This is a genomic window from Nitrospirota bacterium, assembly GCA_040752355.1.
Lineage (GTDB): Bacteria > Nitrospirota > Thermodesulfovibrionia > Thermodesulfovibrionales > Dissulfurispiraceae > JBFMCP01.
The window spans coordinates 1-56,162 of record JBFMHE010000024.1 but is presented as its reverse complement, the minus strand read 5'-3'; the positions used below and the strand labels follow the sequence as shown (position 1 = coordinate 56,162).

At 59.5% G+C, this 56,162-nt stretch carries 57 protein-coding genes and 1 tRNA gene (1 of these 58 running past the window's edge); 21 read left to right on the top strand and 37 right to left on the bottom strand.

Going from position 1 to position 56,162, the window contains the following annotated elements:
- A protein-coding gene (locus AB1805_15090; protein MEW5746753.1) for a zinc-binding dehydrogenase crosses the window boundary here: on the top strand, positions 1-548 show its 3' portion. 502 nt of this gene lie to the left of the window's left edge; only the last 548 of its 1,050 coding nucleotides appear in the window; the start codon falls outside the window, past its left edge; its stop codon occupies positions 546-548.
- A 208-nt stretch (positions 549-756) separates the two neighbouring features.
- On the opposite strand, the gene AB1805_15085 is transcribed toward AB1805_15090, so the two are convergent.
- Complete coding sequence (locus AB1805_15085; GenBank protein MEW5746752.1) at positions 757-1,728, bottom strand: chemotaxis protein; 972 nt, start codon at positions 1,726-1,728, stop codon at positions 757-759.
- 107 nt (positions 1,729-1,835) lie between these two features.
- Here AB1805_15085 and AB1805_15080 point away from each other — a divergent pair, with 107 nt between their 5' ends.
- Positions 1,836-2,366: a cupin domain-containing protein gene (locus tag AB1805_15080; protein ID MEW5746751.1), complete on the top strand. Its 531-nt coding sequence runs from the start codon at positions 1,836-1,838 to the stop codon at positions 2,364-2,366.
- Here the strand turns inward: AB1805_15080 and AB1805_15075 are convergent, their stop codons facing one another.
- The 3 genes from AB1805_15075 to AB1805_15065 form a co-directional block, all read right to left on the bottom strand.
- Positions 2,367-3,671, bottom strand: a complete 1,305-nt coding sequence (locus AB1805_15075; protein MEW5746750.1) for a TRAP transporter large permease — start codon at positions 3,669-3,671, stop codon at positions 2,367-2,369. It abuts the gene before it with no gap.
- On the bottom strand, positions 3,668-4,159 hold the full coding sequence (locus AB1805_15070) for a TRAP transporter small permease (protein ID MEW5746749.1): 492 nt from the start codon (positions 4,157-4,159) through the stop codon (positions 3,668-3,670). The genes AB1805_15075 and AB1805_15070 overlap by 4 nt, the downstream gene beginning before the upstream one ends.
- A 93-nt stretch (positions 4,160-4,252) precedes the next feature.
- Entirely contained in the window at positions 4,253-5,287 is a 1,035-nt protein-coding gene (locus AB1805_15065) for a TRAP transporter substrate-binding protein (GenBank protein MEW5746748.1), read from the bottom strand.
- Positions 5,288-5,494: 207 nt separating this feature from the next.
- Here AB1805_15065 and AB1805_15060 point away from each other — a divergent pair, with 207 nt between their 5' ends.
- The 3 genes from AB1805_15060 to AB1805_15050 all read left to right on the top strand — a co-directional run bounded on the left by AB1805_15060 (position 5,495) and on the right by AB1805_15050 (position 9,271).
- On the top strand, positions 5,495-7,321 hold the full coding sequence (locus AB1805_15060; GenBank protein ID MEW5746747.1) for a thiamine pyrophosphate-dependent enzyme: 1,827 nt from the start codon (positions 5,495-5,497) through the stop codon (positions 7,319-7,321).
- Positions 7,314-7,904, top strand: coding sequence for an indolepyruvate oxidoreductase subunit beta (locus tag AB1805_15055; protein ID MEW5746746.1), 591 nt, complete (start codon positions 7,314-7,316; stop codon positions 7,902-7,904). Before AB1805_15060 ends, AB1805_15055 begins: the two co-directional genes overlap by 8 nt.
- 74 nt (positions 7,905-7,978) lie before the next feature.
- On the top strand, positions 7,979-9,271 hold the full coding sequence (locus AB1805_15050; GenBank protein ID MEW5746745.1) for a phenylacetate--CoA ligase: 1,293 nt from the start codon (positions 7,979-7,981) through the stop codon (positions 9,269-9,271).
- A gap of 21 nt (positions 9,272-9,292) precedes the next feature.
- Here the strand turns inward: AB1805_15050 and AB1805_15045 are convergent, their stop codons facing one another.
- From AB1805_15045 to AB1805_15035, 3 genes are all read right to left on the bottom strand, one after another.
- Positions 9,293-10,027, bottom strand: coding sequence for a molybdopterin-binding protein (locus AB1805_15045; GenBank protein ID MEW5746744.1), 735 nt, complete (start codon positions 10,025-10,027; stop codon positions 9,293-9,295).
- A gap of 234 nt (positions 10,028-10,261) precedes the next feature.
- Positions 10,262-10,654 (bottom strand): DUF3568 family protein, encoded by a 393-nt coding sequence (locus AB1805_15040; protein MEW5746743.1) that lies wholly within the window; start codon positions 10,652-10,654, stop codon positions 10,262-10,264.
- Positions 10,655-10,740: 86 nt separating this feature from the next.
- The gene (locus tag AB1805_15035) at positions 10,741-11,163 is read right to left on the bottom strand and encodes a hypothetical protein (GenBank protein MEW5746742.1); all 423 of its coding nucleotides are present in this window, start codon (positions 11,161-11,163) and stop codon (positions 10,741-10,743) included.
- A 1,100-nt stretch (positions 11,164-12,263) separates the two neighbouring features.
- Here AB1805_15035 and AB1805_15030 point away from each other — a divergent pair.
- Complete coding sequence (locus AB1805_15030; protein ID MEW5746741.1) at positions 12,264-12,635, top strand: DUF1622 domain-containing protein; 372 nt, start codon at positions 12,264-12,266, stop codon at positions 12,633-12,635.
- Positions 12,636-12,917: 282 nt separating this feature from the next.
- Here AB1805_15030 and secA read toward each other — a convergent pair whose 3' ends face one another.
- Complete coding sequence (secA, locus tag AB1805_15025) at positions 12,918-15,590, bottom strand: preprotein translocase subunit SecA (protein MEW5746740.1); 2,673 nt, start codon at positions 15,588-15,590, stop codon at positions 12,918-12,920.
- Positions 15,591-15,812: 222 nt separating this feature from the next.
- Here secA and AB1805_15020 point away from each other — a divergent pair, with 222 nt between their 5' ends.
- The 3 genes from AB1805_15020 (at position 15,813) to AB1805_15010 (ending at position 18,621) form a co-directional block, all read left to right on the top strand.
- The gene (locus AB1805_15020) at positions 15,813-16,886 is read left to right on the top strand and encodes a type IV pilus twitching motility protein PilT (protein MEW5746739.1); all 1,074 of its coding nucleotides are present in this window, start codon (positions 15,813-15,815) and stop codon (positions 16,884-16,886) included.
- 85 nt (positions 16,887-16,971) lie between these two features.
- The gene (locus AB1805_15015; GenBank protein ID MEW5746738.1) at positions 16,972-18,150 is read left to right on the top strand and encodes a PilT/PilU family type 4a pilus ATPase; all 1,179 of its coding nucleotides are present in this window, start codon (positions 16,972-16,974) and stop codon (positions 18,148-18,150) included.
- Positions 18,151-18,159: 9 nt separating this feature from the next.
- Positions 18,160-18,621 (top strand): hypothetical protein, encoded by a 462-nt coding sequence (locus AB1805_15010; GenBank protein ID MEW5746737.1) that lies wholly within the window; start codon positions 18,160-18,162, stop codon positions 18,619-18,621.
- Between the two features lie 16 nt (positions 18,622-18,637).
- Here the strand turns inward: AB1805_15010 and glgB are convergent, their stop codons facing one another.
- Positions 18,638-20,848 (bottom strand): 1,4-alpha-glucan branching protein GlgB, encoded by a 2,211-nt coding sequence (gene glgB / locus AB1805_15005; GenBank protein MEW5746736.1) that lies wholly within the window; start codon positions 20,846-20,848, stop codon positions 18,638-18,640.
- 215 nt (positions 20,849-21,063) lie between these two features.
- Here glgB and aroC point away from each other — a divergent pair, with 215 nt between their 5' ends.
- The 4 genes from aroC (at position 21,064) to AB1805_14985 (ending at position 24,951) form a co-directional block, all read left to right on the top strand.
- On the top strand, positions 21,064-22,290 hold the full coding sequence (gene aroC / locus AB1805_15000) for a chorismate synthase (GenBank protein MEW5746735.1): 1,227 nt from the start codon (positions 21,064-21,066) through the stop codon (positions 22,288-22,290).
- Between the two features lie 30 nt (positions 22,291-22,320).
- On the top strand, positions 22,321-24,333 hold the full coding sequence (locus tag AB1805_14995; GenBank protein ID MEW5746734.1) for a transglycosylase SLT domain-containing protein: 2,013 nt from the start codon (positions 22,321-22,323) through the stop codon (positions 24,331-24,333).
- A gap of 117 nt (positions 24,334-24,450) precedes the next feature.
- On the top strand, positions 24,451-24,666 hold the full coding sequence (gene zapB, locus AB1805_14990) for a cell division protein ZapB (GenBank protein MEW5746733.1): 216 nt from the start codon (positions 24,451-24,453) through the stop codon (positions 24,664-24,666).
- Between the two features lie 9 nt (positions 24,667-24,675).
- The gene (locus AB1805_14985) at positions 24,676-24,951 is read left to right on the top strand and encodes a cell division protein ZapA (GenBank protein ID MEW5746732.1); all 276 of its coding nucleotides are present in this window, start codon (positions 24,676-24,678) and stop codon (positions 24,949-24,951) included.
- Here the strand turns inward: AB1805_14985 and AB1805_14980 are convergent.
- The 3 genes from AB1805_14980 to AB1805_14970 are packed head-to-tail and all read right to left on the bottom strand — an operon-like array spanning position 24,948 to position 27,038.
- Positions 24,948-25,889, bottom strand: a complete 942-nt coding sequence (locus tag AB1805_14980; protein ID MEW5746731.1) for a diguanylate cyclase — start codon at positions 25,887-25,889, stop codon at positions 24,948-24,950. The genes AB1805_14985 and AB1805_14980 overlap by 4 nt on opposite strands.
- 13 nt (positions 25,890-25,902) lie before the next feature.
- Positions 25,903-26,739 carry an HDOD domain-containing protein gene (locus tag AB1805_14975; protein ID MEW5746730.1) on the bottom strand — a complete coding sequence of 279 codons (837 nt, stop codon included), beginning with the start codon at positions 26,737-26,739 and terminating at the stop codon, positions 25,903-25,905.
- 2 nt (positions 26,740-26,741) lie between these two features.
- Entirely contained in the window at positions 26,742-27,038 is a 297-nt protein-coding gene (locus AB1805_14970; GenBank protein ID MEW5746729.1) for a hypothetical protein, read from the bottom strand.
- A gap of 135 nt (positions 27,039-27,173) precedes the next feature.
- Here AB1805_14970 and AB1805_14965 point away from each other — a divergent pair, with 135 nt between their 5' ends.
- The 3 genes from AB1805_14965 (at position 27,174) to AB1805_14955 (ending at position 30,654) form a co-directional block, all read left to right on the top strand.
- On the top strand, positions 27,174-28,088 hold the full coding sequence (locus AB1805_14965; protein ID MEW5746728.1) for a radical SAM protein: 915 nt from the start codon (positions 27,174-27,176) through the stop codon (positions 28,086-28,088).
- Positions 28,085-29,467 carry an MBL fold metallo-hydrolase gene (locus AB1805_14960; protein ID MEW5746727.1) on the top strand — a complete coding sequence of 461 codons (1,383 nt, stop codon included), beginning with the start codon at positions 28,085-28,087 and terminating at the stop codon, positions 29,465-29,467. The genes AB1805_14965 and AB1805_14960 overlap by 4 nt, the downstream gene beginning before the upstream one ends.
- A gap of 134 nt (positions 29,468-29,601) precedes the next feature.
- Complete coding sequence (locus AB1805_14955) at positions 29,602-30,654, top strand: serine hydrolase domain-containing protein (GenBank protein MEW5746726.1); 1,053 nt, start codon at positions 29,602-29,604, stop codon at positions 30,652-30,654.
- Between the two features lie 28 nt (positions 30,655-30,682).
- Here the strand turns inward: AB1805_14955 and AB1805_14950 are convergent, their stop codons facing one another.
- A complete protein-coding gene (locus AB1805_14950) occupies positions 30,683-31,165 on the bottom strand; it encodes a metallophosphoesterase (GenBank protein MEW5746725.1) in 483 nt (160 codons plus the stop codon).
- Positions 31,166-31,303: 138 nt separating this feature from the next.
- Here AB1805_14950 and AB1805_14945 point away from each other — a divergent pair, with 138 nt between their 5' ends.
- Positions 31,304-32,317 (top strand): GNAT family N-acetyltransferase, encoded by a 1,014-nt coding sequence (locus tag AB1805_14945; GenBank protein MEW5746724.1) that lies wholly within the window; start codon positions 31,304-31,306, stop codon positions 32,315-32,317.
- Between the two features lie 60 nt (positions 32,318-32,377).
- Here the strand turns inward: AB1805_14945 and tsaD are convergent, their stop codons facing one another.
- The 16 genes from tsaD to trxA all read right to left on the bottom strand — a co-directional run bounded on the left by tsaD (position 32,378) and on the right by trxA (position 46,644).
- Positions 32,378-33,379 carry a tRNA (adenosine(37)-N6)-threonylcarbamoyltransferase complex transferase subunit TsaD gene (gene tsaD / locus AB1805_14940; GenBank protein ID MEW5746723.1) on the bottom strand — a complete coding sequence of 334 codons (1,002 nt, stop codon included), beginning with the start codon at positions 33,377-33,379 and terminating at the stop codon, positions 32,378-32,380.
- Between the two features lie 121 nt (positions 33,380-33,500).
- The gene (gene ccsB, locus AB1805_14935) at positions 33,501-34,583 is read right to left on the bottom strand and encodes a c-type cytochrome biogenesis protein CcsB (GenBank protein ID MEW5746722.1); all 1,083 of its coding nucleotides are present in this window, start codon (positions 34,581-34,583) and stop codon (positions 33,501-33,503) included.
- Positions 34,584-34,604: 21 nt separating this feature from the next.
- The gene (locus AB1805_14930; protein ID MEW5746721.1) at positions 34,605-36,011 is read right to left on the bottom strand and encodes a cytochrome c biogenesis protein ResB; all 1,407 of its coding nucleotides are present in this window, start codon (positions 36,009-36,011) and stop codon (positions 34,605-34,607) included.
- A 160-nt stretch (positions 36,012-36,171) separates the two neighbouring features.
- On the bottom strand, positions 36,172-37,971 hold the full coding sequence (locus AB1805_14925; GenBank protein MEW5746720.1) for a sensor histidine kinase: 1,800 nt from the start codon (positions 37,969-37,971) through the stop codon (positions 36,172-36,174).
- 91 nt (positions 37,972-38,062) lie between these two features.
- Complete coding sequence (locus AB1805_14920) at positions 38,063-39,598, bottom strand: anthranilate synthase component I family protein (GenBank protein ID MEW5746719.1); 1,536 nt, start codon at positions 39,596-39,598, stop codon at positions 38,063-38,065.
- Positions 39,599-39,687: 89 nt separating this feature from the next.
- Positions 39,688-40,407 carry an orotidine-5'-phosphate decarboxylase gene (gene pyrF / locus AB1805_14915; protein ID MEW5746718.1) on the bottom strand — a complete coding sequence of 240 codons (720 nt, stop codon included), beginning with the start codon at positions 40,405-40,407 and terminating at the stop codon, positions 39,688-39,690.
- A gap of 1 nt (position 40,408) precedes the next feature.
- On the bottom strand, positions 40,409-40,957 hold the full coding sequence (gene dcd, locus AB1805_14910; GenBank protein MEW5746717.1) for a dCTP deaminase: 549 nt from the start codon (positions 40,955-40,957) through the stop codon (positions 40,409-40,411).
- 173 nt (positions 40,958-41,130) lie between these two features.
- Positions 41,131-41,781, bottom strand: coding sequence for a metal-dependent transcriptional regulator (locus AB1805_14905; protein ID MEW5746716.1), 651 nt, complete (start codon positions 41,779-41,781; stop codon positions 41,131-41,133).
- Positions 41,782-41,790: 9 nt separating this feature from the next.
- Positions 41,791-42,429 carry a ribonuclease HII gene (locus tag AB1805_14900; protein ID MEW5746715.1) on the bottom strand — a complete coding sequence of 213 codons (639 nt, stop codon included), beginning with the start codon at positions 42,427-42,429 and terminating at the stop codon, positions 41,791-41,793.
- A 44-nt stretch (positions 42,430-42,473) separates the two neighbouring features.
- Positions 42,474-42,824 (bottom strand): 50S ribosomal protein L19, encoded by a 351-nt coding sequence (rplS, locus tag AB1805_14895; GenBank protein ID MEW5746714.1) that lies wholly within the window; start codon positions 42,822-42,824, stop codon positions 42,474-42,476.
- 15 nt (positions 42,825-42,839) lie between these two features.
- On the bottom strand, positions 42,840-43,592 hold the full coding sequence (trmD, locus tag AB1805_14890) for a tRNA (guanosine(37)-N1)-methyltransferase TrmD (protein MEW5746713.1): 753 nt from the start codon (positions 43,590-43,592) through the stop codon (positions 42,840-42,842).
- Positions 43,593-43,683: 91 nt separating this feature from the next.
- A complete protein-coding gene (locus tag AB1805_14885; GenBank protein ID MEW5746712.1) occupies positions 43,684-43,914 on the bottom strand; it encodes a KH domain-containing protein in 231 nt (76 codons plus the stop codon).
- Positions 43,915-43,973: 59 nt separating this feature from the next.
- Positions 43,974-44,210 carry a 30S ribosomal protein S16 gene (rpsP, locus tag AB1805_14880; protein MEW5746711.1) on the bottom strand — a complete coding sequence of 79 codons (237 nt, stop codon included), beginning with the start codon at positions 44,208-44,210 and terminating at the stop codon, positions 43,974-43,976.
- A 152-nt stretch (positions 44,211-44,362) separates the two neighbouring features.
- Entirely contained in the window at positions 44,363-45,688 is a 1,326-nt protein-coding gene (ffh, locus tag AB1805_14875) for a signal recognition particle protein (GenBank protein ID MEW5746710.1), read from the bottom strand.
- 82 nt (positions 45,689-45,770) lie between these two features.
- Positions 45,771-46,250, bottom strand: a complete 480-nt coding sequence (locus AB1805_14870) for a TlpA disulfide reductase family protein (protein MEW5746709.1) — start codon at positions 46,248-46,250, stop codon at positions 45,771-45,773.
- A gap of 61 nt (positions 46,251-46,311) precedes the next feature.
- On the bottom strand, positions 46,312-46,644 hold the full coding sequence (trxA, locus tag AB1805_14865; protein MEW5746708.1) for a thioredoxin: 333 nt from the start codon (positions 46,642-46,644) through the stop codon (positions 46,312-46,314).
- 166 nt (positions 46,645-46,810) lie between these two features.
- On the opposite strand from trxA, the gene AB1805_14860 reads away from it, so the two are divergent.
- The 3 genes from AB1805_14860 to AB1805_14850 are packed head-to-tail and all read left to right on the top strand — an operon-like array spanning position 46,811 to position 48,649.
- Positions 46,811-48,028, top strand: a complete 1,218-nt coding sequence (locus tag AB1805_14860) for an FAD-dependent oxidoreductase (GenBank protein MEW5746707.1) — start codon at positions 46,811-46,813, stop codon at positions 48,026-48,028.
- A 41-nt stretch (positions 48,029-48,069) separates the two neighbouring features.
- Positions 48,070-48,264 carry a hypothetical protein gene (locus tag AB1805_14855; GenBank protein MEW5746706.1) on the top strand — a complete coding sequence of 65 codons (195 nt, stop codon included), beginning with the start codon at positions 48,070-48,072 and terminating at the stop codon, positions 48,262-48,264.
- A 16-nt stretch (positions 48,265-48,280) separates the two neighbouring features.
- The gene (locus AB1805_14850; GenBank protein ID MEW5746705.1) at positions 48,281-48,649 is read left to right on the top strand and encodes a DnaJ family domain-containing protein; all 369 of its coding nucleotides are present in this window, start codon (positions 48,281-48,283) and stop codon (positions 48,647-48,649) included.
- On the opposite strand, the gene AB1805_14845 is transcribed toward AB1805_14850, so the two are convergent.
- From AB1805_14845 to AB1805_14825, 5 genes are all read right to left on the bottom strand, one after another.
- Positions 48,646-49,560: a hypothetical protein gene (locus AB1805_14845; GenBank protein MEW5746704.1), complete on the bottom strand. Its 915-nt coding sequence runs from the start codon at positions 49,558-49,560 to the stop codon at positions 48,646-48,648. The two genes, AB1805_14850 and AB1805_14845, sit on opposite strands and share 4 nt — an antisense overlap.
- Positions 49,561-49,562: 2 nt before the next feature.
- Positions 49,563-51,161 carry a VWA domain-containing protein gene (locus AB1805_14840; GenBank protein ID MEW5746703.1) on the bottom strand — a complete coding sequence of 533 codons (1,599 nt, stop codon included), beginning with the start codon at positions 51,159-51,161 and terminating at the stop codon, positions 49,563-49,565.
- Positions 51,162-51,333: 172 nt separating this feature from the next.
- Positions 51,334-51,421: transfer RNA gene (locus tag AB1805_14835), tRNA-Ser, on the bottom strand.
- Positions 51,422-51,532: 111 nt separating this feature from the next.
- A complete protein-coding gene (locus AB1805_14830) occupies positions 51,533-51,838 on the bottom strand; it encodes a HigA family addiction module antitoxin (GenBank protein ID MEW5746702.1) in 306 nt (101 codons plus the stop codon).
- 15 nt (positions 51,839-51,853) lie between these two features.
- The gene (locus tag AB1805_14825; protein MEW5746701.1) at positions 51,854-52,132 is read right to left on the bottom strand and encodes a type II toxin-antitoxin system RelE/ParE family toxin; all 279 of its coding nucleotides are present in this window, start codon (positions 52,130-52,132) and stop codon (positions 51,854-51,856) included.
- 138 nt (positions 52,133-52,270) lie between these two features.
- Here AB1805_14825 and AB1805_14820 point away from each other — a divergent pair, with 138 nt between their 5' ends.
- A complete protein-coding gene (locus AB1805_14820; GenBank protein MEW5746700.1) occupies positions 52,271-52,960 on the top strand; it encodes a hypothetical protein in 690 nt (229 codons plus the stop codon).
- Between the two features lie 111 nt (positions 52,961-53,071).
- On the opposite strand, the gene AB1805_14815 is transcribed toward AB1805_14820, so the two are convergent.
- The 3 genes from AB1805_14815 to AB1805_14805 form a co-directional block, all read right to left on the bottom strand.
- Positions 53,072-53,311 (bottom strand): hypothetical protein, encoded by a 240-nt coding sequence (locus tag AB1805_14815; GenBank protein MEW5746699.1) that lies wholly within the window; start codon positions 53,309-53,311, stop codon positions 53,072-53,074.
- Positions 53,312-53,418: 107 nt separating this feature from the next.
- Positions 53,419-54,111, bottom strand: coding sequence for a Crp/Fnr family transcriptional regulator (locus AB1805_14810; GenBank protein MEW5746698.1), 693 nt, complete (start codon positions 54,109-54,111; stop codon positions 53,419-53,421).
- A 65-nt stretch (positions 54,112-54,176) separates the two neighbouring features.
- A complete protein-coding gene (locus tag AB1805_14805) occupies positions 54,177-55,607 on the bottom strand; it encodes a DegQ family serine endoprotease (protein MEW5746697.1) in 1,431 nt (476 codons plus the stop codon).
- Positions 55,608-56,162 lie beyond the last annotated feature (555 nt).

Below are 56,162 nucleotides of genomic sequence, written 5' to 3'. Positions count from 1 at the left end.
GAGATACGATGCTCGTCATCGGCCTCGGCGTCATGGGCCAGATGCATGTACTCCTCGCACGGGCCTTTGGGGCGAAGCGGGTCATCGGCACGGACATGATACCGTCCAGATTACGGAAGGCGCTCGAGCTCGGCGCAGATCATGTCATCGATGTGTCAAAGGAGGATATGATCGCCAGGGTGCGTGAGCTGACAGGCGGCCGCATGGCGGATATCGTTATCGTCGGGCCGAACAGCGCTGCGGTCATGGAGACCGGCATAGCGGCAGCGGCGCCGGGAGGGTCGGTGGTCCTCTTCACCCCGGCCAAGCCGGGCGAGATGCTGACCGTCGATCCCAACCACCTCTACTTCAACGACATCAGCCTGGTGACAAGCTACTCGTGCGGTCCTACCGATACGAAAGAAGCGTTGGAGTTTATCAGGAAGGGATTCGTTACAGCGGACAAGCTCGTGACCCACCGCTTCGGCATCGACGAGACGGCGCAGGCGTATAAACTGACCGCCGAAGCGCGCGACTCGCTGAAGTGCCTCGTCACCTTCGGCGGCTGATACTCTATCGAATCTATGAGCCCCTAACGAAATAACGCAGCTTGGAGTCGGACGAGGTATAGTAGGTGAGCGGCTTGATCAGCCCAGGCGAAATCCAGGGATGGTGAAGCGGGCTGATCCAGCCTCGGAGACGGGCTGGATGCCCGTCGAGAATGAGCGAACATACTGTGCCTTGTCTGACTCGCCTCTGCTCATTCCGTTAGACGCTCTAATTCACCTTAATACACCGCGATACTTCGCGCAGGAGCTTGGTGACATCGAACTTCACCAGGTAGCCTTCAGCGCCGACGCTCTTCGCCTTCTCCTTGTTTTCATCGCCGCTCAACGAGGTATTGATGATGATCGGGATGATCTGGAGCTTGGCGTTGTTCTTCACATTCTTGGTGAAGGTGAGACCGTCCATCTCGGGCATCTCGACATCGGAGATGATGAGCTGGACGAAATTGGTGATAGGCTGGTCGCCGATCCTCGGCAGGAAGTCGTTCAGGATGTCCAATGCCTGCTTGCCGTCCTGCGCCTCGATGACATGGAGGCCCGCATTCTCGAGGGTATCCTTCAGAATTCTTCGTGCGACGCCGGAATCGTCGGCGATGAGCACGGTCCCTTTCAGCTTCCTCTTCTCCACCTGCTCGATCTCTTCGAGGGCTATTTCGTGCTTGGGCACAAAGCCGCCCATCTCGGAGATGATGCTCTCGAGGTCGAGGATGAGGAGCAGCGACTCGGTCTCGTCGTCGAGCTTGGTCACTCCGGTCACCCTGCCGCTGTGCTTCGCCTGGAGGAGCGACGGCGGCGGCTTTATCTGGTCCCACTTGATTCTCCTGATGCGCTCGACGTCATGGACGATCATCCCGACGGTGGTCCCGAGCATCTCGAGCACGATCACTTTCGGACGGATCTCCATCGCAGCAGGGGCCTCTATCCTCATCCATTGGCCGAGATTCACGATGGGGATGACCTCTCCGCGCACTTCGGCCAATGCCTCGGCATAGGCGGGCATGTCAGGGACCTTGGTCACCGTCGGCATGGGGATGATCTCCCGCACCTTCGCCACATTGACGCCGTAGTCGAGCACCTCGGGGGTCCCGTCAGGAAGGGTGCTGTACATCCTGAAGACCACCAGCTCCATCTCGTTCGCTCCGACCTTCAAGACCTCCGGCAAGGCACCGGGATTCTGAGCCATACTCCCTCCGCTCTGTATCTGGTTTTTTCTGATGGGAACGTTAGCCATAGATATACCTGTATATTCGGGTTTTGCATGGAATTCTTGAATTTCATTATAATGAACCCATGATATCAAAAAGAAAGAAAGATCCCCTTCCGGCAGACGCAGCACCCTCCTGCGATTGGACGAGTCCGCCTGTAAAAGGGAAAGAACGGCGGAAGCGCGCCGGCTCCGGGCCCGCGGAAAGAGACCGGATCCACCGCTGCCGCCCCGGCTGCCGGTGGAGCGGCGTAAAGACCGAGCGCTATAAGCAGAAGGACGGCGGGTGGTCGTCGATCGTCAGGAAGGTGCTCGTCGGCAACAAGGGCGAGGCGACGAAGTTCCATCTGCGCTATTTCGAGATCGCTCCCGGCGGCTACAGCAGCCTCGAACAGCACCGCCACGCGCATGTCGTGATCGGTGTCCGCGGCAAGGGGAAGGTGCGCATGGGGAAGCGGCTCTATGCAATCGGTCATCTCGATACCGTCTACATCGGACCCGATACGGTCCACCAGCTCACCAACCCTTACGACGAGCCCTTCGGCTTTTTCTGCATCGTCGATGCCAGGAGAGACAGACCGAGGCCGGTAGAAGACAAGACCGGCAAAAAGCGGTAATCAGTTCACCAGGTTCGAGAGGACGAGCACGGTCCAGTAGGGCGAGAACATGAGGATCGAGATCGATGCGAGGTACGAGGGGATGTAGTAGAACCCTCCCTTGAAGACCGTGGCGAGCGGGATATCGGCCATGCCGGCGACGACGTAGCTGCAGATCCCGATGGGCGGCATGATCGATCCCATGGTGGTCACGATGGTGATGACCTGGCCGAACCAGATCGGATCGTAGCCCATCTGGATGACGAGGGGATAGAAGATCGGGAGCGAGACGAGGAGAAAGGCGAGGGCGTCCATGACGCAGCCCCCGATGATATAGAAGAAGAGAATTATCCAGAGCACGATCCACTTCGGCATGGCGAGGGTCCCGATCCATGCCGCTGCCTCGAAGGGCAGCCGCGTCAGGGTGAGAAAGCGGCCGAAGACGACGGCGCCCGCGAGGATCATGAAAACCATGCAGGAGATGCGGAGCGTATCGGTGATCGATGCCGTGAAGCCCTTCCACGAGAGCTTCCGCCGCACCACGCAGATGACGAGGGCAAGGGTGCAGCTCGCCGCGGCAGCTTCGGTGGCGGTGACCACGCCGGTAAAGAGGGCGACCATGATGACGGCGAAGAGCACCAGGATGTCGAGCGCCTCGGGAAGCGCCTTCAGCCGTTCTGCCCAGGAGCTCTTCGGCCCCTTCGGTCCCCAATCGGGGTGGCGGTAGCAGATGAAGACCACCGTCGCTGCGATCAGTATCGTGAGAATAATGCTCGGAATGACGTTTCCGAAGAAGAGCTTTCCTATGGACTGGCCCGTATACAGGCCGTAGACGACGAGGACGATGCTGGGGGGGATGAGCACGCCGAGGGTCGCGCCGGCAGCCACGGCGCCGGCGTTGAGCGTCGGGTGATAATTGTACTTCTTCATCGCCGGGATCGCAACGGCGCTCATCGTGGCCGCGGTGGCGGTGTTCGATCCGCTTATGGCGGAGAAGGCGGCCGACGCCATGATCGTGGTCATGGCGAGCCCGCCCCTGAAGTGGCCGAACCACTTGTAGGTCGCGTGGTAGAGGCTGTTGTTGTAGCCTGCGTAGTGCACGAACTCCCCGAGAAGAATGAAGAGCGGAATGACGGTGAGCCCGTAGCTCGAAAAGATATTCCAGAGATCGGCGCCGATCATGCCGAGCGCGGCATTGAGCGATGTCACATACGTAATCCCCAGGAAGCCGACGAGCGCCATGGTGAAGGCCGCGGGTATCCTGAGCAGGAAGAGCATCGCGAACATGATGAGGATGCCGTAGACGCCGACGACCGGCCCGCTCATCGGCGCTCTTCCCCTGCTGCGAGGCTCTTGAGCAGTTGGATGACGAGCGTGAGGGCGAGGATCGCGAACCCCGCCGCAACGCAGAAGACGAAGGGATAGTAGACGATCTTGAGCGTCTCCGAGAGCTCGCCCGACTCTTTTATCTTCATTCCCCAGAGATAGATCTGCCGGGAGACCACCCCGAAGAGCGCCGCGGTAACGAGATAGTAAACGCTGTCGAGAAGGCGTTTCAGCGGTCGGGGGAATTTACCCGAGAGGATATCGACGACGATATGGTCCCTCTTCTGCTGCGTATAACCGAGGGCAAAGGCGATAACGAGCGCTCCCATGAACGAGACGACCTCGTAGGTCCCCCGGTAGGGGATGTTGAATATCCTGAGCAGGATATTGCCGGTGGCGAGGAGCGTCATGCCGAGCAGCGCCGCACCGCCCAGGACCACCAGCAGCCTGTTCAGGAGCGAATTGAATTTTTCGAGACGGTCGATCATGCGCCAACACGCTTTCAGCCGTCAGCCTTCTGCAGTCAGCTGACAAGGAAAAATCTGTTCCGCTGGCTGCCGGGGGCTTAAGGCTCAATGCTTTTATTTGTATTTTTTCTCGTACTTCTTCTTCAGGGTTTCGGCATCCTTGACGATCTGTGTCCCCGGCAGCCCGAGGGCATTCGTCCTCTTCACATACTCATCGACCATGGGATTCAGGAGCTTCCGGATCTCGGCCCGGTCGCTCTTCGGCAGCTGGAAGACCTGGTGGTTATAAGTCTTTTTCGACCACTCGAGCGCCTCTTTCACATGGTCGTCGACATACGTCCCTGTCCAGAGCGCCTGCTCTCTCCGCAGGTCGTCGATGACCTTCTTGACGTCGTCGGGAAGCATATTCCACTTCTCCTTGTTCATCACAACGGCAAACGAGACGACCGGGAGCTCGACGATCGTCGCATAGGGCGTGTAAGCGGCGAACTTAAAGTCCTGCAGTATCTCGAGGGATGACAGCATTCCTTTCACGACGCCCTTCTGGATCGCTTCGGGCACTTCGGACTGGGGCATGGCGATCGGCGTCCCGCCCAGGCGCTTCACCGCGTCCGCTCCCGTAGCCGCTGCCCTTATCTCGAGTCCCTTCAGGTCCTTGAGCGTCCTGACCGGCGCCTTGGTCATGAAATTCGTCGGCGGACAGGTGAAGAGGGTGATGATCTTCACCTTCTCGAACTCCTTCGGGTTGTACTTCTCGACGAGGTCGTAGAGCACGAGGCTCGCCACCTTGGCGCTGGTGAAGCCGAGCGGGAGATCGACCGCCTCGGAGACGGGGAAGCGGCCCGGCTGATAGCTCATCGCGAAGTTGCCGATGTCGGCAGCGCCCGAAATCACGCCGTCGAGGATGTTCTTTGCCGGGAGGAGCGTCCCGCCCGGGAAGGTCTGGACCTTCACCTTCCCGTTGGTCCTCTTCTCGATCTCTTTCGCCCACCGCTCCATCTGCACGCTCGGGAACGTCGCGGCAGGGGGGAAATTCGCATAGGTCAGGGTGATCGTCGGCTGGGCCGCGGCACTATCGGGAACAACGAACGCCGCGACCGCTATAAGGGCTACAACCACGAACAAAAAAAGAAACCGCTTCGTATTCATAACAGCCTCCCCGGAATGTATGGTACGGCATTATAGCTAAGTTCCGTATCCAAGCAGAGCGATATCATATCATGTTTACCGTGCTTTTTTCCTATGCGGTCTCTGCTTGACAAGCTTTCGGGCAGGACCTTAGTATAAATGCTCGTGCCGCTTCGTGCAGGATGCGTCGCGAGAGAAGATCATCACCGTTGAGGAGCGTTTCCGGCAGTGAGCAGTCGCGTCTTGATGATGGGCAACGATGCCATCGCCCGAGGGCTGGTGGAAAACGGCTGCGCCGTGGCGACCTCCTATCCCGGCACCCCGGCGTCCGAGATACTGCCCGCGGTCGTCAAATGGAAGAAGGAGCTCTCCCTTCCCCTCCATGCGCAGTGGGCGGTCAACGAGAAGATAGCCTTCGAGATAGCCTTCGCCGGCAGCATCGCCGGCCTCCGCACCATGGTCAGCATGAAACAGGTCGGCCTCAATGTCGCCGCCGACCCGCTGCTGAGCGCGGCGTACATGGGGGTGAAAGGCGGGTTCATCGTCATCTGCGCCGACGACCCGGGACCGCACTCTTCACAGACCGAACAGGACAGCCGCCTGATGGCGATGTTCGCCAAGGTCCCGGTCCTCGACCCCTCCACACCCCGGGAGGCGAAGGAGTTCATCGCCCTCGCCTACGAGCTCTCCGAAGCCTTCGAGGTTCCGGTGCTGCTGAGGCCCACCACGAGGGTCTGCCATGCCTCGCAGGATATCGCGCTCGGCGATCTGCTCAGGATCGAGCGGAACGGGGGCTTTCGGAAAGAACCGACCCGCTGGGCCGCGACCCCCAAGTTCCGTCTCCTCCTGCATCGGGGGCTGAACGATAAGCTCAAGGCGATGGCTGTGTATCCGCAGACAGCGCCCCGCCTGCTCAGTCCCGGGGTCACGGCGAAGAAAGCGGTCGTCACCTCCGGTGTTGCCGCCGCGCACACGAAAGAGATCATGGACGACCTGCATCTCCGGGACTCCTGCGCCGTGTACCAGGTGCTGCAGCCCTATCCGCTCCACACCGACTTCATGCGGACGCTGCTGGGCACCTACGACGAGATCCTGGTGCTCGAAGAGACGACAGGCGTCATCGAGATGCAGCTCGCGGACCGCTCTAAAGTACGGGGAAAGATGAGCGGCGCAGTGCCCGAAGCAGGAGAACTGCTTCCCGAACATATAGAGCGGATCATCGCCGATTTCACCGGCGCCTCGGCCGAGACAGCTGCCCCGCCTCCGGCAGCAGCCGGGAGAAGGCCGAGCCTCTGTCCCGGCTGTCCCCACCGGGCCAGTTTCTTCGCCATAAAGAAAGCGATCCCCCATAGCCGCAGCATTTATACCAGCGATATCGGGTGTTACACCCTCGGGCTGAATCTGGGCGCCATCGATACGGCCCTCTGCATGGGCGCATCGGTCAGCCAGGCAGCGGGATTCTACCATGCCTACCGCCAGATGGGAAAAGAGACCGACATCGTCGCCACCATCGGCGATTCCACCTTCTTCCATGCCGGGATACCGGCGCTCATCGATGCCGTGGTGCAGGACGCCCGCTTCGTGCTCGTGGTGCTCGACAACTCCACCACCGCGATGACCGGCAACCAGCCGACGCCCGCCACCGGCATAGGCGCCTGCGGCGACGTTACCGGGAAGATATCGATCGAGGGCCTCGTGAAGAGCTGCGGGGTGGCCTTCTGCAAGGAGGGCAATCCGTACAGGGTCCCCCACTTCGTCGCGCTGCTCAAAGAGGCGCGCGAGCACAGCAGGACGCACGGGCTGGCGGTGGTCATCGCACGCTATCCCTGCCTGATGGATAAGCGCTCGAAAGAGGAACGCCTCCCCGCAGTGGCGGTGGCGATATCCGAAGAGTGCGACGGGTGCGGGTACTGCACCAAGGAGTTCGAGTGCCCCGCACTCGAGCCCGACGAGGCGGCGAAGAAGGTGCGTATCAACAGGATCCTGTGCACCGGCTGCGGCGTCTGCCTCCATGTCTGTCCCAAAAGATCGATAGAGGGGGTCGAGCGTGCCTGAAGAAAAGACCGGACAGCAGATATTCCTGAGCGGCATAGGCGGCCAGGGCATACTCTTCATCACCCGCCTTCTCGCCGAGACGGCGATTCACAAGGAGCTGCCGGTGCTCACCTCCGAGACGCACGGCATGGCGCAGCGGGGGGGCACGGTGGTGTCGCACCTGAAAGTAGGCTGCTTCACCAGCCCTCTCATCCGCCCCGGCCGGGCAGACGGACTGCTGCTGCTCAAGGCCGAAAACCTCGCCCAGCACCGCTTCTATCTCAAGCCGGGGGGATGGATTGTGATGAATGCGCGCTCCCTGCCCCCCGCGCCCGATACGAGCGCCGGAGCGGTACTTCATGCGGCGATCCATCATATCGATGCCGACAGACTCGCGGAAGAGACAGGAAACCCTCAGTCGGTCAACGCCATCATGCTCGGCTTCGCCGCAGCGCGCGCTTCCGCATCTGCGGGGACCACGCCTGCGCTCTTCTGCTCGGCTGAAGACATTGTCGCCGCCATACACCAGCGGTTCGGCCAGCGTGAAAAGCTGCTGCGCAGCGCGCTCGAGGCCTTCGACCTCGGTCTTCGCCACGGGCGATAGGATGAGCATAATGCATCTGCTGGCGCCGCCATACGCGGATAACGCAGTCTGACGCCTGGAGGAGGTAGTTTCCTATGCTCGTGCGGTATCCTTCAAAAGCAAAGACTCCCGAAGAGCTCAGGCCGCTCCAGCTCAAAGGGCTGCAGTGGACGGTTGCCCACGCCTATGCCCATTCGCCCTTTTACAGGGCAAAACTGGATGAGGCGGGGATCTCTCCCGCCGATATCAGGTCGCTCGACGATCTCGCCCGTCTTCCCTTTACGACCGCCGACGACCTGCGCGACGGCTATCCCTTCCCTCTGCGGTCGGTGGAAGACAAGGATATCGTACGCATTCACTCCTCATCGGGCACGACCGGAAAGAGAAAGATTCTCAGCTACACGCAGAAGGATATCGACGATTGGGCGTACATGTTCGGCAGGTGCTACGAGCTGGCCGGCGTGACTCGGGAGGACAGAGTACAGATCTGCGTCGGCTACGGGCTCTGGACCGCGGGCGCCGGCTTCCAGCTCGGCTGCGAACGGTACGGCGCGATGGCGATTCCGATCGGGCCCGGCAATATGGATATGCAGTGCACCTTCCTGCTCGATCTTCAGCCCACGGTGGTCTGTTCCACCGCGTCCATGGCGCTCCTGCTCGCCGAAGAGGTGCACCGCCGGGGGATACGGGACCGGATCAGGCTGAAAAAAGTCATCTGCGGCGCCGAACGCATGAGCAACGCCATGGTCAAGAAGATAAAAGAGCTCCTCGGTATCGACGAGCTCTACGATATCGCGGGGCTGACCGAGCTCTACGGCCCCGGCACCGGCCTCAGCTGCGCCGCCGGAAACGGTATTCACTACTGGGCCGACTTCTATATCCTGGAGATCCTCGATCAGAAGACGCTCGAGCCGGTGCCGCCGGGAGGGACCGGAGAGATGGTGTTCACCACCCTCTCGAAAGAGGGAGCGCCGCTCATCAGATACCGGTCACGGGACCTGACGCGGCTGATCGAAGGCGACTGTCCCTGCGGCTGCAGCCTGCCCCGGCATGACCGCATCCTCGGACGCTCGGACGACATGTTCATCATCAGGGGGGTCAATGTCTATCCCGGGCAGATCGACGCGATCCTCTCGGAGGTGCACGGCATCGGGAGCGAGTACCAGGTCATCCTCGACCACGGCAGCGACGGGAGAGACTACATGACCTTGAAGGTCGAGCGCGCTCAAAGCGTCCATGAGGGCGCCGGCAGAGAGCTCGGCAGCCGTATCGCACACGCCCTCAAACATGCGCTGATGGTCTCCTGCTCCGTCGAGCTGCTCGATTACGGCAGCCTGCCGCGGACAGAGAGGAAAACAAAACGGGTCTTCGACAACCGGGTCTTCTGATCCGCTCCCCGCTGCCGCTCCTCACTCTTCCACACGCAGAATCTTGTCTCGGGAGAGGCCGCCGGTAATCCGGGAGAGCGCCGCAGCGAGCGCTTCCTCATCGTACGATTCCATGGTCACCATGACCGAATAGTCGCTTCGGCCCACGACGGGATAGGAGCCTATCTTCACCGCCGGGAAGTCCCTGACGATCTCGTTCAGGAGGGGAGCTATCCTCGATTCGTACTCGGTGACATACACCCTCCTGACCGAGGGCGGCTTTCCGCCGTGCAGGAGCCTGGCAAGCACCGTCACCTTCATCCTGAAATATTCGGGAATGCCGGGGAGGATATAGATATTCCTGAAGACGATGAGCGGAAGGCCTATCGTCGTATCCTGGATAACCGATGCGCCCTCCGGCGCCTCCGCCATTCTCAGCTGCTCGGGGGTGGGCGTCCCGCTGTAGTGCCGCTCGAGGAAAGCGCGCAGGTGCGTATCGATCACGACCGCGACGCCGAAGGCCTTCGCGATCCCCGCTATGGTCACGTCGTCATGGGTCGGCCCGATGCCGCCCGAGGTAATGACATAATCGAACCGCGACGAGAACGCGGCAACTTCATCCGCGATGGTATCGATATCGTCCCCGATAACCGCAATGCGGCGCAGCGCGATGCCGATCCGGCGCAGCTCCCCTGTCACGAAAAAGGAGTTGGTATCCTGGATCATGCCGGACAATATTTCATCGCCGATGATAATGACGCCTGCCGTACGTTCCATGGCTTCTCATGGATTTTACCATAGATGCGGCATCGTCCCTCCAGCCCCACGATACCCCAGGGCAAGCGCATCAAAACGACGACAGGGAGGTGTAAGTTGAACGAAGTTCTCTTTGGGGGGTAAGGTTTTAAATAAGACAGCCTTATCCTTGGCAGGGGCAGGGGCAGGGGCAGGGCCATTCAGAGGGGGAGCTGACCGTTCCCCCTGCCCCCTCCTTGCGTCAGCCCCTTGTCCCTACCCCGCCAGCCGCTCCTCTATCCGCCTGCTGATCATCCGTGAGGCCTCCTCGTCACCGATCAGCCCTACGCGAATGCTCGCCGCAGTTACGGTGGGGCTCGACCTCGTGAGGGTGACGTTCACATCGGTACCATCCTGCATGCGTGCCTCAACGGACGCCTCTGAAAGGCTCTTCTCGGTCTCGGTCACGGTCATGTTCATTGCTCTTAAGGTGTTCAGCGTGGCGCCCCAGGTGCGGTCCAGGGGGGCCGAGTATGCAGTTTCATAGTTCCCCTGCACGTACGTCGCCGCCGCAGCGCCGGCCGCGCCTCCGGCTACCAATCCCGCGCATCCCTGCAGCGCAAGTATCACGACTGCAAGCGCCGCTACTATTGTTCCTGCCGTTTTCATGAGCGTCATCCTCTCTTTCAGCCGCGGATACACGGCGCTAAACTGACGATACCGGTATGCGCAGCATTTCCAAGATGTTCTGCTTTTTATTCCCCGCCCTTGTCATCCACCCGATGGAAGCGGACGACCTGCCCCGGTTTATACTCGATCGCGAGCTGCCCGTCTTCGAACCAGTACCTGACGGCAGTGCCTCCCCTGATGGCCTTCGAAATAATCTCGTTATTTTTGACGTGATAGGGTCCTTTGGTCGTCTTGACCTTCCCTACGAGGGGAAGCGTGGACCATGCCACTACGCGTACCTTTCCTTCCTCCCGAAAGCTTACCTTGATCCGCGCCGACCCCGGCTGATCCACATCCACAGGCTCGTTGCTCATCCATGTCCCGATGAGCCGCTCGGGAGGTCCGTACTCGACCTGCTTCTGCCCTTGAGTTGCTGTCTGACCACTGCCCCGGCCTGCCTGTCCCGGAGCAGCAGATCCGGCAAACAACAGAACAATAAACAGCGCCACTGATGAAGATAATACGATACGCAGAAATGCCAAACGGCTGCGGTTCTTTTGAAGGAGAACTGATATCATGGAGGCCTCCTGACGCTTTGGAAAAAATGGTTTTGATTTGAATGGCGCTCGTGCCATTGAGGAATACAGCATTGAGTGAGTACGAGAGCGGCAGTTGCCGCCAGAGTCACTACGAAAGGGGAGAAACACCACAACAGAGGTAAGACTTTTCCCCTTGTTAAAGTTTTGCATAGATCCTTAGTAGGTGCAACATGTCCATCCCCGCTGACAATACTCCGGATACAGTGGTATCCCGGCACTCACGCCCCCAAAGCCCAAGCTCGGACAAGCTCGCATTTTTCGCTTGACTGTGTGAAGATCGATTGATAAGTGATAAGTAGGGAGGGCGTTCAATTACGGTGTAGTATTCCGAATAAGAAAGGAGGGAATATGCCCAGAAAAGTGAGCACATCCAAAGCCGCTGCAACACCCCCCAAACCTCCCGGCGTGCCCCCGCGGCCCCCGCAGAAACCGCCGCGGCCTCCAGGGGTGCCGAAGACGCCGACGCCGAAGGTCTGAGCCGCCCGGCGCCGCGTTGCGCACGTGCGACTACCGTTGAGCACCATCACCAGCCGGTTGTCCGAAGAGATAGGCATCCTCACTTGCGCTCTTTTTCATTATCGGCGGGATGTCCCTGTCTTTACGTATTCATGAAGCGGCTTTATACTATTACTATCAACTAAGGCCATTGCCGATGGCACAGGACGAGAGCGCCGCCCCGGGCAGCGCGGTTCTGAAAGGCGCTCATGAATAGAGCCGAGCTGGTTTGCCTCCTCAGCGTTCCATAATTAATCGCCAACCGTTCTGCAAGAAGAGAGATGCCCCGACAGGTCCAGGTGACGGTGCCGTCCGATAAAATCGCTATGCTTGTGGGGGAGCTTCGGGAGCTCGAGGGGGTTCGCTTGTCCGTTGGGCGATAGACGTGGGCCTCGTTGTCGTCTTCTCGTTCATGGTATTTGTGTTGAATGCACTTTGATTATCTGTTAAGCACTGAACAAAAGAGGACGGGTTCTGGATTGCCCCCAGCGTAATCTCCGGCAGAGGCTCGTTTGATGATTTCCATAGAGCTCTTCGCAGAGGTCACGGCAAGAGCGCTCGAAGCGCTCGGCATCGGCGTTATCGCCGCCGGAGCGCTTTACGCAACGCTCAGAGCGGCGCTCATGGCAAGAACAGCCCGAGGCCGCGAGGTTTTTTCGGCCTACCGCCGCCTGCTCGGCCGGGGAATTCTCCTGGGCCTGGAATTCCTGGTTGCCGCGGATATCATCACTACAGTTGCCGTCGAGCCCTCTTTCCGCAGCGTCGGGGTGCTGGGGATCATTGTGCTGATAAGGACCTTTCTGAGCTTTACGCTCGAGGTAGAAATGACGGGGCGATGGCCGTGGCAGGGCGGTACCGAAGAAAGCAAAGAGCACGACATATCCTAAGCGGAATGTACTTTACACGACCTGTCATATCACTTCCATGAATATTACGAAAAGGCATTTACACAAGATTCTTGACATGCCCCCTCCAAACCAGCTCCACCGCTCCCTCTCGAAACTCCTTCGTGTACTTCCCTTGCGGTATCCCTCTCTTGCCCATACTCTTGTGACACCTCCGTCTTTGTACTCTGTATTTTACTCAACTTTGGTGTCCATTTTTTCTATCCTGCCTCAAAAGAACGCCGCTTAGATCAGAACGTTTCTAGAAGGGGGAACTTCGCCGTATCAGGCGACCCCGCAGCACTTCTTGTGCTTCTTCCCGCTTCCGCAGGGGCAGGGATCGTTCCTTCCCACCTTCTTGCCCGCATGCGCCGGCTGCCTCGCTCCGTCCCCGTCGCTCCTGTTGAAGATAAGCCGCTGCTGTGAGCGCTGCCTGACCTCGGTTTCGCTCTCCTGGCGCACCTGGACCCGGAAGAGCCGCATCAGCACCTCCGCGTTGATGCGCTGCGACATATCGGCAAAGAGCTCGAATGCCTCTTTCTTGTATTCCACGAGGGGGTCTCTCTGGGCGTACCCCCGCAGGCCGATGCCTTCTTTGATATGGTCGATGCCGAGCAGGTGGTCTTTCCACTGCGTATCGACGATCTGCAGGAGAATCACCTTCTCCATGTAGCGCATGATCTCGGCGCCCGCCTCCTGCTCCTTCTGCTCGTAGAGCTCCTTGACGCGGCTGACGATCGTCTTCTCGAGCTCGTCGAGCCCGCCGGAATCCTTCAGCTCCAGGGAAAGGGAGAAGGTGCCGTAGAGCGCGTCGCGGAGACCGTTCAGGTCCCAGGCATCGTACCCGCTGTTCGCAGGGCAGTAGACCTCGAGGAGCGCTGCCACTTCGTCTTCGATCATCTCGAAGATCTTGTCCCGCAGCGACGGCCGCTCAAGGATCTCGCGCCTGAACGAATAGATCTCCTGCCGCTGCTTGTTCATGACATCGTCGTACTCGAGCAGGTGCTTCCTGATATCGAAGTTGTGGGCCTCGACCCTCTTCTGGGAATTCTCGATCGCCTTCGTGACCATCTTGTTCTCGATGGGGATATCCTCTTCCATCTTGAGGAGGTTCATCAGGCCCGTTATCCGGTCGGAGCCGAAGATCCGCATCAGGTCGTCTTCGAGCGAGAGATAGAACCGCGACGAGCCGGGGTCTCCCTGCCGGCCCGATCTCCCCCGGAGCTGGTTGTCGATACGCCGGGCCTCGTGGCGCTCGGTGCCGACAATGTGCAGCCCGCCTGCAGCGACGACCTGCCCCCGCTCCTTTCCGCAGACCTCTTTCGCTCTCTCATACGCAGCGGCGAAGTCCTCTTCCGTATACTCCGGCTTGTCCTTCACATACTCGCGGGCAAGGCCGTCGGGATTGCCGCCCAGGACGATATCGGTGCCCCGTCCCGCCATGTTGGTGGCGATGGTGACCGCGCCGAGCCGCCCGGTCTGGGCGACGATCTCGGCCTCCCGTTCGTGGTACTTCGCATTCAGCACCGCATGCTTTATGCCCCGCTTCTTCAGGAGGTGGCTCAGGAGCTCCGACTTCTCGATCGAGGTGGTGCCCACGAGCACCGGCTGGCCCTTCGCATGGCAGGCCTCGATATCGTTGATGACCGCGTTGAATTTCGCCTTCTCGTTCTTGTAGATCATATCGGGATGATCGAGGCGGACCATCGCCTTGTTCGTCGGGATGACCAGGACATCCAGGTTGTAGATCTTCGCGAACTCTTCCGCTTCCGTATCCGCCGTACCGGTCATGCCGGCGAGCTTGTTGTACATCCTGAAGTAGTTCTGGAAGGTGATCGTGGCGAGCGTCTGGTTCTCGCTCGCGATCTTGACGCCCTCCTTCGCTTCGATCGCCTGGTGCAGCCCGTCGCTCCACCGTCTGCCCGGCATGAGCCGGCCGGTGAATTCATCGACGATGACCACCTCGCCGTCCTTGACGACGTAATCGACATCGCGCTTGAAGAGATGGTGCGCGCGCAGGGCCTGGAGCACGTGGTGGACCAGCTCGATGTTCGTCGGATCGTAGAGGTTGCCCACCCCGATGAGCCGCTCCACCTTGGCGCTGCCCGACTCGGTGAGGACCGCGTTCTTGAGCTTCTCGTCGATCTTGAAGTCCTCGTCGGGCTTGAACTGCGGGATGATCCTGTTCACCTTGAAGTACTTGTCCGTAGACTCCTCGGAGGGGCCGGAGATGATGAGCGGCGTCCTCGCCTCGTCGATGAGAATGCTGTCGACCTCGTCCACGATCGCGTAGTTCAGCTCCCGCTGGCAGTAGTCGGCGATATCGTACTTCATGTTGTCCCTGAGATAATCGAACCCGAACTCGTTGTTGGTGCCGTAGGTTATATCGGCGCGATACGCCTCCTGCCGCGTGCAGGGCCTGAGATGGTTGTAGCGCTTGTCGAGGGTCACATATGTCGGGTCGTAAAGAAAGGAGCTGTCGTGCTGGATGACGCCGACCGAGAGACCCAGGAAGTGGTAGAGCGTTCCCATCCACTGGGCGTCTCTCTTGGCCAGGTAGTCGTTCACCGTAATGACATGCACTCCCCTGCCGTCGAGGGCGTTCAGGTAGACCGGGAGCGTCGCCACAAGGGTCTTTCCCTCGCCGGTCTTCATCTCGGCGATCTTCCCTTCGTGGAGCGCCATGCCGCCGATGAGCTGGACATCGAAATGCCGCATCTTCATGAGGCGCTTTCCCGCCTCCCGGACGACGGCAAAGGCCTCGCTCAGCAGGGCGTCGAGAGACGCTCCCGACTCGAGCCTGCTCCTGAATTCCTCCGTCTTTCCCTTGAGCTGTTCATCGCTCAGCGCGGCAACGGACGGCTCGAGGGAATTTACCTGATCGACGTTGTCGAACAGGCGTTTGAGCTCACGCTCGTTCTTCGTACCGAATATCTTTTTAAGTATATTTACCATGATAATTTCACCCTCTTTTATACTAACAGCGAGAGGGAATTTATGCAAGCGAAGGAGCGCTGTTTTCAGAATCCAGAATTCTGGATTCTGCCTTTCTCCCCCATTAAACCTTTTCCGGTTTCGTCCGAAAATAAGTAGTATCGGGCATATTGTGTCATTGCTGCTATGTGACAAGCCGGAGCGACTGCGTCACCGCCGCACAACAAGAGCTGACAGGAGGGCGCCATGGCCAAAATTGATGCGTTTTTTCAACTCATGCACGAGCAGGGGGCCTCTGACCTGCATATGGTCTCGGGCTCCCAGCCGATCCTCCGGATCCGCGGCGAGATGGAGCGGATCGACTATAACCCCCTCGACAACGACGATCTGAAAGCGATGCTCTACGAGATCGCCCCTGAAGACAAGATAAAGACCTTCGAGGAGACCGGAGATGTCGACTTCGGCTACGAGATCCCCGGCCTGGCCCGGTATCGGGCGAACTTCTTCATGCAGAAATACGGTGTCGGGGCGGTCTTCAGGGAGATCCCGAGCGAGATCCTGACCACCGAGCAGCTGGGGCTGCCGCCGGTATGCAAGAAGTTCGCGATGCTCCAGAAGGGGCTGGTGCTGGTTACGGGACCTACCGGAAGCGGTAAGTCGACGACGCTCGCGGCGATCATCGACTACGCCAACAAGATGCGGAAAGACCACATCATCACCGTCGAAGACCCGATCGAGTTCGTGCACAAAAGCCAGGGCTGCATCGTCAACCACCGGGAGCTCGGGACCCATACGAAATCCTTCTCTGCCGCGCTCAGGGGAGCGCTCCGCGAGGACCCCGACATCATCCTCGTGGGTGAAATGCGGGACCTCGAAACGATCCAGCTCGCGCTCGAGGCTGCCTCGACCGGCCATCTCGTCTTCGGCACCCTGCACACGACGAGCGCGCCGAAGACCGTCGACAGGGTGGTGGATGTCTTCCCTGCAAATCAGCAGGCGCAGATCAGGACGACCCTGTCGGAGTCCCTGAAGGGCGTTATCGCGCAGAACCTCTTCAAACGCATCGACAAGAAGGGACGGTGCGCCGCGCTCGAGATCCTCGTCGTCACCTACGCGGTCTCGAACCTCATCAGGGAATCGAAGACCCATCAGCTCCCCTCGGCAATGCAGACCGGGAAGAAATTCGGCATGCAGACGCTGGACGACGCCATCATGGAGCTCCTCCAGAAAAAAAGGATCAGTCCCGAAGACGCGTATGACAAGGCAATCGATAAACAGAAGTTCGTCCAGTTCCTGAAAGAACCGCCGCCGGAATTTTAACGGACCGTTTAAGCCGTTTAAGCGGTTCAAACGGTTTAAACAGCTTGAACGGTTTGAACAGTTCATCAAGGAAAGAGGAGGAACCATGAGAAGACCTGAGCTCGATTACCTGCTGAGCACCATGCTCGACAGCAGCGATAATGTCTCTGACCTCAACTTTACGGTCGGCAAGCCGCCGCAGGTCGAGGCAGCGGGGCAGCTGGTGCCGGTCAGCTTCAAAGAGGCCGCGCTCGATACCCTCACCCCTTTCCAGACCGAGATCATCGCGATGAACCTGATCAATTCAGACCGCCGGCTCACCGAGACGCTGATCAGGGAGGGATCGTGCGACCTCTCCTATCTGCTGCCCGGAAAGGCGCGCTTCAGGGTCAACATATTTTCGCAGCGCGGCTCCTATTCGATCGTGCTCAGAAAGCTCTCCACGGATATCCCTACCCTCGCGGACCTGCGGATTCCCGAGGTGCTCGGCCAGATCGCCGAAGAGAAGAACGGCCTGGTGCTGGTGACCGGAGCCACGGGGAGCGGTAAATCGTCGACCCTGGCCGCGGTGCTCAGGATCATCAACGAGAACAAGTCGGTTCATGTCATCACCCTCGAAGACCCCGTCGAGTTCGCGCACCCGCACCAGAAGGCGACCTTCAACCAGCGCGAAATGGGCATCGACTTCGATACGTTCGCCAACGGCCTGAGAGCAGCGCTCCGCCAGGCTCCCAAGGTAGTGCTCGTCGGAGAGATGAGAGACCGGGAGACCGTCGAGATAGGCCTTTCCGCAGCAGAGACGGGACACCTCGTCCTCTCTACCCTGCATACCATCGATGCAGGGCAGACGGTCAACAGGATCGCCGGCATGTTCGAACAGGAGGAGGAGAAGCAGATCCGCATCCGCCTCGCCGACACCATACGGTGGGTGGTGAGCCAGCGGCTCCTGCCCAAGGTCGGCGGCGGAAGAATAGCCGTCGTCGAGATCATGAAGACGAACCTCAGGGTGAAAGAGTCAATCCTGAACGGTGAGGCCGAGGGAAAGACCTTCTACGAGATCATCGAGGCCGGCGAGGCCTTCGGTATGCAGACCTTCGACAAGGCGATCATAAAGCTGTACCAGGACGGGCTGATCACCGAAGAGACCGCCCTCGCCTATGCCTCGAAGAAGCCGGTCGTCGGCAGGGGCATCGATATGATCAAGAGCGCCAAGGGAGAGAAGACGACCCCGATCGAGGGGCTGAAGATGGATAAGGACTACACTCTACGGATGAAGACAAAATAGGGGGCGTTTATGGAAACAGGCGCAGGAGACTTCGGCGTGAAAGCAGGGAGCGCGCTGGTGTGCGCAGAGGGCGCCGAGGTGAACAAGAGCACCACCGAGGCGATCAAAGGACTGGGATACCATGTCGAGACCGCGAGTACCGCTGCCGAGGCGCTGGAATGGCTCAAGTTCAACCAGTATGAGATCGTGGTCCTCAGCGAGACGTTCGCAGGCGCGTCACCGGAGGACAACGCCGTCTACCGGCACCTGAAGGGCATGCCCATGGCGACACGACGGCGCCTCATCGTCGCCCTCGTCGGCCCGCATCTCAAGACCCAGGACGCGATGACCGCTTTCGTCAGGAGCGTCGATGTCGTGATAAACGAGAAAGACGCTCCTGCGATCAAGGCCGTCCTATGGAAAGCGATAGAAGACCACGTCCACTTCTACAAGGTACACAAAGAGAGCCTGGAGAAGATGGGAAAACAGTAGCTCGTCACGCCCTTCTCTAGCGGGGCTTGAAGATCAATGCCGAGAGCGGCGGCAGCGTAAGGTTCAGAGAGCAAGGAAACCGCTCGTGCGACGAGATCTCCTCCGCGGTCACGCCTCCGCCGTTGCCCATATCCGATCCCCCGTAATAGGTGGAATCGCTGTTCAGCAGCTCCTGATAGTAGCCCGGCCGCGGCACGCCGATACGATAGCCCGGCCGCGGCACCGGCGTAAGATTGAAGACAAAGACGAGAAAGTCGTCGGGATCCTTCGCCCGCCTGATGAACGAAAGGACGCTGTTGTCGTGGTCGTGGAAGTCGATCCACTCGAAGCCCCGCCAGTCGTGGCAGACCTCGTACAGCGCAGGCTCGGTGCGGTAGAGGCGGTTGAGATTGTAGAGATAGTCCATGAGCTTCTGGTGCGGCTCGTACTGGACGAGGTGCCAGTCGAGACTGGTATCGAAATTCCACTCGTCCCACTGCCCGAATTCACCGCCCATGAAGAGCATCTTTTTGCCGGGATGGCCGTACATATAGCCGTAGAGCGCCCTGAGGTTGGCGAACTTCTGCCACAGGTCGCCCGGCATCTTGCTCAGCATCGACCGCTTGCCGTAAACGACCTCGTCGTGCGAGAAGGGGAGCACGAAGTTTTCGGTAAACGCATAGATCATGCTGAAGGTAAGATTGTTGGTATGGTACTTCCGGTGGACCGGCTCTTTCGAGAAGTAATCGAGGGTGTCGTGCATCCAGCCCATATTCCACTTCATGCTGAAGCCGAGGCCGCCGAGGTAGGTGGGCTTCGAGACCCCGCCCCAGGCGGTCGACTCTTCCGCTACGGTGAGCACGCCGGGGTGGTAGTAATGGACCACCTCGTTGAAGTGCTTGAGGAAGTCGATCGCCTCGAGGTTCTCGTTGCCGCCGTAGATATTGGGGACCCACTCTCCGTGCTTGCGGGAATAGTCGAGGTAGAGCATGGAGGCGACGGCATCGACCCGCAGCCCGTCGATGTGGTACTTGTCGAGCCAGAAGAGCGCGTTCGAGATGAGGTAATTCCGCACCTCGTTCCTTCCGTAGTTGAAGACAAGCGTACCCCACTCCCTATGCTCGCCCTTTCGCGGGTCCTCATGCTCGTAGAGGCAGGTGCCGTCGAAGAAGGCGAGGCCGTGCGCGTCCTTGGGGAAGTGCGCGGGAACCCAGTCCACCAGAACGCCGATGCCGTTCTGGTGGCACTCGTCGACAAAATACATGAAGTCCGCGGGAGCGCCGAACCTGCTCGTGGGCGCGAAATACCCGATCGTCTGGTATCCCCAGGAGGCGTCGAGCGGATGTTCCGAGACCGGGAGGAGCTCGATATGGGTGAACCCGAGTCTCTTGACATGCGGGATCAGCCGCTCGGCCAGCTCGCGGTACGTGAGAAAGCGGTTCCCCTCTTCCGGAGCGCGCATCCACGAGCCGAGGTGGACCTCGTAGATCGAGACCGGCGCTTCGAACCAGTTCTTCTTCTCCCTCGCCGCAACCCAGGCGTCGTCCCGCCAGGTATATTTGTTTTCGATATCGTAGACAATGGCAGCGGTTTTGGGGCGGACCTCGAAAAAGAAGGCGAAGGGATCCACCTTCTGCTCCTTGTATCCGTGATACCGCGAGAGGACCTCGAATTTATAGCCCAGGCCCTCCCCGAGCCCGGGAATGAAGAGCTCCCAGATCCCGGACGAACCGAGGGGCCGCATGGGATGCCGCCTGCCGTCCCACCCGTTGAAGTCGCCGATAACGCTCATGCGCCGCGCATTGGGGGCCCAGACAGCGAAGTGGACGCCTGCTATGCCGTTGACCTCGCGGGGATGCGCCCCGAGCTTTTCGTAATTCTGGTAGTGCGTGCCCTCGCCGATCAGGTGCAGATCGAAATCGGTCAGCACCGGGGAAAAGGCATAGGGGTCGTAAAACTCCCGCACCTCGTCCCAGCGGGTGACGGTCCTGATCTTATACCCCAGGGGCCGCGTGTCCTTATCGACGACCGCCTCGTAGAGCCCTTCGTCGAGCACTCTCTGCATCGGGACCGTCTGCCCGGAGCGCTCTCCCTCGACTATAACGACCCATGCCTCTCTTGCTTCGGGCATGAACGCGCGGATGAGAGACCGCCCGTTGAAGGGGTGTATGCCGAGGAGCTCGAACGGGTTGCTGTACTCGCCTCTGACCAATTCTTCCAGGCTCCGGTCAATCTGCATCGTCTCCATAGTTCATCACCTGCTCGTTAGGATAAAGGCCTTGTACGGAAGAAAACATCGTTGGACCGACAGTTCTTAGAAAAGTATAGCACAAAAATTTTCATCCCTTTCATGCCCCCTCCCCTTTCCTCATACAAGCACCTTAGGCAGGCACCTCGACAAGCACCCCGGACAACGCTCATTGACGATGCCGGCGTTTTCAAGGTATTCTTTACTACCACCGTATGTATAAGCTCAGATTGCTTACCGCAGGAGAATCGCACGGCAAAGGGCTGGTAGGGATCCTCGAAGGGATTCCCGCCGGGCTCCCCCTTGCTGCCGGGGATATCGACAAGGAGCTGAAGCGGCGGCAGGGCGGGCACGGCCGCGGCGGACGGATGAAGATCGAGCAGGACCGCGCCGAAATACTGGCCGGTGTCAGATGGGGAAGGACCCTCGGCTCGCCCCTCGCCCTCCTCGTCGAGAACAGGGATTGGAAGAACTGGCAGGACGGCATGTCCGCAGATACGGCGCACGAGGGGTCTCTCGCGCCGGTCACCAGGCCCCGGCCCGGCCATGCCGATCTCGCCGGCGCCCTGAAATACAGCCACCGTGACCTGCGCAACATCCTCGAGCGCTCGAGCGCGCGGGAGACGGCGATCAAGGTGGCCCTCGGCGCCGTGGCGAAGCGGCTGCTCGCCGAGTTCGGCGTTACCGTCGGCAGCTATGTTATCCAGATCGGCAGCGCGGGCATGAGCAGGACATCGCTCGACGATATCCGTTCCCGTTTCTCTCCGGAAAGCGATCTCGAACGCATAGACGCCTCTCCTGTCCGCTGTCCCGATGAAGCGGCCTCCCGTGCAATGGTCGAGCTCATCGACCGGGCCGCGCGCAACGGCGACACCCTGGGGGGAGTCTTCGAAGTCGTTGCAGCCGGAGCACCGCCCGGCCTCGGGAGCCATATCCAGTGGGATAAGCGGCTCGACAGCCGGCTTGCCCAGGCGCTCATGGGCATTCAGGCGATTAAGGGGGTCGAGATCGGCGACGGATTCGATATGGCGGGACGGTTCGGCTCCGAGGTCATGGACGAGATCTTCTATAGCAGTCAGCCATCAGCAGCCGGCCATCAGCACCGGGGAAAAGACGCCCCGGGCTTCTACCGGACGACGAACCATGCGGGCGGGATCGAAGGCGGCATCACCAACGGGATGCCTGTCATAATCAGGGCAGCGATGAAGCCGATCCCGACGCTGAAGAAAGCGCTCCGTTCGGTCGATATAGAGACCAAGGAACCCTTCGAAGCGGCCTATGAGCGTTCCGATACCTGTGCGGTTCCTGCTGCTGCGGTCATTGCGGAAGCGATGGCGGCCCTGGTCATTGCCGATGCGCTCCTCGAAAAGTTCGGGGGCGACAGCGTGCATGAGACGAAGAGGAATGCCGCCGCGTATAAAGAATACCTTGGAGCCTTTTGAGCGATTTTTTTCGTGCGCAGGGTCGTGCTTATGACGGATAAGAATTACAGAGGATTACTGCTTTTCGCCCTTCTCGTCGCGATCATGGCGTTGATCGATCCCCTTTGCGCGGCAACCGAATCACCGAAGGGCGGCACTGCGCCCGCCTCTGCTGCCGAGCCCGATCACCCTCTCGCTGCAGGCAAACGCAGCCTGGATAAAGGAGAGTACGAGAAGGCGATCGCCTTGCTCGGCGCCGCGTATGAGAAGGCGCCGGCCCTCGGCGACTATGCACTCCTCTGGCGCTCCTCGGCGTACGAGAAATCGGAAGACACCGGCCGCGCCCTCGCCGATCTGAAGACAATCAGGGAGCGGTATAAAGAATCGCCGCTGCTCAAGCAGGTGAGAATACGGGAGATCGAGCTCTCCCGGAAGCGGAAGGACGCCTCGACGGCGAAGCTCTTCGAGAGCTTCATCAAGGACCATCCGTCCAACACGGAGGTAAAGTTCGCCTACGCGACCTTCCTCAAGGAGAACAACGAGCTCCAGAAGGCGAAGCCGCTCTTCAAGGAGATCTATATCACCGTCTGCCCCCTGTCGTCCCGCGCCCTTGCCGAGCTCTCTCCCGCCGATCTGACGGTCGAGGATATGGTCAAGCGCGGCAAGGCCCTCAACACCGCGTGGCTCTTCGAGGAGTCGGAGAGGATATTCAGAGAGGCCCTGCGGAAAGACACGCAGCAGTTCAGGAGCGATATTCTCGAGGGTCTCGCCCTCTCCCTCTTCAGGCAGAAGCGGTACAAGGAGGCTGCCGAGCTGTACAAGCAGATCAGCAGCGACTACTGGAGAGCGCGGTCGCTCTACCGTGCCGGAGAGATCGATACGCTCCAGGCCGAGCTGCCTGCGCTGACCAGGACGGGAGACAAGCGCCTTGCGACGGTGCTCCTCGCCTACGGGACGAAGAAACGGCGGGAGGGAAAGATCGAGGAGGCCCTCGCCCTCTTCAATTCGGTGCTTGCGCAGTATCCCGCTGCAAAAGAAGAGACCCTCTGGGCGATCGGCTGGACCCATTACCTCTCCCGGGATTACGAGAGCGCGTTAAAAATATTATCGCAGCTCGCCGCGACCTACGGCGATGCAAAATATGCTTACTGGAGAGATAAGTCGAGGGAGCTGCTGGCCGGTCCTGCCCCGGAGCAGACGCCGGAGCCCGTAAAAGTATCGCTCGCCAGGCAGGAGAGCCCGCGCCACACCTTCTACTCCTTCCTCTCCCTCGTTCGGGGCAAACAGCGGCTGCCGGGTATCAAAGCGGCTGACCGGCCGGATACCGGGAATGCCGCACTGAATCCCTCGCTGCCCCCGGCCCATGCCGAGCGTATCGACCTGCTGGCGAAGCTGGGGTTCAGGCAGGAGGCGGTGGCGGAGCTCCTCCATGCCGCGAAAAAGAATCCCGCGCCGGGCGACCTCATCGCGGTCAGCGCTTCGCTCAAGGAGCTGGGCAATTATAAAATGTCGATGAGCACTATCGCGAAGGTGCCCTACCGCGAGGACCTCCACGCCTTCTTCTATCCCGTCGCCTACTGGCCCGAGGTGGAAGAGGCGGCGCGCGCGAGGGGCATCGACCCCTACCTGGTCCTCTCGGTGATGCGCGAGGAGTCGCGGTTCGCTCCCGATGCGCGCTCCATCGCCGGCGCCCTGGGACTGATGCAGCTGATGCCCCAGACGGCGCGGCAGCTCAACAGGAACGCCGGGGTGCGGCTTTCGCAATCGTCCGATCTGTACGACCCCACGGTCAACATTCAGCTCGGCGCCTACTATCTCAGCCACCTGGTGAACAAGATGGGCTCCATTCCCCTCGCCCTCGCGGCGTACAACGGCGGGGAGGACGCGGTCAACGACTGGCTCGGCAAGGGGACCTACAAGACCATCGACGAATTCATCGAGGATATCCCCTACGACGAGACCCGCGACTACGTCAAGAAGGTCATGACCACCTACTTCGAGTACCTGCGTCGCAGCGCCGACGGCGACCTCTCGGCGAGCCGTAACCGTCTGGGAAATCTCTAGGGTCGCTTTATTTTTCCCGGCTGAATTGTGTATCATGTTACCTGCCGTGATGCCCGCAGGACCCCGCCGTCGCTGCGAGCAGAGTACGCATGAAGAAACGAGGAGGCTGTTGTGGACATGTTCAAGACGTTCGAGGAGAAGATATCCTTTGCCATAGACAAGATCAAGACCCTGAAAGAGGAAAAGACCGCTCTCCAGAAGAGAGTGGACGAGCTTGAAGGCATGCTCAGATCGAGAGAGCAGGAGATCGAAAAACTCGCTGCCGAAAAGACCTCCATCAAGGCGCAGATCGAGAACCTCTTCACCGAGCTCGAAGCCATCGAGGTGAGATAACCCTCGGCCATGGGCAGCGTCGAGGTCTATATCCTGGGGCAGAAGTATGTGGTGAAGGGCGACGAGTCCCCCGAGTATATCAGGGAGCTCGCCGAGCTGGTAGACAGGAAGCTCAAAGAGGTGTATGCCGGCTCTCCCCACATCACGCCGCTCAAGGCCTCGATTCTCGCCGCGCTCACCCTCGCCGACGAGCTGCAGAAAGTGAAGCGGGAGTACAACGCCGTCGCCCAGAACCTCAAGACAATCGAGGACAAGGCGGACACGATCATACGGCTCTTCGATTAGCCGGCACGCCGCTCCCCCCCGGTATTCTGCCGCTTATCGATGCGGTAGCAGCTGCCGCCGATGGTCTTCGCGTACCTCTTCATCTCCGCAGCGACTTCCGCTATCTCCCCGTAGTGGGAGAAGGTCTTCAGCTTTGTATGGGTGATGCCGATCGAGAGCCCCATGAGGGGGAATATCTTCCTGCTGCCTTCGCGGTCGATCGACTCGATATAGCCCTTGACACGGTCTTCGGGATCGTAGAAGGTCGGGATGATGCGGTCAAAGTAGCCGGTGATCCGCGCCGCCGCATCCTCGACAGGCTCGAAGTCCATGATGAAGACGAAGTCGTCGCCGCCGATATGTCCGACAAAACTGCCGTAGGGCTGCCGGTCCTTGACCGTGTTGAGAATGAGCCGGCCGAGCATCTTGAGCACCTCGTCCCCGCGGGTGAACCCGTAGCGGTCGTTGAAGGGCTTGAAGAAGTCAAGGTCCGCATAGGCGAGCGCGAAGAGATCGCCGCTGTCGAGCCGCCGCTGTATCTGCTTGATGATCGTGATATTGCCCGGCAGCCTCGTCAGGGGGTTCACCTCCACCATCCGCTCCGCCCGCTGCACGCAGAGATCGAACCGCACCGGCAGCCTGCTCTCGAGCTCCGCCCTGCTGACGTAGTCGTCGACGGAGAGAGAGTCCCAGCGGGGGATCGCAAAGTCATCGGGGAAGACCGCGAGCACCGGCATCTGGCCGAAGATGGGATCGGCCTTGAGCTCGTTCAGGATGGTGGCGCTCATCCGGTCGTCCTTGGTGATGTCGATGATGAGAATGTCGGGTATGGCGTTGTAAAGGTGGTCGAGCGACGACTGCAGGTTGGAAAAGGTGATGATCCGGCAGGCGTCCTTGAGCATCCGCTGGACGAGCGTGGTCAGGACGATATCCCTGGTGATCAGGACCGCGGTCCTCATCTATTCACCGGACCTATTCATCGGAGATGAGGAAGTCCTCCGCCTGCGCGAGCGACTCCTCCATCTCCTTCAGTATTTCTCGCATATCGTCGTTGGAGAGGGCGAGGTCCTGCCAGACCGAGGGGTTGACGGCAGGCACGAAGTGATCGCCGGCAAACCCGAATCCGCGGGCCCGTATGAGGATATCCGCAAGGTGCACGATCGCCGTCTGGAGCGGCACGCTCTTCGAGAGCTGGGGCTTGTGGTGGTACTCGATCACTTCGACGAGGCTCTTCGGAAAATTCCATTTCTGGGCCACCCAGGCGCCTGCATCGGCATGGTTGATGCCGAAGACGCCCCTTTCCGCCTCGAAGATGAAGAGTCCTTTTGCCTCGGTCTCGGCCATGATCGTCCGGTACTCCTCCGGGAACTTCAGCCCCAGCACCACCTTCCCGATGTCATGGAGCAGCGCGGCCACCGAGACCTCCTCGGGCTCGCTGAGGCCTTTCTTCTTCGCAATGAGACGGGAGGTGATGGCGCAGCCGAGCGAATGCTCCCAGAGCCCCACCATCGTCTTCTGCATGGCCTCGAAGACCGAGACGCCGAGCAGCATGCCCCGCACCACATTCAGGCCGAGGAGGATGAGGGCCTGGTTCACCGACGATATCCGGCCCGGGAATCCGTAGATCGGGGAGTTGACCACCTTGAGCACCCGCGAGGTGAGGACAGGATCGTTGACGATGAAGCTGCCGATCTCGTTGATCGAGATCTTCGGCTTCTCGATGACCGCCAGGAGCTTCCGGAGAACGCTCGGGATCGTCGGGAGGGTGTCTATCGTCTCTATCTGGGCGCGAAGGGCCTGGACATCCATCGTTACGACGCGGTCCCCTCTATGTGCTCTCTGAAGTACTGCTTCAGCGTCTTCATATACGGTTCGTTCTCGGTCTTGCTGAATCGCGCATCGAGCTCGACGAGGAGCTCCTCCTTCGTCTTCTCCTGTTTGGGCGTGCCTTCTACGAGGATGCTGCCGATGCTCATATTGGAGAGCCGCTCGATCAGGACATCGGTCAGTACGGTACCGGCGCCGAAGAGGATCATGCCGCTCTCGTTCACAACGGGTTTGCCCACCTTCATCCCCGGTTTCAGCTTATCGACGGAAAGTTTAAGCACTATGCCTCCTTAAGTATTATCGGCGGTTTTTTCCCGGACATTATATCATAGGGGAAATACAGAGCAAATTGGCCTTGCCGCGCACTGCTGACGGGGTGTATACGGTGCCGTGCCTCTTGGGCTATAATGGAGAAAATGGTCTTTACCGCCGCCTATGCAACGCTCTCCCGGACCGAAATCGGGAACCGGGTCGCCGCCGCCGAAGCGATGCTGGAGCAGTGCACCCTCTGCCGTCGCCTCTGCACCATCGATCGCACCGCAGGAGAGCTCGGCGCCTGCAGGACGGGCACGAAGCCGCTCGTCGCCAGCTGGGGCCCCCATTTCGGCGAGGAGCGGCCCCTGGTGGGCAGGTCCGGCTCCGGCGCCATCTTTTTCGCCAACTGCAACCTGGGCTGCATCTTCTGCCAGAACTGGGATATCAGCCATGTCTGCAGCGGAAGCGAGCTGTCTTTTGAGCGGCTTGCGGAAGTCATGCTCGAGCTCCAGGAAGAGGGGTGTCATAACATCAATCTCGTCACCCCGACCCACCAGATGCCGATGATCCTCCGCTCCGTCGCCATCGCCATCGAGCGGGGGCTCAAACTCCCCCTCGTCTACAACTGCGGCGGGTATGAGCCGCTCGAAGCGCTGCGCATCCTGGACGGCATTATCGATATCTACATGCCCGATTTCAAGTATGCCGACCCCGAAGCAGGGAGCAGATACTCCCTGGTCAAAGATTATCCCCAGGTAGCCGGGGCCGCCGTCAAGGAGATGCACCGCCAGGTGGGCGACCTCGTCATCGACGAGCGGGGCATCGCCGTAAGGGGCCTCCTCGTGAGACATCTCGTCCTTCCCGGCGGGATAGCGGGCACACGCAAGGTCGTCCGCTTCATTGCCGAGGAGATATCGAAGGACACCTATATCAATATCATGGATCAGTACCATCCCGCCTACCACGCGTTCGGGCATCCTCCCCTGGACCGCAGGATCACCAGGGAGGAGTATGACGAGGCGGTGCGTGCAGCACTCGATGCGGGACTGCGGCGGATCGACGGAGTGACCGTATGAGGCTCACCTTTGCAGGCGGCGCACGGATGGTTACGGGGACCTGTTTCCATCTCCGCAGCGGGGAAGTGCAGCTCCTCGTCGATTGCGGCATGCAGCAGGGCGACCATGCGGATGAGCTGAACAGGGTCGCCTTCCCCTTCGCTCCTCAGGAGATCGACGCTCTCTTCCTGACCCATGCCCATATCGACCATGCGGGTCTGCTGCCCCGCCTCGTCAAGGAGGGCTTCTCCGGACCGATCATCACCACCGCCGCTACTGCCGATCTCGCCGAGATCATGCTCTACGATTCCGCCCATATACAAGTGAGCGATGCCGAATGGTTCTCGAAGAAAGCGCTCACGGCGGGCGCAGCGATCACCTTCACGCCGCTCTATACGCCCGATGACGTGGCCCGCGCGGTGGGTCTCTTCCAGAGAACGACGTACGGAAAGATCGAGCGCATCGGCAAGAACGTCAGATACCGCTTTCTCGATGCCGGACATATCCTCGGCTCGGGGACGCTCGAGCTCTGGTACCAGGACAGCCCCGTCGAAAGGAAGATCGTCTTCTCCGGCGATATCGGGAAGAAAGGGAGCCCCATTGTGCGCGACCCCCAGCCAACGGAGGAGGCGGACTATGTGGTCATGGAGTCGACCTACGGCAATCGTCTGCACAAAAATATGGAGGAGAGCATCGACGAACTGGTGGAGGCGATAACAACGACGCTGCACCGGGGAGGCAATGTCCTCATCCCCTCCTTTGCGGTCGGCAGGACCCAGGACCTCCTCTACACGCTCAACCGTCTCGTCGGAGAGGGCCGCCTGAAGCGTCTCGACGTCTACGTCGACAGCCCGCTCGCGGCTGAAGCGACGCGGGTGTACCTCGCCCATCCCGACTACTTCGACGAGGAGTCGCTCCAGCAGCTGCAGCGGGGAGCGGACCGCGCCCTGTCTCTGCATTTCACCACGACGGTAGAGGAGTCGATGAAGCTGAACAGCCTCCGGTCGGGAGCAGTCATCATCGCGGGGAGCGGCATGTGCGACGGCGGCAGGATCAGGCACCACCTCAAGCATAACCTCGGCCGGCCTGAATGCAGCGTCATCTTCGTGGGCTTCCAGGCCCGGGGGACGCTCGGCAGGGAGATCGTCGAAGGCGCCCGATCGGTCCGCATCTTCGGAGAGGATATCGCGGTAAGGGCCCGCATCCATACCATCGGCGGCTTCTCTGCCCATGCAGACCGGCAAGGACTCCTGGAGTGGCTCGGCGCCTTCGCGACCAGCCCCGAAGTCTTTATCGTCCATGGAGAGGAGGAGGTCTCCCTCGATTTTAAAGCAGCGGTCGAGGAGCGGTTCGGCTTCGTCACCCATGTTCCCTACAAAGGGCAGAGCTTCACTATCTGAAAAGTCCCCATAGAAAAGGCCTGCCGATGCCGCCGCCCTCCTCGCCTTATTCAAGAGAATCCCCGAACCAACGATAATCAATAGCAGAGCTTCATTATTTCCCGGCTGAGCCATGCGGGGGGTCTTGTATACCAGTGCGAATTCCTGCGATCAAACAAGTGCAGTCCTATCTCGACCGCGAACAGGGCGTGCGTTCAGCGCGGGCAGCATCGATCGCCGCCCGTTACGAGTCGAGCCTGCTCGCCTTTGTCGCCTCACGCTCCGAGCTGGAGACAGCTTCTCTCTTCACCGCACAAGCCCGCTTCCCGGCCTACAGCATCTCGAAGACCTTCACCGCTGCCGCGGTGCTGAGGCTCGTTGCTTCGGGGGAGCTGCAGCTGGATGCGCCGATAGGACGCTGGGTGCCGGACATACCGCATGGCGACCGTATCACCGTGCGCCAGTGCCTGCAGCATACGAGCGGACTTCCCGACTACGGCGACCTTGCCGAATACCATACTGCAGTTCGCCGCGGAGAGAGGCCGTGGACGTTCGATGAATTCCTGGCGCGCACCCATGCAGAGAGGCTCCTCTTCGAGCCCGGCCACGGCTGGCACTACTCGAATATCGGCTATATGCTGCTCCGCCGCCTCATCGAGACCGTGCGCGGCGCGAGCTACGGCGCGGTGCTCAAGGGCGAGATTTTCGATCCGCTCGGGCTCTGCAATACCGCTGTTCCGGAGACTCCCGCCGATCTGGGAGATCTCACCTTCGGCCCGAGCCCCTATCTCGGCGGAGACGGGGAGGCGAAGGAGGTCCGCTCCTCCTATGATCCCGGCTGGATTCCTGCGGGGGTCGTTGCATCGACCGCTGCGGAGGTCTCGATCTTCTGTCATTCGCTCTTTGCAGGCAGGCTCTTTCCTTCTGTCCTCCTCGATCGCATGTGCGAGAAGGTCCCGGTCGGGAGCGCCGCATCCCATCCGATGTTTATCGACCCAGGGTACGGTCTCGGCCTGATGATCGCCGAATCCCCCTGCGGCCCGCTGTATGGCCACACCGGCTCGGGCCCGGGCTGCTCCGCCGCAGCCTTTCATTTCCGCACAGGAAGATACCCTCTGACAGTTGTCGCATTCACCGATGGGGAGGAGACGCGGCAAGCGGAGCATATCGCTTGGATCATATGCAGCAATCTCACCGCCCCTGACTGAAAAACGCTCCTGCCTTCTTGTCGAACGCTCAGGACAGCGCGACGATCTCTCCCTCCATGCGCCCGAGATCGACGACCGCCACCGTCGGCCTCCCGTAGAGCCAACCGCAGGCTTCTCCGGGGTTCACGACCAGCGTATTCTTCACTCTCTTCATGACCGGCTCGTGCGTGTGCCCGTATACGACGAGATCGAAGTGGCCGCTGTCGGCAAGGGCGTCCACCACATCGGGCTCATGCATCACCACGATACGGCGGTCATGAAGGGTCACAACGTACGGCTGCGTATAGATTCTCTCCTGGTAGAGCTTCTTCAGCAGGACCCGCTCGCCGTCGTTGTTCCCGAAGACCCCGGTGATCTCTCCCGGGAAATGCTTGAGCACCCGCCAGGTAAAGGGAGAGGTGAAATCTCCTGCATGAATGATCCGCTCCACGTTCCGCGCGATGAAGAGCTCGACCGCCTTTCTCAGGTTATCGAGATGGTCGTGCGTGTCAGCAATAATTCCGATGAGCATTGGTTCCTCCAGACGGGTGCAGGTTGAATGTGAATTCTACCATACCCTTTCCGCTCATTGCAGCGTTCCGCTTTCGGCTCTATAATCGATATAAGAGTGCCTGACGGAATGAGGAGGGGGAGTCGGACGAGAACCGCCATGATCGTTCAGCAGCTGGAGCTCGAAGAGATCACCGATAACGCCGCCTTCGAGGCGCTCCGTCCCGAATGGTCGGCCTTATGGGAGCGGTGTCCTTATGCCACGCCTTTTCAGTCGCCGGAGTGGCTTCTGCCCTGGTGGAAGTACTTCGGCAATGGCCGGCCCTTCGCGCTCGCGCTCCGCTGCGAGGGACATCTCGCAGGCATTGCGCCGTTCTTCATCTTCACGCATGAGGAGGGAGAGAACCGGGTAGCGCTGATGGGGAGCGGCATCTCGGACTACCTCGATATCATCCTCGAACCCGGCCTCGCCGCCCCGGGGACGGGCATGATCTTCGAGCATCTCCTGTCGGAGCGGTCGCGATGGGACCTCTGCGATTTCCAGGAGCTCCGCCGGGAGTCCCCCCTGCTCGCTGCAGTGCCTCCTCCGGGTCTCTGTGCCGAGCGGTCCGTTATGGAAGTATGCCCCCTCCTGGAGCTGCCCGAGACCGTCGCCGCCTTTCGCTCGCGCCTGACGGCGCGCTCCAGGAAGCGGCTCAGGAAGACCGCCAACGGTTTGCGGCAACGGGGCGAGATCACCACCGGGCATGCGACTGCCGCGACTCTCTCCGTGTTTCTCGATGCCCTGTTCAGATTGCACCGCGCCGTCTGGGAGCAGCGGGGCCAGAGCGGGGTACTGGCCGATCCGCGCCTCGCGGAGTTCCATAGGGAGGTGGCGGCAGGATTTCTCGGACTCGGCTGGCTGAGGCTCCGTGTGCTCAGACTGGAGGAAAAGATCATCGCCGCGCTCTACTCCTTTGCAGCACGGGGGCGCCTCTACTGCTACCTGAGCGGATTCGATCCCGGGACCGCGCCGCTCAGCCCGGGCAAGTTCATCCTCTGGGGGGCAATAGAGGAGGCGATCGACGAGGGCATACGGGAGGTCGATTTTCTGCGCGGCAGGGAGGAGTACAAATATTTATGGGGCCCCTCGGACCGGCCCAACTTCCGGCTCATCATAAAGAAAAATAAGTGATCATTAACTTCAAAGTATTTAACACAATGAGCGGGGAGAGGGCCTTAGCTCTTCTATCTTTTACAGCGGAAGGTATGCCTTGGGGTTCAGGTCGATACCGGCCCGTTCGCCCCGGATGAATCTGCGGTATCCGGCAGCGGCGATCATGGCGGCGTTGTCGGTGCAGAGGCGTATCGAGGGGAGGAAGAGCCCGACCTCCCGCTCCTCGGCCATCGCCTGCATACGCGTCCGCAGTGCGCTGTTTGCGGCGACGCCGCCCGAGAGCGTGACTGTCCGCATGCCTTTTTTGGCAATGGCCCACTCCACCTTTCTCACCAGGACATCGACGACCGCTGCCTGGAAAGAGGCCGCGAGATCCCGCAGGCGGCGCTGATCGGCAAGGAGCACGGGATCCTTTTCGACCGTCAGTTTCACCGCGGTCTTGAGCCCGCTGAAGCTGAAATCGAAAGACTCGGGGACATAGGCGCGGGGGAAGTCGAAGGCCCTGGGGTCTCCCTCTTTCGCCAGCCTGTCGATTACCGGCCCGCCGGGATAACCGAGCCCGAGGAGCTTCGCGATCTTGTCGTACGCCTCTCCGGCGGCGTCGTCCCTGGTCCTGCCGAGCTCTTCGTACCTGCCGAAGTCATGCACGACATACAGGCTCGTATGGCCGCCCGAGGCGATGAGAGATAAGAAAGGGAGCTCCGGCTTCCGCTCTTCGAGAAAAGCCGAGAAGATATGCCCCTCCAGATGATTGACCGCAACGAGGGGAATGCGCCGCGCATAGGAGACCGCCTTCGCAAAGCCGCTCCCGACGAGCAGCGAGCCGATCAGCCCCGGGCCGTGGCAGACGGCGATCGCATCGAGCGCCTCCAGGGTGATCCCTGCCGCATGCAGCGCTTCATCGGTGACGGGCCATATCATCTCTATGTGCCGTCGCGAGGCGAGCTCCGGGACGATGCCGCCGTACTTCTTATGGATCTCCGTCTGGGACGAGATGATGTTCGAGAGCATCGTATCCCCGTCGCCGAGCACCGCCGCCGAGGTATCGTCACATGAGGTATCTATACCGAGAATATACATGACAAATGAGAACTGAGAAATGAGCGGTAAAAGGCAGAAAATAGGAGGGAAGAGGTGAGAGGTAAGAGGTAAAGAGTTTTATCCTTGCCTCCTACTTCTCCGTTCCTGCCTCCCACTTGTCCTATTGCCCTCCGTACGAGTGGAGACCGCTGAGGAGAAGGTTGACGCCGAGATAGGTGAAGATCGTGCTGATGAACCCGACGACGGCTACCATCGCGATGTTGGCGCCGCGCCATCCCCTCAGGAACCGGGCATGGAGATAGAAGGCGTAGACGAACCAGGTGATCAGCGACCAGGTCTCCTTCGGGTCCCAGCTCCAGTACCTGCCCCAGGCCTGGTCAGCCCATATAGCCCCGAAGATGAGGCCGCCGAGGGTGAATATGGGAAAACCGATGGCGATGTTCTTGTAGGTCAGATCGTCGAGCAGGTCCGGTTCGATGGAGAAGGAGGTGATGATCCTCTTGAGCGCCGAGCCGTACTTCCAGACGATGAAGATGAATCCTGCAGCGGCGGCATAGCTGAGCGCCGCGATGAAGCCCGAGCTGTTCCTGAAGGTCGCCTTGAAGAGATGGCTCTTGATGAACGCCTCGGGAGAGCTCTCCGCCACCCGGAAGACGAGAAAGTCGATTCCCATGCCGATCAGGATCGCCAGGAAGACGCCGAGGGTAATGGTCCAGAACGAATAGGAAGCGTCCTTCTTGTCTGTGGTAACGGCGAGGTACATGATCGCCGTTGCAAAGGAGATCGCGAATGTAGCGTAGGCGATGAAGCTCATGGTCACATGGGCCAGGAGCCAGTTGCTCTGGAGCGCGGGGATAAGCGGATGGATGCTCTTGTCCATCCCCGATATATCGATAAAGGCGAGGGCCATACCCGCTATGGGCGTTATAAAGGCGCCGAAGGAGCGGCTCTTGTACTTCCATTCTATGATGAGATAGCCGCCGATGAGACACCAGACAAAGAAGACGAGCGATTCATAGAGGTTGGTCAGCGGAATCGCCCTCATGAACCCCATCTGCCCGATGCCGTGGAACTCGATGCCGCGCAGGATGAACGCGATGGTCTGGGACGCCAGACCTGCGGCGGTGATCGTCGTCGCAATGATGCCGATAGTCCCGTTCCTGAAGACGAGATACGCTATATACGAAACCATTGCAAGGATATAGGCGATGCTCGCGATACCGAAAAACTGGGAACTGTCCATAAAGAAATCCTCCTTGAAAGCCTAGAGACTCTTGATTGCCCTGTCTATCTTCTGCTCGAAAGACAGCCTGTTCTTGTTGGTGGAGGCGGCAAAGATGGCCTTGGTAGCGCCCTTCTCCTCCCTGAGCCTGACCCACACCCGCGAATGGCTCATGAAAAACGATGCATAAAGGCCGATGGCCATAACAAGACAGCCGAGATAGACGATCCAGACGCCGGGGTCCCTCCGCACCTGCAGGCCCGTATATTGCGCGCCCCAGAGATCGACGAACTCGACAATGCCGTCGGGCAGTCTCCAGGTCTGGGGATAGCGCTTGAGTATCCATTGGTTGTACTTGACCTTCCCGCCTTCGGAGAGCTCCACGAATACCGCGGGGTTGTTCATCATCTCCGCATAGGTGAACAGTCTGCCCGACGGATCCTGCCCGAGGGCCGGGCTGAAATCGACGATGCGCCCCGTCACCGCGGTCCCGGGGATCGAGAAGGTGCCGCCGAACTTGAGGCTGACCGATTCGGTTCTTCCCGTGGGAGAGGTGAGATTGAAGACGAAGAGCGAGTCCCTGCTCGGAGAGAAACCGTAGCTCGACTGGTAAAAGGTGATGCCCTTGTACTTGAGCGGATTGTTCACGTCGATCTGCTTCTTCAGCACCTCTCTGCCGTTCTCGATGACCGTCAGCCAGCTGTTGAAGGCCTTGGGCGTGTCCGTGTTGTCATAAAAGGAGACATTGAAGTCATCGCAGCGGATCGTAAACCCCAGCGGCACCGTCTTTTCGGCGCTCCCGCGGTAGGCGACATCGGAGGCCGTGCCCTCGAGGAGATTCAGGGATGCATTGAATCCGAAAAAGACACCGATAAGCGCGCCGATGAAGATTAAGAGGATGCTGAGATGGGTGACATAGACGCCGAGGCGGCTGTACCTGCCCTTTTCGGCATAGAGCTGCATCCCGTTCTCGTCCTGGTGGGCAGCGAGGGCAAAGCCCGCCTTTTTCATGGCGGCTTCGACAGACTCCCGCGCCTTGTCGGGCTTGTCCTTGAGCGTCGCCTCGCGTTTGATAGGCATTACCGCGAACTGTTCTGGGGTAAGGGGCTTGATCGGCTCCTTCGTCAGTTTCCAAATCTTCGGCAGCCGGTCGAGGGAGCAGACGATGATATTCGCCGCGAAAATAAAGAGCAGCGCGATGAACCACCAGGAGTGGAACATATTGGTGAAGCCGAGCGTATCGAGGATGCGATAGACCGTCGGCGACGACTCGCCGAAGAATTTGGTGAGCAGCTTGATATTACGCTCCGGCGCAGCCCCCTGCTCGAGGATAGTGCCTACGATAGACGTAAGAGAAATGACCGTGAAAACAACGATGGCAAGGGTTATGGACGAAAAGAAGCTCCATATCCTGTCAACGAACGACATGTTCTGTTTTTCATTACTCACGCTCTGCGACCCCCTTTTTCATTCCTCCCCCGCGATTGTCCTTCAGGATGCCTTCAGGATCACTGCATATGCTTCTTACAGGCAATAATTATACTTTCAGAACAATTACTCATATTAACAGAATCCCGGGCAATCTTCAACTCACCGGGTCCGGCCGCCCCTAATAGATGATCGCCTTCGTCGGGACCGTCACGGTGACGGCCGACCCCTTGCCCGGCTCGCTCTCGATCTCGATTCTGCCGCCGAGGAGCTCGGTCATCCTCTTCGCTATGATGATGCTGAGGGGCAGGGAGGCGAGGGAGTCGTCGCCGGCAAGGCGGTCCAGCACTTCACGGTCGAGTCCCTTCCCTGTATCGGCTATCGAGACTTCGATGGAGGAGATGCCCTCCCGTATGCTCTCCGACGACAGGATCGTAATGGTCCCCACTGCGGTATTCTTGGCTGCGGCGCTGACGAGGGTGAAGAGAATCTGTCGCAGCCGCTGCCGGTCCGCGGAGACCGCCTTGGACGTAAACACCTCGTGGCAATCCACGACCAGGGTGATCTCCTTGCCCCCTATGAGCCGACGCGCCCGCTCCTCGACCTCTCCCAGGAGGTCGCAGAAATTGAACTCCTCGGGAGCAACAAGGCTCCCCCCTGCTTCGAGCTTGAGGAGATCGAGAAGGCTGTTGATGAGCCATAAGAGATCGTACGCGGTATCGCGCACCTCGTCACACAGCCGCCTGCCTTGCTCCGAAAGCCCCTGCTCCGAGGCGGTGAGGCGCTCCAGCTCGCCGGCCATATGCTGCAAAGGGGCCCGCACCTCGTGGGAGATGATGCTCGGGTACCAGACAGGCCTGACGACGATCTCCCCCGGCGCCTTGCTCTCCCTGAAGCTCGTCTCCTTTGCCTTCAGCTCCTCGACCATGGCCTCGAGAGCCTTCTTCAGCTCCTGCAGCTCACCCCGGTACTCTTTTCCCAGCTCGATATCGAGGGTGCCGGCAGCAATGAGCTTGCTCATGCCGGCAAGCTTCGCCACCGGCCTCGTGATGCGGCGCGGCGCTGCAATGAGCCCCTGGACGAGCACCACCGCAAGGAGAGCACCGAGGCAGAGCGCGGAGAAGGCGGCAAGGAGGGTAAAGGGAAGCATCACCTCCGAGCGTTCAACCGTACTGATGAGCCGGAACGGCGCGTGGTCAAGGGACCTGAGGGAGTAGAAGAACCGCTCCTTGAAACGAAGAGGGCGTTCATCCGCCGCCCTCGGGAGGTTGTACCTGACCTTTCTTGCCGGGGCGCCGCTTTTGGTCGCCACGATATTGCCTTCCCGGTCGATCAGCTCCACCTTTCCGGTCTTGTAAAGAGGGCTCTCCACCTGCAAGAGCCTCGCTACCTTTTCCAGGCCGGCAAGGCAGTAGAGGAACCCCGCGGTATCGCCCTTTGCATCGGCCAGGGGCGCGAGGAAAATGATACCGCTGTCCGGGTTGCCGTAATCATACAGTCCCACAACGGCAGCGTCCTTAAGGTCCGCAGCACGTTCGAAAAAGTCTCTATCCGACCAGTCCCCGCCCTCGAGCTCTTTCTGGCTGCTCGCTATGACTTTGCCTTGCTTCGACAGAACGGCAACCACCCTGAACGGTGCAACAGGGAAGAGCTCTGCGAGGGCCTTTGCCGCTTTCGGCGATATCCCCTCTTTGGCCGCCTCTCCCGCCGGCGGCGTGCGGAACACTGCTGCGGCACTCCTGAGCTGGACGCTCCGGGAGAGATAGTCGACGGAGCGGGTACTCTGCTCGAACCAGGTATCCAGGAGCATCTTCTTTTCAGAGGTCAGGTTGAGAAGGTGCAGACGGTGCATATCCGACAGCAGGTGAAGGGGGCTGAAAAAATAGAGCCCGATGCCGCCGGCGGCAATGACCAGCAGCGTGATCAGGAGGGGCAGGATGAAGAGCCGTGTCGCGAGCCTCTGGGAAAAGGGGACTCTCATATTTCCGTTCCGGTAGTCATGTGCTGTTCAGCAGTCCGATGTACCATACACTATTCACTGCGGGTGATGCAACAAGGAGCGTTCCAGGGGATCAGCGGAGGTGCTCGAGCGTCCTCAGCAGCGCCTCTGCCTTCTTGAGCGTTTCGTAGTATTCGCGCTCAGGGTCCGAGTCGGCGACGATCCCCGCGCCTGCCTGGACATAGGCGGTTCCGTCCTTCACCACAAAGGTCCTTATGACGATATTGAGGTCCATCGTGCCGGCAAACCCGATATAGCCGAGCGAGCCGGTATAGGGGCCCCGCCGCACCGGCTCGAGCTCATCGATGATCTCCATGCATCGCACCTTCGGCACGCCGGTGATGGTGCCGCCGGGAAAGGCCGCCTTGATGACGTCGAAGCAGCTGCTCTCTTTTTTCAGCCGCCCCTTCACATTCGAGACGATGTGGATCACGTGAGAATACTCTTCCGTAATCATCAATTCGTCGACCGTGACGCTGCCGTATTCGGAAATCCTGCCTATATCGTTCCGCTCGAGGTCGATGAGCATGATATGCTCGGCCCGCTCTTTTGCATTCAGCAGCAGCTCCGCCCGCAGGGCCTCATCCTCGTCCCGGTCCTTTCCTCTCGGCCTCGTGCCGGCAATGGGGCGCGTATCGATAATGCCGTCCCTGACGCGCACCAGCCGCTCCGGGGAGGAGCTGACAAGGGAATAGGCGCCGAAGTCGGCGAATGCCGCAAAGGGTGAGGGGTTGATGGCGCTGAGCAGCCGGTAGATATCCCAGGGACGTGCGCTTCCTATGGAGGCCGCAATGCGCTGGGACAGGTTCGCCTGGAATATGTCGCCGGCAGCAATATACTCCTTCGCCCTTGCCACCATATCCATATACTGCTGCTTGGAGAGCTCGTAGGTAAGCCCTGCCGGCCGCGACTCAGTGCGACCGGCAGGGAGCGCTGCGTCCGGACCGCTTTCCGGCGCCGGCAGCTTCCCCCCCAGCAGATCGCCGAACCGCCGGAGCACCTCCTCCGCCTCGTCGTATGCCGCGCCGAAGTCGACGGCGGCGATATCCCGGTATCCGAGGTCCATTGCGCGTGCGCCGGGCGCAACGATCATCCATGCCCTCTCCTCCCTGTGATCAAAGGCGATCACGCGATCCGCCATCATGAAGTGCAGGTCGGGTATGCGGAGGTCATCGACGGCGCTCCCCGGGATATCCTCGATGTACCGCACGAAATCGTAGCTCAGCAGCCCGACGGCCCCTCCCTGAAACGGCGGGAGCCCCGCGGCGGGCTTCTGGGGATACGCCCCGACGAGCTCCTTCAGGCGGTCGAGCGGAGGCCTGAAAGAGACCGCCTCCCGTGCGCCGGCGCTCACCCTCACTTCGCCGTCCTTTGCCGTGAGGACAAGATAGGGATCGAAGGCGATAAAAGAGTACCGGGCGATAGTCTCCGGCCCCTTTACGCTCTCGAGGAGTATGGTGCAGTGCGAAGAGCCGAGCGAGCGGCATACCGCCTCGTAGACGGCCTGGGGCCGTCGGTAGGGGATCTCGCGGTAGAGCGGCGGGACCTCTCCTGTCCGGAGGGCGTCGATAAAGTCGTGCTTGCTTATATTCAGGTTCGCCGGCGGCATCGCGGGAATTTACGTCAGCAGCAGGGGACTATCCGGGGCATGTCCGTTCCTTTTGCCATGTCTCTGGCGGGATGCCGGCGGGTCCCCGGCTACGCGGTGAGCATCTCGAGAGAGATGAGCTCGATGGCCTTGATGGGGTCTTCCTGCTTCACGATCCCCCTGCCCATCACGATGTAATCCGCGCCGTCCTTGATCGCCTCTTTCGGCGTCGCGGTCCGCCGCTGGTCATCGGGAGGAGCCCAGGACGGCCGTACGCCCGGCGTGACGACGAGGAAGGCGCTTCCGCAGTGCTGCTTGATCACGCCGATCTCGTGGGGGGAGGCCACCACGCCGTCGAGCCCCGCTTTCTGAGCGAGGAGCGCGAGGTGCTTCACATGGGCTTTCAGTCCGTGCTGGATACAGAGCTCGCTCTTCAGTGTCTTGTCATCGAGGCTGGTGAGGGTCGTAACGCCGATTATCTTGGGACGCTGGAGATGTTCTTTCCGGCATACTTCGGCGACCGCCTCGGTGCAGCGGGTCATCATCGCCAGTCCGCCGGAAGCGTGGAGATTGAACATATACACCCCGAGCCTGGTCGCTTCGACCGCCGCTTTCGAAACGGTGATGGGGATATCATGGAATTTCAGGTCGAGAAAGACCTTTTTGCCCTTCTTCTGTATCTGCTCGACGATAGCGGGACCGGCGCCGACAAAGAGCTCGAACCCGACCTTGAAGACCCCGGCATGCTCCCCGAGCATATCGACGATGGCGAGCGCCTTTTTTGCGTCGGGCACATCGAGGGCGATGATGAGTTTATCCTTCCATCCCATGCTAGAGCCTCGGAAGCGTTATTCCCGTCTGCGACTGGTACTTTCCCGACTTATCCTTGTACGACGTCTCGCAGAGCTCGGCGGACTGGAGGAAAATGAGCTGGGCGATACCCTCATGGGCATAAATTCTTGCCGGCAAGGGCGTCGTATTGGATATCTCGATCGTCACATGGCCCTCCCACTCCGGCTCGAGGGGCGTCACGTTCACCACGAGGCCGCACCGCGCATAGGTAGACTTGCCGAGACAGATCACCAGCACGTCCCGGGGGATCCTGAAGTATTCCAGGGATCGGGCAAGCACAAAGGAGTTGGGAGGAATAATGCAGACCTGCCCTTTGTAATCGACCAGACTCTTCAAGTCGAATTGCTTGGGATCGACAACGGTAGTATTGACGTTGGTAAAGATCTTGAACTCGTCGCCGATGCGCATGTCGTAGCCGTACGAGCTGACGCCGTAGGAGATGACCCCCTCCCGTTTCTGGCTCTCGTGGAAGGGCTCGATCATGCCTCTTTCAGCCATCTCGCGTATCCAGCGGTCGTTTTTAACCATACGATAGAATCCTAATACACACCTTTCAGAATTTCAAGTCCTTTACCATAGCACAGAGGGGTGCGGAGGGGCAAGGAAACACCCATTGAAAATGTAAAACACCTGATACGATGAGCGGGGGGAGTGAGGCGGGGCCGCCTCACTCTCTAACCCTTATCAAAGGGACGCCTGAATTAGGTGACCCTTTTGATGAATATCTCTTTTGCGAGGTCGGGATCTATGGCGATGGTCGTCTCGTCGATCTGGAGCACTACCGAGGGCCGCCGCTGGAGCAGCTTGATGACCGAGCCGGGGATCACGCCGATCGAGCTCAGGCGGCTTATCCGGGAGGCCTCCGAAGGCGTAATGAAGACGATCTTCCCCTTCTGCCCCACCTCGAACTCGGTCAACCGCACCACCACCGGCTGGACATCGACACGGTACTTCTTGCAGCACTCGCCGCGCGGGATCGGCTTGCCGTGAGGACAGGTGGGGGGGTGGCCGAGAAAGGTGCAGACGCTGTCGGTGAGCTCTTCGCTCAGGATATGCTCCATCTTGCAGGCGTCCTCGTCCACCACCTCCATCGAGAGGTCGAAGACATCCGTAAAGAGCCGCTCTGCGAGCCGGTGTCTGCGGAGAAGCCCCTTGGCGAGGACCGTCCCCTTTTCGGTGAGCGCTATGGCGTTGCCGCTTACCGTGACCAGCCCGTCCTCTTTGAGCGCCCCGATCACCGCCTCGATGTCGCTGTCATCGGAGCTCAAGGTGAACCGCTTCAGGTCCTCGTGGCCTTCCTCTTTCAGCACCCAGAGCAGTTCAAGGGCCTCGTCAATCCGCTCTCTCTCCATCGCTCCTCCTCAGAAACCGTTACGGTCGTTAAATGGTAGCATTAATGACCGCACTCTTTCAAAGCTCTTCCGGTGGAGGGGGCTCGGTCCGTACTTTTCGAGGCTCTCGAGATGCGCCCTGGTCCCGTACCCCTTGTGCCGGTCGAAGCCGTAATGGGGATAGAGGGCGTGGTACTTCAGCATGATCTTGTCCCGCACCACCTTGGCGATGATCGAAGCAGCGGCTATGGAAGCACTCTTCGCATCGCCCTTGACGATCGGCATCTGCGGCGCCGGCGGCGGGGGGATGCGGACAGCGTCAATGAGAACGAGATCATAGCGGCAGGAAAGGTCGCTGACAGCAGCGCGCATCGCGTGGCGGGTCGCTTCGAGGATATTGAGGCGGTCGATCTCTTCGACGCCCCCGATGCCGATGCCGAAATCGAGAGCCGTCTCGAGGATCTCCCAGAAGAGGTGTTCACGCTCCCGCTCAGGGATCTTTTTCGAGTCCCTGACGCCGGGTATGCGGCAATGGCGGGGCAGCACGACGGCGGCGGCGACGACGGGCCCTGCCAGGGGGCCTCTGCCCGCCTCATCGATCCCTGCGATCACCTCGAAACCGCCGGACTCCCGCACGGTCTCGTCATAGACAAAGGGATCCATCGGCATGAGCGCGTCCTCCCGGGACGGGGCAGGGCAGGACCTTGAGACTCCTATCGCTGCTCCCGGCCCTTTTCCTTGATCTTCGCCTCTTTCCCCTTCTTGCTCCTGATGTAATACAGCTTCGCCTTTCTCACGTCGCCCCTCTTCAACAGCTCGATCTTGTCGATCGACGGGGAATGGACGGGGAAGATACGCTCGACGCCGACGCCGAAGGAGATCTTCCGCACCATGAAGGTCTCTTTGATGCCGCTCCCTTTCCGGGCGATGACGACCCCCTCGTAGGGCTGGAGCCTCTCTTTGTCTCCCTCGACGACCTTTACGTAGATTCTCAGCGTATCGCCGATATTGAAATCAGGAACCGTTCTCTTGTAGCCTTCTTCAATGGTATGTATCAGATTCATCGTACTCCTCCCGGTCTACTGCTTCTTTATTTCTTCCGAGCTAAGCTCTTTCAACAGCACATGATCTTCGTCCGTGAGATGCGCCTTGCCGAGGAGGTCCGGACGCCTGAGCAGCGTCCTCCGCAGCGCCTCTTTTCGCCGGTACCGGGCGATCTCCTTATGGTTGCCGGAGAGCAGCACCTCGGGGACCCGCATGTTCCCGAATTCCGGCGGCCTCGTGTAATGGGGATAATCGAGGATACCCCAGGTAAAGGACTCTTCCTGCGCCGATGCCTCGTCCCCCAGCACACCCGGCAGGAGGCGGGCAATGCTGTCTATTATAACCAAAGCGGGCAGCTCTCCACCAGTCAAAACATAGTCGCCGATCGAGAGCTCATCGTCCGCGAGCGACTCCCGCACCCGCTCGTCGACCCCCTCGTACCGGCCGCAGAGGAACAGTATCCTTCTGGGCTCCCGGGCCAGGCGCTCCGCTTCGTCCTGGGTGAATAACCTCCCCTGGGGGCTCAGCATGACGGTCAGCCGCTCCATACCGTCGCTCCTGATCGCCTGTATCGCGTTGTAGAGGGGCTCTATCTTCATGACCATGCCCGACCCTCCCCCGTACGGGTAGTCGTCGACGGTGCGGTGCTTATCGGTCGTGAAATCCCGGGGATTGTACACCCTGACGTCGATAAGGCCCCTCCGGGCCGCCCGCTTGAGAATACTCTCGCCCAGGTACGCGTGAATAATCTCCGGGAATATGGTGATGATATCGAAGCCGATGCCCATGATACCCTTACTTCTTCAGACCGTTGTTGGTGATAACTAAGAAGGGGCGTTCTCAGCAAACGCCCCTTCACGTGTATTTATGCAATGCGCCTTACTCTAAAATCTCGAGCACGCAGCGCTTGCCGATTTTCGTTCCCGCAGCCCCCAGGATCGTCCTCATCGCACGGGCGGTCTTTCCCTGCTTTCCGATGACTTTGCCGAGATCGCTCTGCGCCACCCTGAGCTCGAACACCGTGGTCTTCTCCCCGTCGATCTCGCTCACCTTCACCTCTTCAGGTCTGTCAACCAGCGATTTTGCCATGGCCTCGATCAATTCCCTCATCGTCCACCTCCATTTGATGTGGCAGTATCCGAATTAGCCGCGATCGTGGGGATTGGGTGTTACAATCCCGCCTTCTGCAAGAGTCTCTTCACCGTGCCGGTAGGTTGCGCGCCGCGCTCGATCCAGTGTTTCGCCCGGTCCAGGTCGACCTTTATCTCAGAGGGTTCTTTCTTCGGGTCATAGGTGCCTATGATCTCGACAAAGGGGCCGTCCCTCCGCGCCCTCGAGTCAGCCACGATAACTCTATAAAAAGGTTTCTTGTGAGCGCCCAGCCGCGTCAATCTGATCTTAACCACGTCTCCACCTCCTGAAGTGTTACAGGGACACCGTCCCGCATGTACCGAAGCACCGTTGTTACGCTGTGCGGTATCTCAAGGGGCGATGCCCCTCATTGGAAAAACCTTCAATTTTACCTTATTTCAACGCTTCGCTGCAAGGTTTGTGCGCATCAGAACGGCAGCACCTTCGGGAGGCGGAACCCCTTCTTCCCTTTGAACATCTTCATCATTTTCTTCATATCGAGATACTGCTTGATGAGCCTGTTCACCTCTGCCGTCGTCGTGCCGCTGCCCAGGGCGATGCGCTTCTTCCTGCTGCCGTTTATGATGTTGTGGTTCCTTCGCTCTGCGGGGGTCATCGAGTTGATGATCGCTTCGATTCTCACGAACTCCTTCTCGTCCACCTTCACGTCCTTCATCGCCTTGTTCATGCCCGGTATCATGCCGAGCAGGTTCTCGAGCGGCCCCATGCTCCGTATCTTCTTCAGCTGGTCCCGGAGGTCTTCGAAGGTGAAGCTCTCTTCCAGTATCTTCTTCTGGAGCTTTTCTGCCTCTTTCTGGTCGAAGGACTGCTGGGCCTGCTCGATGAGGGTCAGGACATCTCCCATGCCGAGTATCCTGCTGGCGATACGGTCGGGATGGAAGGGCTCGAGCATGTCGATCTTTTCGCCGACGCCGATGAACTTGATCGGCTTTTCGGTAATATGCCGGATCGAGAGCGCGGCGCCGCCGCGCGCGTCGCCGTCCATCTTGGTGAGGATGATGCCGTCGATGCCGATCTGCTCGTTGAAGCTCTTCGCCATGGTCACGGCATCCTGGCCGGTCATGGCGTCGGCAACGAGGAGCACCTCTTTCGGAGCGACCCTCGCCTTGATCTGCCGCAGCTGATCCATCAGCTCCTCGTTGATATGCAGACGGCCCGCGGTATCGATAATGACGATATCCCTGCCGTCGAGCTTCGAGCGCTTCACCGCCTCCTCGCTGAGGGCGACGGGGTCCTTCATCTCCTTCGAATGGAAGACCGGGATGTCGAGCTGCTTGCCGAGCGTCACCAGCTGGTCGATCGCCGCAGGTCGCTGGAGGTCGGCGGCCACGAGCATCGGCCTCCGCCCCTCTTTCTTGAAGATGCGCGCAAGCTTCGCCGACGTCGTCGTCTTGCCGGATCCCTGCAGACCGATCATCATGAGAACGGTCGGGGGGTTCGGCGCGAGCTGTATGCGGGTGTTCGTGGTCCCCAGGAGCGCGCAGAGCTCGTCGTGTACGATCTTGACCACCTGCTGGCCCGGCGAAAGGCTCTCGAGCACCTCTTTCCCTACGGCCCGCTCACGTATATGCTGCACAAAGTCCTTGACGACCTTGAAGTTGACATCGGCTTCGAGGAGCGCCAGGCGTATTTCCTTCAGGGCGACATCGACATCTTCCTCCTTGAGCAGGCCCCTGCCCTTCAGCTTTTTGAAGATGCCCTCGAGTTTATCGCTCAGTGACTCAAACATAATAGAAAAACTCCGTCATCAGGTAAGGTATAGTTCATAGTTCGTTGATTGCTGTTTACCGTCATGGATAGCTGATAGCCGCCTTCTACAAAAGCGCCTCTATCTCTTTTGACAGCCGTTCGGTCAGGTCGGGAGGCGCCCCGATATGCTTATGCCTCATCTTTCCCTCTCTGTCGATAACCACGGAGGTCGGGATGCTGGATATCGCATAACGGCTGCTCACCGTGCCGTCGTCCATCAGGATCGGAAAGGAGAGGCCGAACTCCTTCGCAAAGGAGTGTGCGGCGGGAACCGCATCGGGTCCCTCATCCATCGAGACGGCAAGGACGACGAATCCTTTGTCCCGGTACTTCGCATATGCGTACTGGATGTCCGGCGCCGACATCTGGCAGGGAGGGCACCAGGTCGCAAAAAACTCTATCAGCACCACCTTACCCCGGTAGTCGTTCAATGCCACCTTGTTGTTATGGATATCCGGGAGAGTAAAGGGATGAGCCGCACCCGCCGCACCCTTTTCACTCTGCCCGCAGGAGATAAGCGAAAGAGCGCCCAGCAGCACTACCATGCACAGCAACACCGCCCTTCTCATGAATCGGGCACCGCGTCTATGCCTCGGAGCTCTGTATCTAACCGGCGAGGAGTGCGTCAATCTTGGCCTTCAACTGCGGTTTCGGTACCGCTCCCACAATCTGGTCAACCTTCTGGCCGTCCTTGAAGAACATGACCGTCGGGATTCCCATGATCTTGTACTTGCTCGCGACATCGGGATTCTCGTCGGTGTTCAGCTTGCCTACCTTGATCTTCCCGGCATACTCTTTAGCCAGCTCTTCTATAGTCGGGGCGATCATCCTGCACGGACCGCACCACACTGCCCAGAAATCCACCATCACCACGCCGCTCGCCTTCAATACATCCTGGTCCCACGCAGCACTGGTAAGCTCCACAACCCCTTCCGCCATAATAAAGCACCTCCACTCTTTGCGATGAGAGAATAAAAAAATATTATAAAACAATTATAAGTTCTAAATGAACCTTTTGTCAATTTGCTCGCCCCTTCGTTCCGTCATCATAAAGGCTGCAGCGGTGCGCTTTACAGGGCGGGCGGTGGTGGCATAGAATAGTTTTATGAAACACATCATCATCGGCAATGGTATCGCCGGCACCACTGCCGCTCTTTCCATACGCAAATTCGACCCTGCCGCGGAGCTCCTGATCCTTTCCGAAGAGCCCGTTCCCTTTTACAGCAGGATACGCCTGATCGACTACCTCGCCGGAGAGGTCACCGAGGACGGTCTCATACTCTATAAAGATGCCTGGTACGAACGGAACGCCATCACCCTCCTCCTCAACACACGGGTCGCCGGGATAGCGCCGGGCAGAAAGGAGATATCTCTCGTGAACGGCCGGAAGATCGGGTACGACCGCCTGCTGGTCGCAGCAGGAAGCACCCCTTTTGTCCCTCCCCCGGCCAGTCCCCTGAAAAAGGGGGTCTTCACCCTCAAAACCCTCGATGACGCCCTGATAATCAAGGATTTCTCGCAGCATACCGATACCGCTATCATTCTCGGCGGCGGCGTGTTGGGCATCGAAGCAGGCAACGCGCTCAGGAAGGCGGGGAAAAAGGTTTCGATCGTCGAATTTTTCCCCCGGCTGCTGCCGAAGCAGCTCGATGCCGAAGGCGCGGAAGTGCTCCAGAAAAGACTCGAAACCATAGGATTTCGCTTCTTCCTTAATGCGAAAGCCAGAGAGGTGAAAGGCGGCCCTGCAGTCGAGGGGCTGGCGCTCGAGGATGGACGGGTGGTGAGGGGAGGCATGATCATCGTCTCCACGGGCATCCGCTGCAACACCGCGCTGCTCCAGGGGACCGGTGCGCTCCTCGGCAAGGGAGTGGTGGTCAACGACCGCATGGAAACGACGCTGCCCGATGTCTATGCCGCCGGCGACCTCGCAGAACACCGGGGCATCGTCTATGGCTTATGGCCCGCCGCGGAACAACAGGGAGAGGCAGCGGGCATCAACATGGCGGGAGGGAATGCGGTCTATACCGGCACCCTTCCGTCCAATATCCTCAAGGTCGCCGGCGTTGAGTTCCTGTCGGCAGGGAATATCGATCCGGAGAACACGATGGAGTCCCTGACGGGCAGAGACGATGCGAGGGGAATCTACCGGAAGCTGGTGATCGATAACGGCTGCGTCGTCGGCTGCATCCTCTGCGGCGATAAGGAAGGGAGAAAGGAAGTCCTCGCTGCAGTCCGCGAGAAGAGAGAGATCGGTGCAGTACGGGACATCCTTGACCGGTTGCAGCTCACCCGCCGAAGCGTGCATTCCGGCAGCGGGGATTGATTATCGCTTTACCACTCATGCAGGAGGAACATTTTTCCGCTATGGTACGAATCGCCACACAACTGCTTATGGGACTCATGCTGCTTTTCGGGACCGTCACCCTCACGCCGAGGCTGTTCTTCCACCTGCGGCAGAAGAACAGGGGACGGGCTCTCTACCTTTTTCTGCTCTGGATATTGTCGCTGGCCTTTGGGCTGGCAGCCTTTTATTATGCTGCTCTCGAGCTGCGCGGATAACGCAGGAGCGTTTTCTATGGATGTGATCGCAAAAATCGCTGAAGAAAAAATCCGGGAGGCGATGGAGAACGGCGCTTTCGACAATCTTGCAGGGGCGGGGAAACCGCTCACGTTTGCGGATGAGGCGTGGATACCGGAGGACCTCAGGCTCGCCTACCGGATCCTCAAGAACGCGGGCTGCCTGCCCCCCGAGATCGAAATGAACAGGGAGATACTCAGCCTCAAGGACCTGATCGAGACACTCGACGACGACAAGGAAAAGCTGAAGCGCCTGAGGGAGCTCAACTTCAAGATTATGAAGCTCAACCTGCTCAGGAAGCGGCCCCTCAATCTCGAGGATTTCCCTTCCTACGAGCAGAAGCTTTTCGACAAAGAGAGCGGCTAAAGCTTCCCCTGCTGCTGCTGCCGGTAGAGGATCATATACTCTTTTTCGAGGTCCTCATACTGCCTCTGGAGGTCGCCGAGCATCGTGCTCTTTTCCTGGAGCTGGCCCTCGACCTCCAGAGTCCTTGCCGCCAGCTCCTCTTTCTCCCTGAGCAGTAAAGTGCAGCGCTCTTCGTCGAGACCGGACCCGGAGCTGCCGCCGTCGCCGAGGTCTTCACTGATGCTCCGGAACTCGTCCTCCCAGACCCGGAACTTCTCCGAGAGCGCCTCACTTTCGGAGGTGAGCGTCCCGATATAGTGGTCGAGGTCGTTGTTGTTACGTTCGAGCACGGCGAGCGGTTCCGAAAACGTTCCGGCGTCCGCACCGCCGGTATCGATAAGATTCCTGATCGTACGCTGGAGGTCGGCGCTGCTCTGTTGCAGCGCTGCCAGGCGCTGCTGGGCGCTCTCGAACAGGTCCTTATAGCACATCAGGTCGAGGATCGTACTCTTCTGGAAATCCACCATCCGCTGCAGCCGTCGGACCTGGCCTGCTGCGGCGCCGTCAGGGGACTCCTCCGGGAAGGGTGCCGCCGTCTCCTCCTCCGCATGTCCAGAGGCTGGTCTCTCCGCTGCGATCATCTCGTCGGGGAATCCCCCGAAGGACTCTTCCGCAGCCGGGAGGGCCGGCGCCTCCCGCTCTTCGGTTATCGCCGCGGGGACTGGCCGTTCCGGAGCAGCCTCGAGTCTCGCCTCTTCCCGCAGAGCGGTCTCGCTCTCTGTTGCCGTAACGCTCGCGAGCTCTCTGAGGGTCTTCTGGTACAACCGCTTGTGCCTGCCGTTCCTCACTATGAAAAAGATGGTCGTGCCGCAGAGCACCACGGCAGCCTCGAGGAGCAGCAGAAAATGGAGGGCATCGAGAGTGACGGTCATCGTTATTTCTTTCCTTTTTTCTGTTTCGCTTTTTTGGCGCCCTTCGCCTTCCCTCCGAAATAGAAGGCGACCACCACGAGGAGCAGAATAAAGTTGATAATGCCGAACTTCACCAGAACGGGGGTCCAGGCATCCCCCCCTGCCTTACCCTTCTTTCCCTCTGCCGGTGCGGCCGCGGGCGCCGCGGCCTGCGGGGCAGCCGGTTCGCCCGCCTTGAACTGAAACACCTTCTCCCGTTTAAAGGTCTTCCCCTCAGCCGTTATTTTCAGGGTATACTCACCGGCCCTGTCGATCAGGAACTCGCCGGAATATACACCGGCATCGGCTCGGCCTCCGCCTTCCTGGTCGGGACCCGGCTCCGTCTTCCGGAGGGCGAGGCGCGCGCCCTTCCCCTCATCCTTTGCAGTACCGGCAGGGTCATCGGCTCCGGGAGGAGCGGCAACTTCGACGAAAAACGAGACCTGTTCGAGAAAACCCGGTTCGGCCAGTACGGCGCCCTCTTTCTCGAGCCACGCCGAAACCTTCAAGCGGTCGCCCTTGCTGACATAATTACGGTCGAACGAGCTCTTGAGCCTGAGGTCGGTGATAACGAACACCTTGTTCCCCTCTTTGGCGCTCAGACTGACCTTCCACCGTCCTGCTGCGGGCGCTTTTACCGTAATCATATCGAAGAGCTTCGACTCGTACCACTGGATATTCTGGGCAAAGCGTGCGGGCGTATTCTTCCTGCCTGCGGGGTCGATCAGCGTGGTAGCGGTCCCCTCTTTTTTCGTAATGACGACGATCGCCTCTTCGATATCCCTGTCGATCGTGAAGGCATCGCCTTCGATAGGGACAGTGTCGGGCGACTTCATCTTCTCGAAGATCGACGAGAAGATGACATGGATGTCCTTATCGCTCGACGCGAGCTTCGAAAAGCCCCCGGTCGCCTTCGCCATATCCTCGAGGAGCTTCATATCGGACTGCTCGGTAAAGGCTATCGAGTAAAGCCGTATGTTCCCTTTGGCCGCTTCTTTCAAGAGCGCCGAGAGCTCCTGCTGCGCGGCAGCCTCTTTCTCGCCCGATCCCAGGGTCAGCTTGCCGTCCGACATGAGCAGCATCACCCGGTCCCTTCTCGACGGGGCGCCGAACTCGGCGAGCCCCTGTTTGACCCCTTCGTGGATATGGGTGGTAGGCTCCTTCGACGAGACCTTCCCGAGCGTGGCGAAGAGGCGGTCACGATGCGCCGGCGTATTCTGGGTAAGCGGCAGGAGACGGTGCGCGGAGTCGCCGAAGCTGACGATGCTGATACGGTCGTTCTTGCCGAGCAGCGATATGAAGAGCCGCGCAGCAGCGGTGCGGTAGTTTTTGGGATCGGTCTTTCTCATGCTTCCGGAGCTGTCGAGGAGGAGCACGATATCGAAGCCTTCGTCTGCTGTTTCGGCGGCTGCAGAGGGCTTCGCCTCAGGCGGAACAGCCGGCTTCGGGGCGGCGTCTGTCTTGGGTATTGCTTCCGGGGTGCTCGGTGATTTCCGTTCTTCAGCGGCGTTGGCGGGGGCAGCCGCCAACGAAAGGAGACCACAGAGGATGAGCATTACAAACAGCGGGAATGCCCTTTTCATCGCCATTGTCCCAACGCCCCCGGCTCTTCAAGATTTTTGATGTATAACTATAGCACATGACCGTGTTGCAGAAAAATATCTTTTTGCAGGCTGTTCAGCGGGAAGGTTGCCAGCGGGACTGCAGGAGCGCACAGCGGGGACGCATGTAAGAGGAGCTCTCCAAGGCTTAAAATGGCGGAGAGGCAGGGATTCGAACCCTGGGACCCCGAAAGGTCAACGGTTTTCGAGACCGCCCCGTTCAACCGCTCCGGCACCTCTCCATTAATCTGATATTATAGAACAACTACTTCACGTTATGTCTACCCTCTGCTGTCAAAGAGACATCACAGTGCCTCGATTCTGGCCTGATTTTCAACACAGTTCCCTCTCCCTCAGTTTGTCGCAGCTGCTTTCACCGTACGGTGGAGCGTCCGGCGCAACGCCTTGCGCATCTCCGACATCTGCCATAGATCATACGCCGTCTGCATATTCATCCAGGTTTCGGCAGTCGAGCCGAAGACGATCTCAAGCCTCAGCGCCATTTCAGGCGTAATGGCGCCGCGTCCGTTGACGATCTTGGAGACCGTTTTCCGGGCGACCCCGAGATGCTCAGCGGCCTCTGTGACCGACATCCCCATAGGCTCAAGCCAGAGCCCTTTTAAAACCTCTCCCGGATGGGCCGGATTATGCATAGCCATTTTGTGCAACCCTCCTTAGTGGTAGTCCTCGTAGTTCACGACCTCTACATTGCCGTTTTCAAACCGGAAGGTAACTCGCCAGTTGGCCTGTACCGTTACCGCCCAGGTATCTTTCCTCTCGCCTTTAAGTCTGTGCAACCGCAGGGAGGGGACGTTTATGCCTTCGATCGAGCTCGCCGCGTCAAGGATCGTGAGAATAAGCCTGAGCTGCTTAGCGTGGATGGCCTGAATGCCGAAGGTGCTCCCGGTACGGTAAAACCTCTCAAGCCCCTTGTGCGCAAACGACTTAATCATGCCTAAATGTAACCCATTAGGTTACAACTCGTCAAGAAGTTTTCATGGCGCGGCACCGTACCGGGACCGGGCCGCTCAAAAACCATGCGACAGCGACGATAACTAAGTATGCTGTTCTGAAGGAGGATGCAACCGGCAATGAGAGTTCGCTACAGCGGGGTATTCCATTACAAGTCGTCACCGGCATCGCCCAAGGTCCCGGTCGGCATCTGTGATGTCGATATCGTCGAGTACGACAACGGTGTGTGCGGCGTGATGATAACGGAGAGAAAGGATAACCAGGGCGTTTTGGTCACCACCGCGTGCGACCGCATCGCCACCGAGCTGTACGGCGATCTCTTGCCCGATAAGGAAGAGGAGTCGGTTGTATGGCTCGAGCACGCCCCTGCCTACCGGGCCGACAGGGCGCATATCGACGTGGTGCAGTTCGAGTCAGCGCCTCTCCCCGGGGCCGGGCATCCCGGTGAGGGCAAGAAGAGGCCGCGTGTCTTCTCCAACCCCCTATGGCTCCGCTTTTTCGAGGCGAAGCGTATTGTGCCCCTCGAGTTCCTGGAGACCTACCGGAATATCCTGAAGGAGCTCGTCACGGCCCGCCTGGTCTTTACCGTGGAGGATAAGGACGGCTGTTACTGGCGCGTGTGGGCCAGCCAGGACGGGCTCTTTATCGTGAGCGCAAACCCCGCGGCAAAACTTCCCGATCGACGCCTCGATGTACCCGCTGTCACGCAGGTGCTGAAGGACAACCAGCAGCTGCTCCGCTCCGACAAGGCGATCGAAGAGCAGTTTACGACGGCGCTGATGAAAGGGTTCCTGAACAGGGGACTGTAAGCGTATCACGGGAAAATGCTATCGAAAGACTTCGGGAAGGCCGTTAATGAACCGGACATCTCTTGACAGCGCATCTGCCGCCTCACGACCCGGCCGTCATCTGCTGCGCAGCTACAGCACGTTACGGGCGAGGTCCTTCTTTCCTCCGGACCACTGCTGTATCCGTTCTTTTACCGTATCTACCTCTTCTCTCAGGTCGTCAGCCTTTGCGGCCAGCAGGTCGAGTATCTTTTCCGTAAGCCACCCCGCCTCCCCCTGAAGCGACCTGAAACGGTCACCGCCCCCGCTCGCAATGGCGATCATAACGAAAAAGATCCATAAAACGGCGATCTTCTTGAAAACTCCGAACATGGCGCACCTCCTTTTTTTGTACCTGATTCCATTATAGAAGAGAGGGGAGCCGAATACGGTGACGCCAGTCACCAAAACGGTTGTTTGCCTCGGAACGTGAAGGGGGGCTAGAACGAAGCTTTCAGGACAATTCCCTTATTTTCAACAACCTCAATACTCCCATCCTTAACGAACTTGCTCATGAGGCGGGTTACGGTCTCCCGCGATATCGAGGAGTAGTCGGCGATGTCCTGGTGGGTGAGCTTCAGCGTAATCAGCCTGCCCCGCTGGTCATTGACCCCGTACTGCTGGCTCACCATCCTCAGGACGGTCTTGACCCGGTCCTCCGCATGGGGAAGGCTCAGGACCCTGAGCATCATCCACGCCTCTCTCAGGCGGGAACAGAGTACGGCGATGAGCTGCCTGAGGACCTTCTCGTTTTTCAAAAGGGACTCCTCGAAGTCCTTTTTCGAAAGGATGACGACCGAGGTATCCTCCATGGTCATCACCGTTGCCGGCGCGGTCTTGCCGTCGAGGAGCGCCATTTCGCCGAAGAAGTCTCCTGTCTTGTGCACCGCGAGGATATGCTCTTTGCCGTCTTCGCTCAGGTGGACGACCTTCACCCTGCCCGACAGTATGATGTACATGTAGTTCTGCGTATCCTCTTCGAGGAGCACGATCCTGTTCTTCGAGAAGTGCTTCTCGACAAGGATATGCTTCAGGTCACCGATCTCCTCATCGGACAGGCAGGCGAAGAAAGGAATATTCCTGATGATCGCGTTGAACCTGACTCTTCTGCTTTTGACCGCCGCCGTTCCCACAGGCCCCCTTGTACCGTATTGCTGATCGCTGCTCGGTACTTATACTTATCGAAAATCCGGAGAAGTTATTTAATCGAAACGTAAAAGGTCTGCCCTCCCCTCTTGAGGAGCAGCACGACCGGGGTGCCTTTTTTGAGCTTTTCCATGGCAGCCTGGTACTCGTTTACATTGCGCACGGGGGTGCGGTTCACCTCTTTTATGAGGTCTCCCGGCTGTATGCCGGCCTCATCGGCCTGGCTGCCCGGGAGCACCTCGATGACCACAACACCTGTTTTATCAGTGATTTTCAACCGTTCGGCAAGGCGGGGAGTAATGTTGGCAACCGCAACGCCGAGGTCATCTCTCGATGCCCGCGGCCGTGACGCCATCCGCTCTTCCTTCAGCTCCTCGATCGTTACCGTGAAGGTCATGGTCTGTCCTTTGCGCACTACTCTTACCGGAACCGCCTTCCTGACCGGGGTCTCGGCTACGGCGCGCGAAAGATCGTTCACAGTCCTGATCTCCTTGCCGTTAAAGCCGGTGATGATATCGCCCTGCTGCAGCCCTGCCGCAGCCGCGGGCCCGCCCTCCACCGTGTCGCTCACGAGCGCTCCCCTCGTATCCGGTGCGCCGAAGGATTGGGCCAGTTCGGGCGTGAGGTTCTGGATGGCGACCCCGATCCAGCCGCGGGTCACCTTTCCCTTCTCCTTGAGGTCGGAGATGACCGTCTTGGCCATACTGCTCGGGATCGCGAACCCGATGCCCTGCCCCGTCGCGACGATAGCCGTATTGATACCGATGACCTCCCCTTTCAGATTGACGAGAGGTCCGCCGCTGTTGCCGGGGTTGATCGGCGCGCTGGTCTGGATGAAGTTATCGTACTGGCCTGCGCCGATAATCCTGCCGGTGGCGCTTATGATCCCCTGGGTCACCGTATGCTCCAGGCCGAAGGGGTTGCCGACCGCAAGCACCCAGTCACCGACGCGCATCCTCTCGGGGTCGCCGAACGAGAGCGTCGGGATATCCTTGAACAGCGACGAAATCTTTATGAGCGCAAGGTCGGTCTTCTGGTCCCTGCCGACGACCCTCGCCGTGTACTCCTTGCCGTCGGCAAACCTCACTTTGATCTCGTCGGCGCCCTCCACCACATGGTTATTGGTAACGATGAAGCCCGCCTTGTCGATCACGAAGCCGGAGCCGAGGCTCTGCTGCTTCATCTCCCTGTCGGGGATATCGCCGTAATACCTCCGGAAGAAATCGCCGAAGGGGGACTCCTCTTCGGGGCCGAAGAAATGCCTGAAAGGATTGCCCGGGACCCGGACCGTTGTCGTAGTGCTGATATTCACGACCGCGGGGCTCACCGCTGCGGCGACATCGGCAAAGGACTGGGGAAACCCGATCACCTCGGTGAACCCCCTGTCCTGCCCGTTGCCGCCCAGCCGGTAGCCGGCAAAGATGCCGATCGCAACAAGAAGTATACCGGCGATGATGACCTTCAGAATAATACTCTTCCTCATGATGTTCCCTCTCCTTGCAATAAAGCTGCGTTAGTGCCTGATGCCTGCGCTCTCGCCCACTCCTTCTATTTTATAGCGATTCGACCGGAGGAAATCAAAAGATACGGTCCGGAAAGACGGGAGGGCGCGCAGATCTGCTTTCAAGGGCCTCGCTCACCGGTTACGGCCCGGTTACGGCCCGGTTACGGCATAGTTAAATTATATACCTTTACCATGATGAGTTCACCCGCCGCTGCCCAGGTCCGGGCGCAGCCGGAATCTCTGTACATGCTTTCCGTTCTTTTTATTGCTCCCTTCTGCTCCGCTCTCTTCTCCGCCCCCCCTCCTTTCACCTGGTCACTCTCTCCATGCCTATCCGGAACCAGCCGACCGATTGACTTGACAAGGCACACGATATGCAGTAGGTTTCAAGAAGGAATCATTCCTGCTATGAAAGACCAGAGAACGCCGCGGGATCCACGGAATAGTGAAGAAAGGCTGATCACGACTCTGCGTGATAAGGGATACAAGCTTACCCCTCAAAGGCGTGAGATCATCAAGCTTCTTGCGCGTGAT

Bases quoted from the DNA above. Each gene is read 5' to 3' on its own strand.
- AB1805_15085 (MEW5746752.1), bottom strand. From the start codon at position 1,728: ATGGCTCAGAATCCCGGTGCCTTGCCGGAGGTCTTGAAGGTCGGAGCG.
- AB1805_15080 (MEW5746751.1), top strand. From the start codon at position 1,836: ATGATATCAAAAAGAAAGAAAGATCCCCTTCCGGCAGACGCAGCACCC.
- AB1805_15075 (MEW5746750.1), bottom strand. From the start codon at position 3,671: ATGAGCGGGCCGGTCGTCGGCGTCTACGGCATCCTCATCATGTTCGCG.
- AB1805_15070 (MEW5746749.1), bottom strand. From the start codon at position 4,159: ATGATCGACCGTCTCGAAAAATTCAATTCGCTCCTGAACAGGCTGCTG.
- AB1805_15065 (MEW5746748.1), bottom strand. From the start codon at position 5,287: ATGAATACGAAGCGGTTTCTTTTTTTGTTCGTGGTTGTAGCCCTTATA.
- AB1805_15050 (MEW5746745.1), top strand. From the start codon at position 7,979: ATGCTCGTGCGGTATCCTTCAAAAGCAAAGACTCCCGAAGAGCTCAGG.
- AB1805_15045 (MEW5746744.1), bottom strand. From the start codon at position 10,027: ATGGAACGTACGGCAGGCGTCATTATCATCGGCGATGAAATATTGTCC.
- AB1805_15040 (MEW5746743.1), bottom strand. From the start codon at position 10,654: ATGAAAACGGCAGGAACAATAGTAGCGGCGCTTGCAGTCGTGATACTT.
- AB1805_15030 (MEW5746741.1), top strand. From the start codon at position 12,264: ATGATTTCCATAGAGCTCTTCGCAGAGGTCACGGCAAGAGCGCTCGAA.
- AB1805_15020 (MEW5746739.1), top strand. From the start codon at position 15,813: ATGGCCAAAATTGATGCGTTTTTTCAACTCATGCACGAGCAGGGGGCC.
- AB1805_15015 (MEW5746738.1), top strand. From the start codon at position 16,972: ATGAGAAGACCTGAGCTCGATTACCTGCTGAGCACCATGCTCGACAGC.
- AB1805_15010 (MEW5746737.1), top strand. From the start codon at position 18,160: ATGGAAACAGGCGCAGGAGACTTCGGCGTGAAAGCAGGGAGCGCGCTG.
- glgB (MEW5746736.1), bottom strand. From the start codon at position 20,848: ATGGAGACGATGCAGATTGACCGGAGCCTGGAAGAATTGGTCAGAGGC.
- aroC (MEW5746735.1), top strand. From the start codon at position 21,064: ATGTATAAGCTCAGATTGCTTACCGCAGGAGAATCGCACGGCAAAGGG.
- AB1805_14995 (MEW5746734.1), top strand. From the start codon at position 22,321: ATGACGGATAAGAATTACAGAGGATTACTGCTTTTCGCCCTTCTCGTC.
- zapB (MEW5746733.1), top strand. From the start codon at position 24,451: ATGTTCAAGACGTTCGAGGAGAAGATATCCTTTGCCATAGACAAGATC.
- AB1805_14985 (MEW5746732.1), top strand. From the start codon at position 24,676: ATGGGCAGCGTCGAGGTCTATATCCTGGGGCAGAAGTATGTGGTGAAG.
- AB1805_14980 (MEW5746731.1), bottom strand. From the start codon at position 25,889: ATGAGGACCGCGGTCCTGATCACCAGGGATATCGTCCTGACCACGCTC.
- AB1805_14975 (MEW5746730.1), bottom strand. From the start codon at position 26,739: ATGGATGTCCAGGCCCTTCGCGCCCAGATAGAGACGATAGACACCCTC.
- AB1805_14965 (MEW5746728.1), top strand. From the start codon at position 27,174: ATGGTCTTTACCGCCGCCTATGCAACGCTCTCCCGGACCGAAATCGGG.
- AB1805_14960 (MEW5746727.1), top strand. From the start codon at position 28,085: ATGAGGCTCACCTTTGCAGGCGGCGCACGGATGGTTACGGGGACCTGT.
- AB1805_14950 (MEW5746725.1), bottom strand. From the start codon at position 31,165: ATGCTCATCGGAATTATTGCTGACACGCACGACCATCTCGATAACCTG.
- AB1805_14945 (MEW5746724.1), top strand. From the start codon at position 31,304: ATGATCGTTCAGCAGCTGGAGCTCGAAGAGATCACCGATAACGCCGCC.
- tsaD (MEW5746723.1), bottom strand. From the start codon at position 33,379: ATGTATATTCTCGGTATAGATACCTCATGTGACGATACCTCGGCGGCG.
- ccsB (MEW5746722.1), bottom strand. From the start codon at position 34,583: ATGGACAGTTCCCAGTTTTTCGGTATCGCGAGCATCGCCTATATCCTT.
- AB1805_14925 (MEW5746720.1), bottom strand. From the start codon at position 37,971: ATGAGAGTCCCCTTTTCCCAGAGGCTCGCGACACGGCTCTTCATCCTG.
- AB1805_14920 (MEW5746719.1), bottom strand. From the start codon at position 39,598: ATGCCGCCGGCGAACCTGAATATAAGCAAGCACGACTTTATCGACGCC.
- pyrF (MEW5746718.1), bottom strand. From the start codon at position 40,407: ATGGGATGGAAGGATAAACTCATCATCGCCCTCGATGTGCCCGACGCA.
- dcd (MEW5746717.1), bottom strand. From the start codon at position 40,957: ATGGTTAAAAACGACCGCTGGATACGCGAGATGGCTGAAAGAGGCATG.
- AB1805_14905 (MEW5746716.1), bottom strand. From the start codon at position 41,781: ATGGAGAGAGAGCGGATTGACGAGGCCCTTGAACTGCTCTGGGTGCTG.
- AB1805_14900 (MEW5746715.1), bottom strand. From the start codon at position 42,429: ATGCCGATGGATCCCTTTGTCTATGACGAGACCGTGCGGGAGTCCGGC.
- rplS (MEW5746714.1), bottom strand. From the start codon at position 42,824: ATGAATCTGATACATACCATTGAAGAAGGCTACAAGAGAACGGTTCCT.
- trmD (MEW5746713.1), bottom strand. From the start codon at position 43,592: ATGGGCATCGGCTTCGATATCATCACCATATTCCCGGAGATTATTCAC.
- AB1805_14885 (MEW5746712.1), bottom strand. From the start codon at position 43,914: ATGAGGGAATTGATCGAGGCCATGGCAAAATCGCTGGTTGACAGACCT.
- AB1805_14870 (MEW5746709.1), bottom strand. From the start codon at position 46,250: ATGGTAGTGCTGCTGGGCGCTCTTTCGCTTATCTCCTGCGGGCAGAGT.
- trxA (MEW5746708.1), bottom strand. From the start codon at position 46,644: ATGGCGGAAGGGGTTGTGGAGCTTACCAGTGCTGCGTGGGACCAGGAT.
- AB1805_14860 (MEW5746707.1), top strand. From the start codon at position 46,811: ATGAAACACATCATCATCGGCAATGGTATCGCCGGCACCACTGCCGCT.
- AB1805_14855 (MEW5746706.1), top strand. From the start codon at position 48,070: ATGGTACGAATCGCCACACAACTGCTTATGGGACTCATGCTGCTTTTC.
- AB1805_14850 (MEW5746705.1), top strand. From the start codon at position 48,281: ATGGATGTGATCGCAAAAATCGCTGAAGAAAAAATCCGGGAGGCGATG.
- AB1805_14845 (MEW5746704.1), bottom strand. From the start codon at position 49,560: ATGACCGTCACTCTCGATGCCCTCCATTTTCTGCTGCTCCTCGAGGCT.
- AB1805_14840 (MEW5746703.1), bottom strand. From the start codon at position 51,161: ATGAAAAGGGCATTCCCGCTGTTTGTAATGCTCATCCTCTGTGGTCTC.
- AB1805_14830 (MEW5746702.1), bottom strand. From the start codon at position 51,838: ATGGCTATGCATAATCCGGCCCATCCGGGAGAGGTTTTAAAAGGGCTC.
- AB1805_14825 (MEW5746701.1), bottom strand. From the start codon at position 52,132: ATGATTAAGTCGTTTGCGCACAAGGGGCTTGAGAGGTTTTACCGTACC.
- AB1805_14820 (MEW5746700.1), top strand. From the start codon at position 52,271: ATGAGAGTTCGCTACAGCGGGGTATTCCATTACAAGTCGTCACCGGCA.
- AB1805_14815 (MEW5746699.1), bottom strand. From the start codon at position 53,311: ATGTTCGGAGTTTTCAAGAAGATCGCCGTTTTATGGATCTTTTTCGTT.
- AB1805_14805 (MEW5746697.1), bottom strand. From the start codon at position 55,607: ATGAGGAAGAGTATTATTCTGAAGGTCATCATCGCCGGTATACTTCTT.